A 57,243-nucleotide genomic window follows, 5' to 3' on the forward strand; every position below is an offset into this window, starting at 1 on the left:
GAAAAGACGACGATTGACCAGAAAATCGGGCTTGGCTGCGGCCTCCGGCGCATGATACCGCCAAAGCCATGGAACTCTGGATAGGTATTACTTTCGCAAGCGCGTTCTTGCAGAACCTGCGCTCGACCCTGCAAAAGCACCTCAAGGGCATGATGGGCACCACGGGCGCGACCTTTGTGCGCTTCGTGTTCGGCATGCCCTTCGCTCTCGCCTATCTCGCTTTTCTGCATTTCGGGCTCGGTCGCCCGCTCCCGGTGCCCAACATGTCCTTCGCTTTGTGGGCGACGGTCGGGGCCATGGCGCAAATTGCCGCCACGTTCCTGCTGGTGCACCTGTTCTCCTTCCGCAACTTTGCAGTGGGAACGGCCTATTCCCGCACAGAGCCGGCGCAGGCGGCACTGTTCGCGCTTATCTTCATCGGTGAAAGCGTCAATGGCGGCACATTGGCTGCTATCGCCATCTCGGTCGCCGGTGTCATGCTGATTTCGGTGGCACGCACGGAAGTCACGCCCGCTTCCTTCCTGACCTCGATCTTCAGCCGGACGGCGGTCATCGGCCTCGCCTCAGGCGCTTTCTTCGGCCTGTCGTCGGTTGCCTACCGATCGGCATCGCTCGCGCTTGCGCCGAGCCTTCCCGTTCCGGACGCGATGATGCAGGCGGGCTTCACGCTCGTCGTCGTCATCGTCATGCAGACGGTGTCGATGTTCCTGTGGATCATCTGGCGCGAGCGGGAAGAATTGCGGCGTATCGCCAAGGTTTGGAAACCGTCGCTTGCTGTCGGTTTCGTGGGCGCCACGGCCTCATTCGGCTGGTTCACGGCGATGACCCTGCAGCAGGCCGCCGTGGTGAAGGCGCTGGCGCAGGTGGAGATGCTCTTCGCCTTCGCCTCGACCGTGCTCTTCTTCAAGGAGAAGATCAACCGGCTCGAACTCTCCGGTTGCCTGCTGATTGTGGTGGGTGTGCTGTCGCTTCTGGCATTCGGTTGAAGGCCTGTCGTGGCGGACAGGCTTGCCGTCCGCCACCTGAAGCACATCAGGGCACGATGAGCGTGCCGGCGCCTTCCGTGAAGATTTCCAGAAGGACGGAATGGGGCGTCTTGCCGTTGAGGATCACCACGCCCTGAACACCGGCCTTGATGGCGTCGATGCAGGTCTCGACCTTCGGGATCATGCCACCGGAAATCGTGCCGTCCTTGATGAGCGCACGCGCCTGCGAGACGGTGAGTTCCTTGATGAGTTCCTTGTTCTTGTCGAGAACGCCGGGAACGTCGGTGAGAAACAGCAGACGCGAGGCGTGAAGCGCGCCCGCAATCGCGCCGGCGAAGGTATCGGCGTTGATATTGTAGGTGGCGCCATCGCGGCCAGGCGCGACCGGGGCGATGACCGGGATCATTTCCGACTTGGCGAGCAGGTCGAGCAGGGTGCGGTCGACTTCGGTGACTTCGCCGACGAAGCCGAGATCGAGCACACGTTCGATATTGCTGTCAGGATCGATGACGGTCTTTTTCGCCTTTTCGGCGAAGACCATGTTACCGTCCTTGCCGCACAGGCCGATCGCCCATTCACCCGTCTGGTTGATGAGGGCGACGATTTCCTTGTTGATCGATCCGGCCAGAACCATTTCGACGATCTCGACCGTCTTGGCGTCGGTAACGCGAAGGCCGCCCTCGAACTTCGATTCGATGCCCATCTTGGTCAGCATCGCGCCGATCTGCGGGCCGCCGCCATGCACGACGATCGGGTTTATGCCTGATTGCTTCAACAGCGCGATGTCTTCCGCGAAAGCCTTGCCGAGTGTGGAATCCCCCATGGCGTGGCCGCCATATTTCACCACGATGGTCTTGTTCTCGTATTTCTGCATAAAAGGCAGAGCCTGTGCGAGCAGCCGCGCCTGAGTTTCGCTTTCGGAAGACGTCATCTAAAAACCTCGGTCTGTGGTTGCGGCTGTTGAGAGCCTGTCACCGCTCTAAAGCAAGTCTTTGACGGATGAAATAACCTCTCGGCCTTATTGTGTCGGCAGCAGTCAAATTTCTTTTTTTTGGCGTTCCGGGCCCTGTAATGCGATTGACATAAAGGCCCAATGGGACCAGCCTTGCAGGGGAAAGGGGAGGGGTTAATTCAGGGCGACAGAAGATGTCGCGCGCCGCGCAAGCGATGCTGACCTGAACGACCGAGGAGCGAGAGACCACATGACGGCACCCGATCGAGACAAGCAAAGCGGTTTGCGGGACGAAGTCCTTGCGGGCGAATATGTGCTGGGTGCCTTGCCGCCGGAAAGCATGGCGGAGCTTGCCAAACGCATCAAACGTGACCGCCAGTTCGCGGCCATGGTCAGGCGCTGGCGGGACAATCTGGCGGAAACCGAATACCGCGAAAATGCGACCGTCGCCGCGCTGCTGGAACGGGATCCAAGCCGCTCCGGCCTGCCATTCAGGAGCCAGCCGCTGCGCGGTGGCAGCATGTTCGCAGCCATGCTTTCGGAGGTCTGGCATTCGGTGCGCTTCTGGCGTCTTCTGGCACTGACGGCGATGCTGTGGACCGCCGTTCTGCTTTTCACTATCGCCTGAGGGGCGCGCCTCTCAAAGGGAGATCGTTCTGACGATCTCGGCCCGCAGGCTATCCAGCCCGAATGATTTTTCCGAGGACGTGGCGAGAACTTCCGGATAGGCGGCAGGGCGCTTGCGGATTTTTTCCAGCGTTTCGCCGATCAGCCGCGGAACGCCGACATCCTTGATCTTGTCCGTCTTCGTCAGCACGATCTGGTAGGACACGGCTGCCTTGTCGAGCAGGGTCAGAACCTCCTCGTCATTCTTTTTCACGCCGTGGCGGGAATCGATCAGCACGTAAACGCGCTTCAGCGTCGCACGGCCGCGCAGATAATCGAAGACAAGCTTCGTCCAGGCGTCAACATGATCCTTGGGGGCCTGCGCATAACCGTAACCGGGCATGTCGACCAGCGCCATCGGCGGCAGGTCGCCCGCTTCGCCGGAATAACCATCCGGAACGAAGTAGTTGAGTTCCTGCGTGCGTCCGGGCGTGTTGGACGTGCGGGCAAGCCCCTTGTGGCCCACCAGCGCATTGATGAGCGAGGACTTGCCGACATTCGAACGACCGGCGAAGGCAATCTCCGGCGGGCCTTCGGGCGGCAGGAATTTCATTGCGGGAACGCCGCGAATGAAAATCCAGGGTCGCCCGAACAGGGGCTTTTCGGTTGCCGTGCCGGTTTCACTCATTTCGATTGCACCGGCTTTCGCTTGAACAGCCCCTTGATATTATCGAACAGCTCGATCTTGGCGCCCTGACGCTTCATGATGACGGCCTGCTGGGTGATGGAGAGCGTATTGTTCCATGCCCAGTAGATGACCAGACCGGCCGGGAAGGAGGCCAGCATGAAGGTGAAGATCAGCGGCATCCAGTTGAAGATCATTGCCTGCGTCGGATCGGGCGGCGTCGGGTTCATGCGCATCTGCAGGAACATGGTGATGCCCATGACCAGCGGCCAGACGCCGATCATCAGGAAATGCGGCACGTCGTAAGGCAGAAGGCCGAACAGGTTGAAGAGCGATGTCGGATCGGGCGCGGAAAGGTCGTGAATCCAGCCGAAGAACGGTGCATGCCGCATTTCGATGGTGACGTAGATGACCTTGTAGAGCGCGAAGAAGACCGGAATCTGCAGAAGCATCGGCCAGCAGCCGGCAACCGGATTGATCTTCTCTTCCTTGTAGAGCTGCATCATCGCCTGCTGCATGGCCATGCGGTCATCGCCATGCTTGGCCTTAAGCTCCTCCATCTTCGGCTGCACGCGCTTCATGTTCGCCATGGAAGCATATTGCTTGCTGGCGAGCGGGAAGAAGAGCGCCTTGACGACGATGGTGGTGAGCAGGATGGCCACGCCGAAATTGCCAAAATAACGGAAGAAGAAATCCATCATTTTGAACATCGGCTTGGTGATGAAGTAGAACCAGCCCCAGTCGATCAGAAGGTCGAACTTCGGAATGGAATATTCTTTTTCATAGCGGTCGACCAGCGGCACTTCCTTGGCGCCGGCGAAGACAAGGCTCTTCAGCTCGATGGACTGGCCGGGTTCGACCGTCATCGTGTCGCTCTTGAAATCCGCCTGATAGCTCGGCTGATTGCCGGTGATATGCGAAAAGCGGGTTTCGAACGGTGTTGTCTGCGGCGGAACGATGGCAGCAGCCCAATATTTGTCGGTAATGCCGAGCCAGCCGCCGGTTGCCTTGGCAATAGTTACCGGTGCTTCTTCAACATCCTTGTATTTTTCTTCCGTCAGGCTGCCGTCTTTGCCCGAAACGCCGAGAAAGCCTTCATGGATGACGAAGACGGGCGGGATCGCCGGCTTGTTGTTGCGCGTCACGCGGCCATAGGTGGCGAAGGAGACCGCAGCCTGTCCCGGGTTCTCGACCTTGTCGGCGACCGAGATCATATAATGCTCGTCGATCGAAATCGTGCGGGAGAAAATCACGCCCTTGGAATTGGTGTAGGTGAGGGTGACCGGGGTGGTTTCCGTCAGCTTCTCGCCGCTTGCCAGCGTCCAGACGGTGGTCGGACCGGGAACGCCGCCGACTTCCTGTGCAGCAACAAAACCGAGTTCGGTGAAGTAGCCGTCCTTGGTGTCGGAGGGCGAGAACAGCGTGATGATCGGGCTCGAGTCATCGACGGTCTCATGGTAATCCTTGAGCCGGATGTCATCGAAACGGGCGCCGGCGAGATTGATCGAACCGGCGATGGCGTTGGTGTCGATGGCCACACGCTGGGTTCTTGCAATCGACTCTTCACGGGTCGCCGTTGCGGCGGTCTGCGGCGAAGAGGCGGGCGGTGTGCCTTCGACGGCTGCACCAGGCGCGGCACCCGGTGCCGGCTGCTGTTGCTGCGTCGTCTGCTGCTGCGCCTGGCGGGCCTCTTCGGCACGGCGCTGCTGCTCGATACGCGGATTCATGTAAAGGAATTGCCAGGCGAGGACGATGACAACCGAAAGGGCTATCGCGATGAAGTAATTGCGGTTCTTTTCCATCATTCTTTCCTGGAGCGGGTCTCCTGGGACCGTTTCGGTTTCGCCGTTCCTTCAATGCGCTCGGCAAGGAGAGACTGAAGTTTCGGGAAGGTTGTATCGAGCACATCCCTGCGGGCGACAATCACATAGTCATGACCGGGCTTCATTGCGACCCCGGCAGAAAGCCTGACGGCTTCCCTGAGACGGCGGCGCATGCGATTTCGCTCGACCGCGTTGCCTTGTCTTTTTGTTACGGTAAAACCGACGCGAGGCTCGGTTTCCGGGGCTTTCCGGTCAAGCACTTCCAGAAGAAAGGTGCTTCCCCGCCGTTTTTCCCCCGCCTGAACGGCAAGAAACTCCGACCGGTTTTTAAGCCGGCCGGGGTGTTTTTCAGTCTTGCTCATGTGCCCACGACTTTCATCGGGCCACAGGCTCGGCAATTAAGCCGACAGACGTGCGCGGCCGCGCGCACGGCGGGCTGCGAGAACCTTGCGACCGCCGGCGGTAGCCATGCGGGCACGGAAACCATGACGACGCTTGCGAACAAGCTTGGACGGTTGGTAAGTACGCTTCGACATTTATTTAATACCGCGGTGTGCGGCCCTTCTTGAATTTGCAATTATTTGCAAGAGCGTTTCGTTTTTTGCACGGCTAACCCCGCCTGGGCGAGCTTTCAATGGCCGAGCGTGCGCGGCTTATAAGGGCATAGGCCGAGCAAAGTCAATTGCCGAAGGGGTTTTCGCGGTTCACCTTTTGCGGAAAACGCACCGCAATCTCCTTCGCCGACTGCCGATAGAGGCTGATTCCGACGCGCAATCGATAAAATCCGAAATTCTTTCTTAACGCCGCATTGATAAATCTTGTGACGCGAAAAGTTATGCCAGCTTCCCATTTTCATTGCGCGGCTGGTTTTTGTTGGGGGAACGAAATTGAGAATTCGCGGTCGTATCAATCTACTTGTCGGGCTTATGAGCCTTGTTGCCTGCACCATCGGCGGGCTGTCCATCTATGCGATCAACGAATTCCGGGTCCGGTCGCATCATTTCGAGGAAGCTGCCGAAAGGGCCTACAAGGGCGAGGCGCTTAACCGTCTGGTGACGGCGGTCGTCATGGAGGCGCGTGGTGTCTATGCGGCAGCCGATGTGGCCGCAGTCACCCCCTTTGCCGACGGCATGGTCAAAAACCTTGATGCCATGGAAAAGCTGATTGCCAGCTGGGCTCCGCTCGTGCCGGCGGAACAGCGGGCGAGTTTCGACAAGCTTGTCGGCCGGTCCAAGGAATTCCGGACCTTCCGTCTGGAGACTGTCCGGCTGGCGAAGGAGAGCGGGCCGCAGGCAGCCGCCCAGCAGGGCAACAATGAGGCGAACCGCGCCAACCGCAAGGCCTATCAGGCGGAGATCGATGGTGTCGTGAAAAACGACATTGCCGAACTGGAAGTCGTAAAGGCAGGAATGGATTCTTTCAGCACCGCCATATTCTGGGCGATCGTCGCGGTGACGGTTGCAGGTGTCGGCGCGGGAGCCGCCTTCGGTCTCTACATCGGAACGCGGCAGCTCAGCGCGCCCATCCGCCGGGTTTCGCAGGTGATGAATGCGGTGGCCGATGGAAATCTGGACGCGGAAGTCCCCTATCTCGGCCGCAACGACGAGATCGGCGAAATGGCTGCCGCCGTCGAGGTCTTCAAGAACAACGGCCGCGAGGTGCGCCGCATGAATGCGCAGGAGACCGCCATGCGCGCCAAGAGCGACGACCTGCAGGCCGGCATGGCCGTCGTCGTCGACGCCGCGGCCCAGGGCGATTTCAGCCGCCGCATCAACAAGGATTATGGCGACGAAAACCTCAATCGTTTCGCCGCGACGATCAATTCGCTCCTCACGGGGGTCCATAACGGCGTATCCGAGACCAGCCGCGTCATTGAAGGTCTGGCGCGGGGTGATCTGACGGAGAGGATGGACGGCGAGTTCCGCGGCGTGTTCGGCGAACTCCAGGAGAACGTCAACCAGACGCTGACCAAGCTGCGCGAGACAATGAGGGAGGTGCGCGGCAGCACGGAAGGCATCAGCGGCAACGCAAGCGAACTGCGCTCGGCGGCCGACGACCTGTCGAAGCGGACGGAACAGCAGGCTGCGGCGCTGGAGGAAACCTCCGCCGCACTGGACGAAATCACCGCCGTCGTCCGCAATTCCACCGACCGTGCGCAGGAAGCCAGCGCCATGGTTGCCGAAACCAAGCAGAAGACGGAGGAATCCGCCAGTGTCGTGCGCGATGCCGTCTCCGCCATGGATCGCATCGAGCATGCCTCGCGTGAAATCAGCCAGATCATCAACGTCATTGACGAGATCGCCTTCCAGACGAACCTTCTCGCGCTGAACGCAGGCGTGGAAGCGGCACGTGCCGGCGAGGCCGGCAAGGGCTTCGCCGTCGTCGCGCAGGAAGTGCGGGAACTGGCGCAGCGTTCCGCAACGGCTGCGAAGGACATCAAGGCGCTGATCACCAAATCCGGCCAGGAGGTCGGACGCGGCGTGTCGCTGGTGCAGAAAACCGGCAGCGCACTGAGCGAGATCGAGACCCGCGTTCTGGCGATCAATGAGCACATCCATTCGATCGCCACGGCGGCCAGGGAGCAGTCCACCGGTCTGCACGAGGTGAATACCGCCATCAACCAGATGGATCAGGTGACGCAGCGCAATGCTGCCATGGTGGAGGAGACCTCGGCCGCAACCCACAAGCTGAGCAGCGAGGCGGATCATCTCGTGACGCTGGTGACTCGTTTCAATGTTGGCGCCGAAAATGTGCAGCACAGCCACCGTTTCGAGCAGCCCGCAAGACCGGTAACGGCATCCACCGGACCGGTTGCGGTCTCCGGCAGGACGGCGGCGGTGGCGTCCCCGGCCCGCAAATTGATGAACAGCGTCAGTCGTGCACTCAATGCCCAGCCCGCTGCAGCACCGGCGCATGGCGACTGGCAGGAATTCTAGGCGACCTGCAGTTCCGCTTCAAACAGGCTTACGCTGCGAACGCCGCCCTTTTCGGGCGGCGTTTGTTTTCCGGCAATGAAAACGTTTGTTTTGCAGCGCATTGGAAAAATATCCATTAGGTCCTATTATCGTCGCTGCATATAAACCGAGCCGTTCCACGCAAGCAGCGGCGCGCATACAGGATCATGGCCCGGTGTTTTCTAAAGGCGTAGACAGCTTGGACCGCACGCAAGACGATCCGGTGCACTGCATGCCGGGATTGACCGCCGGTCTTTCCGGACGGCTGCTGCTGCTCACGGTCATTTTCGTGATGATCGCCGAAGTGCTGATCTTCGTGCCTTCCGTCGCCAATATGCGTCTTTCCTGGCTGCAGGACCGTCTGAATACGGCCGCCGCCGCCGGCGCGGTGATTGATGGCCTGCAGGCCGAACTGCCGCGAAGCGTGCAGAACGACACGCTGATGGCAACCGGGGCAAAGCTTATCGCGCTGCGAAAGGACGGCACCTCGCGCCTGCTCGCAGTGGCGGAAACACCGCCCGGTGTCGACGAGCAATATGATCTTTCCGATGTTTCGCAGGTGGCGGCGGTGCGGGATGCCTTCTCCACCCTGCTGTTCGGCGGCAACCGCGTCATCCGCGTCTTCGATGTGGTGGGCGACAGCGATACCATCATCGAACTGGTGCTGGGCGAAAACAAGCTGCGGGCGGCGATGCTTGCCTATGCCCGCAACGTTTTCCTGATTTCCATCGTCCTGTCGCTGATCACGGCCGGCCTGATATTCATCTCCATCAACCGCATCATGATCCGGCCGATACGCCGGCTGACGCTCGGCATGCAGAATTTCTCCGAGGATCCAGGCAATCCCGAGCGGATTTTCGTGCCCGAGGAGGGGACGGACGAACTGTCGGTTGCGGGCCGCCATCTTGCGGATATGCAGACCGAACTGCAGAAAACCCTGCGCCAGCAGAAGAACCTTGTGGATCTCGGCCTTGCGGTGTCGAAGATCAACCATGACATGCGCAACATCCTCTCCTCCGCGCAGCTGATGTCCGACCGGCTTGTGGATGCCAAGGACCCGATGGTCAGGAGCTTCGCGTCGAAACTGCTGCGCACCATCGACCGCGCCGTGGCCTATACGGGCGAGGTTCTAGCCTATGGCCAGGCGACCGAAGGCGCGCCGAAACGCAAGATGGTGCAGTTGAGCCTTCTGGTGCGGGATGTGCGCGACATTCTGGCGCTCGATCCCGACAGCGGTATCGAGTTTCACGACAGCGTCCCCCCGGATCTCACGATCGATGCGGATTCCGAACAGCTTTTCCGGGTCATCCATAATCTCTGTCGCAATGCCGTCCAGGCTCTGCAATCCGATGCCACAAATGCCGCGCCGAGACACCTTTCCATCCTGGCCCAGAGGGCCGGCAGCGTCGTCAGCATCGTCATCGACGACAATGGGCCGGGAATGCCGCGCAAGGCCAAGGAGAACCTGTTTTCCGCTTTCCGGGGTTCGGCCCGCTCCGGCGGCACGGGCCTCGGGCTGGTCATTGCCCGCGAACTGGTGCTCGCCCATGGCGGCACCATCGCGCTCGTCGAAAAGCCCGGTCCCGGCACGCAGTTCCGCATTGAAATCGCCGACCGCGCCGCCTCCGTGCAGGCCGCCAGAACCGCCTGAAAAACCCGCGCCGCGACAGGCCCGCGAAATCATTATCTCCGCCGGAATTGACATGGTCTCAGGCCCGTGGAAAACGAGGTTCGTAGAATTTACAATATAATCAATAAGATACATGAATTGCTGCGGAAAAATGACAATTTCCAAACGAAATCGCTTGCATTCGGAATGAGGACGTTTTAGAGGATCGCCACGCCACCGGAAACGACCGGAACGGCACGCACCCGTAGCTCAGCTGGATAGAGCACCAGACTACGAATCTGGGGGTCAGGAGTTCGAATCTCTTCGGGTGCGCCATTTCCTTTCCTAAAAAACGGGTCTTGAAACACGCGATGTTTCTCGCTTGCCATGTGGCTTGAAACGGCGAGTTCGTTCCGCCAGATGCTTCGGCTGCTGCGACACCCGGCAGGACCGAACGAATTCCGAACCTTCCGAATATATGTTAAAATCATCCGGTCATCAGATGGCCCGGGGTGAAAGCCATGTTGGAAGCAGACAAGGTATTTGCAGGTTCGATTCCGGAAAATTACGACCGCTATATGGTGCCGTTGATTTTTGCGCCGTTCGCCACTGATCTGGCGCGACGGGCGGCGGCTTTGATGCCGATTGATATTCTGGAGATTGCTGCGGGAAGCGGTGCCGTCACGCGCAAACTGGCTCCCCGATTATTGCCTGCCGCAAACTATGTGGTGACCGATCTCAATCAGCCTATGCTCGATTTTGCCGCGTCGCAGCAGGCGCCGGATCACCGCATAAGATGGCAACAGGCGGACGCCCAGACCCTACCTTTTGAAAACACTGTTTTCGACCTCGTCTTCTGCCAGTTCGGTGCGATGTTTTTCGGTGATCGCCCGTCGGCCTATCGAGAGGCAAAGCGGGTGCTGAAGCCCGGTGGGCATTATTTATTCAACGTCTGGGATCGCATCGAGGAAAACCACTTCGCGAATGATGTGACGAACGCCTTGGCACGCCTGTTCCCCGATGATCCGCCGTGAACTGGAGGATGCCGGGTTTTCGCGCGTGACGATCGAGACGGTGGCGATGCAAGGCCGCGCCTCTTCGCCGCGTATTCCAGCTGTCGCTTATTGTCAGGGAACTGTTCTGCGGACGGAGATCGAGGCAAGGGCTCCGGGGAAGCTGGATGCCGCGACAGACTACGTCGCCGCGGCCATTGAAGCGCGCCATGGCGGCGGTGAGGTTGCCGCCAAAATTCAGGCGCATGTGATTCTCGCCGCCGTATAAATCGGTGTCTCAAGGCTGGTTTCTCAGTCTATAAACAAGCACCGGGAATATCCCCCAATATTAGTGGTTTTGGGTAGAGGCCTACACAGCAAGGTTTTCCGATCACCCGACATTTCCGGGCTTTCGAGTGTCATCGAACTTTCCCCGAACCTTCGTCATATTGTCATACAATAAAAGCATATGCGCTCCAGAAAAGGAGCGCAGAATGACGCCACAATCACTTGAACTTTCGGGCATCGGCAAAGGCTTCGGGGCCGATGATGTTCTGAAAGAGATCGATCTCTCAATCCGCCCAGGCGAGTTTTTATCCCTCGTTGGTATGTCGGGCTGCGGCAAGTCCACGCTGTTGCGTATCATTGCGGGCCTGGAAACGCCGGATCGCGGTTCGGTTTCGATCGGCGAGCAGGATGTGACAGAGGTTGATCCGAGCGATCGCAATCTGGCGATGGTTTTCCAGTCTTACGCCCTTTATCCGCATATGAGTGTGCGCCAGAACATCGCGACGCCGCTCAGGATGCGGCGCCTGCCTTTCGCTGCTCGCCTGCCACTGATCGGACGTTTTGCAGCGCCCGCTGAAACATTGAAGCAGATCGATGCCGCCGTTGAACAGGCGGCCGAGACGCTGCAGATCGCGCATCTGCTGGATCGCAAGCCGGCGCAGCTTTCCGGCGGCCAGCGTCAGCGTGTGGCGCTCGCCCGGGCGCTGGTGCGTTCGCCTGCAGCCTTCCTGATGGACGAGCCGCTTTCCAACCTCGATGCGAAACTTCGCGCCCATATGCGTGAGGAACTGGCGGGCCTGCACCGCCGGCTTGGGGCAACCTTCATCTACGTCACCCATGACCAGATCGAAGCCATGACCATGTCCGACCGTATCGCCCTGATGTCGGAAGGCCGCATCGAGCAGCTGGGCACGCCGGACGAGCTTTACCGCAAGCCCGCGACGCTGACGGTCGCGCGTTTTATCGGCACGCCATCGATCAACCTGCTGCCGGTCGAAATCGATGCGCAGGGCAAGATCACGGCTTTTGGACGCGATCTTGCTATTGAAGGTGCCGGCCGTGATGCCGGCCCGGCGACGCTCGGCCTTCGTGCCGAAGACCTGCGCCCGGGCGAAGAAGGTTTTGCCGTGCGCGTGGTGCGCAGTGAAACCCACGGCGCCGATCGTTTCGTGAGCTGCCGCCTGCTGAGCGACGAGACCGTCGCCATCACCCTGCGTCAAGTCGCGGGCGAGGCCCTGGGTGCCGATGCGAATGGCGTCATGAATCTCGGCTTTGCACCGGAACGCGCGCATCTCTTCGCGGCCGATGGCCTGCGTCGCAAGGTGACGGTGCGCGAACGGGTGCCGGCATGACGGCGGTTGATTTCTCCTCGGCTGCACGGGCGAAGGCTCGCCCGCGGCTGTCGAAGGCGGACCGGCGGATGATCTGGCGCGGCCTGATGTTCGCAGCCCCCGCAAGCCTGCTGCTTCTGGCGATCTATATTGTTCCGATGCTCGTTCTGGCCGGTTTTTCCGTCACCGATTACCAGCTGGGTTCGCTCTCCACCCGCTTTGTCGGTCTTGGAAACTTCGTCAAGGCGTTTCAGGATCCGGTTTTTCTGCGCGCCCTAGCCAACACCGCCATCTATGCGCTCATCGTCATTCCCTTCGGCGTCTTTCTGGCGCTCGGCGTGGCTTTGCTCGTATATAACCGCAAGCGCAGCCGCGCTTTCTGGGAAGTGGCTTATTTTCTCCCCGTCACCGCAACACTCGTCGCCATGGCGACCGTGTGGCAGTTCCTGCTGCACCCTTCGCTTGGTCCGGTGAATGCGGCGATCAAATGGCTTGGTCTCGAACCGGTCGCCTTCCTCTCCAATCCCGTACTCCTCATTCCCACCATGGCGCTGATGGGCGTCTGGCAGATCCTCGGGTTCAACATGGTGCTGTTCCTTGCCGGCCTCACGGCCATTTCGAAGGATCTGCACGAGGCGGCGCGGCTGGATGGCGCCAAGAACCCGGTCGACCGGTTCCTGACCGTGACCTGGCCGATGCTTGGGCCGACGACCATGTTCGTGGTGGTCACCACCTCCATTTCGGCCTTCAAGGTGTTCGAGACGGTGGCTGTGTTGACCAAGGGCCGCTTCGGATCGGAAACCCTGCTGTTCGATCTTTATCTCGAAGGTTTCGAATATTCCAACACCGGTTATGCCGCCGCGCTGACGATTATCTTCCTCGCGATCGTGCTGGTCCTGTCTATCGGCCAGACGCTGCACATGGACCGGAAGGTGCACTACTGATGGCCGCATTGCGCAAATATTTCCCGCATCTCGTGCTTGCGCTGGGCGCTTTCGTGATGCTCCTGCCGTTCTACTGGATGGTGTTGACCTCGATCCGCTCGCCGGCGGAAATCTTCGATGTCTCGCTCTGGCCGATCCCGCAAAAATTCGACGCTGTCGATAATTACGCCCGGGCGGCAGGTCAGGTGCCGATGGCGCGTTTCATGCTGAACGGCGTCATTGTCTGCGTCGGCATTCTCGTCGTGCAGGTGCTGACATCGGTTCCGGCTGCCTATGCGCTGGCAAAGCTCCGGTTCCCGGGCCGCAAGCTGCTGCTGGGCCTCGTTATTGCGGCGCTCTGCGTTCCCATTCAGGCGCTTGCATTGCCGCTTTTCGTTGGTCTGGCCAAGACGGAACTTCTGAATACCTATTTCGCGATGATGATGCCGTTCTTCCTTTCGGTCTTCGCTATCTTCCTGTTCAACCAGTCCTTCCGCAGCTATCCGAATGAAATCATTGAGGCTGCCCGCATGGACGGGTTCTCGGAAATGGAGATTTGCTGGGGACTGGTCCTTCGCGGGTCGTTGCCTTCGCTCGCCGCCTTCTCGATCTTCTCGCTCGTTGCCCACTGGAACGACCTGTATTGGCCGATGATCGTGGTCTCCGACACCAATCTCGCCCCGCCGCCGCTTGGCATGATGCTTTTCGCCGATGTCGAATCCGGCGCGAATTATGGTGCGCTGATGGCGGGCGCCACACTGATTACCGCGCCGATGGTGCTGTGCTTCCTCCTCGCACGACGGCACTTCATCGCCGGTATTACCATGACCGGCGTCAAGTGACGCCGTTCAGACTTCCTCCTCCCAACCTCTCTGGAGACTGACATGAAACTCAACCGACGCGCTGTGATGGGCGGTCTGGCTCTCGGCATGGCTTTTGCGGGCCTCGCTCAGCCGGTTCTGGCCAATGAAATCACGCTCAACGTTCTCTACAACCTGCCGGGCTTCACCAAGTTTCATCAGCCGCTGGCCGATGAATTCATGAAGAAGAACCCTGATGTGAAGATCAACTTCCTCGCTCCGGCTGCCGGTTACAACGAAGGCCAGCAGCAGGTTCTGCGCTCTGCCGTCACTGGCAATCTGCCTGACGTTTATTTCTCGGGTTACAACCTGACGGCGGAACTCGTTCACACGCTTGCACCGCGCAACCAGATCACCGATCTCGGCCCGTTCATTCAGGCTGAAGGCGGTCAGGCTTTCCTCGACAAGAACTACAGCCCGAAGATGGCGGCACTCGGCCAGATCGACGGCAAGCAGTACGGCCTGCCGGTCAACGCCTCCTCGCCGATCATCTACATCAACTCCGACCTCGTCACCAAGGCTGGCGGTGATCCGGACAAGATGCCGACGACCTTTGCCGAGCTCATTGCTCTTGCAAAGAAGATCAAGGCTCTCGACCCCAAGTTCGCCGGCATGAGCTACGACATTAACGGCTGGCCGGATGACTGGTTGTGGCAGGCGCTCATCGTCGAACAGGGCGGCAAGCTCGTTGACGAGAAGGCCAAGACCGTTGGCTTCGACAACGAGATCGGCTTCAACGCCCTGAAGATGACCCGCCAGTTCGTCACCGAAGGCGGCCAGAACCTGCTCGACTGGGATCAGTCCCGCCAGCAGTTCGGTGCAGGCCTTACCGGCTTCATCTTCTCGACGCCCGCCCACGTTCAGACGATCCAGGGTCTGGTCGGCGACCGCTTCAAACTGAAGACGGCGACCTTCCCGCTCGACAACAAGGAAAAGGGCGGCGTTCCGACCGGCGGCAACTCGGCTGTTATCCTGACCCAGGAAAAGGCCAAGCAGGACGCTGCCTGGAAGTACCTGAAGTGGATCACCGGTCCGGAAGCGCAGAACACCATCGTTCGCATCACCGGTTACCTGCCGACCAACAAGCTGGCAACCGGCCCGGACTTCCTCGCTCCCTATTATGTCGAGAACCCGAATGTGAAGACCGCTTCGCTTCAGGCTGACCGTTCTCTGCCCTGGGCCGGTTATCCGGGTGGCGATTCCGTCCGCATCTGGCGCACGCAGCGCGACATCATCGGCACGGTCATGCGCGGTGAGGTGACGCCGGAAGCCGGTCTCAAGCAGATCGTCGAGCAGACCAACGCCCTGCTGAAATAAGCAGAACGCCTGAAAAGGCTGCGGGGAAATCCGTTCCCGCAGCCATTTTGCGCAGAAAGACCCGTTATGAAGATCATCCAGATTACCGACACCCATCTCGTACCGCCCGGCATTGCTGTAAACGGCGTCGACCCGGAAAAGCAGCTGCGTGCGGCGGTGGCCGATATTGTCGAAAAACACGCCGACGCCGATCTTCTTGTCATGACGGGTGATCTTTGCAATTACGGCGAGCCTGAAGCCTATGAGCTGCTGCGCGACATCCTCAGGCCGGTCTCCATGCCGGTGAGGCTGATGCTCGGAAATCATGACCGCCGACCGGAATTCGTGGCCGCCTTTCCCGAGCAGCCGCGCGACGATAACGGTTATATCCAGTCCTTCATCGATACGGATTTTGGCCGTTTGCTGTTTCTCGACAGCCACGAAGCCGATGTCATAGGCGGCATGTATGGCGCGGATCGTCTGGTATGGCTGGAGAGTGCGCTGGAAGGCGCAGGCGATCTGCCGGTGACGGTTTTCATTCACCATCCGCCGATGGATTGCGGCATCCGCCATTTCGAACATATCGGCATGCATGATGACGGTGCTGTCATGCGCCGCCTCTCCGCCCATCCAGCCGGTATACGTCACATCATTTTTGGCCACATCCATGTGCCGATGGCGGGTACGACGGCCGAAGGCATAGCTTACAGCTCCGGTCAGGCCTGCGCGCACCGTTTCATCACCGATATCGATGTCGTCGATCCGCTGTGGACGGGCGGCAATCCCTGTTACCGGGTCATAAGCCTCGGCGCATTTGGCCTGCGTGCCTATGATGCGGAAGTGGGGCAGGTCGTGCTCGGTCAGGCGCCTGTCTGCGAAGGTCCCTGACACCGGACGATTTCCGTGTTGCAGAGAGATGACCTCCGCCTCGTCGCCTGTTGCGGGTGGTGAGGGAGAGGTCTTTGCCGACTACAAGGCTGCGGTGGTGAGAAGACCCCGCGGCCTGTCGCGCCGATGCGTCACTTGAGGTTTGTTGAACGGATTTGATACGCGAGAGTCATGGTTCCGTTCACACCCTTGATCTATGTCAGTTTCATCGATGAAACTGCACGCCATAGTCGCTGAGAGGTGGCCAACAAAATGCCGTGCCATCGTGATGACAGATCATGGAGAAGTGCATGCTTGAAAAGCGTATCCGCAACGCGTCCCTCTTGAACAGGATCGTCAGCGCCGAAGAGGCCGCCAGTCTCATTCAGGATGGCATGACGGTAGGCATGAGCGGCTTTACGCGGGCCGGGGAAGCGAAGGCCGTGCCGCTGGCGCTGGCCGAGCGCGCCAAGACACATCCCATGAAAATCACCCTGATGACCGGTGCGTCGCTGGGCAACGATCTCGACAAGACCATGGTCGAGGCGGGAATGCTGGCGCGCCGCATGCCGTTCCAGTCCGATCCGGCTTTGCGCAGGGCGATCAATGACGGCAAGGTGATGTTCATCGATCAGCATCTTTCCGAAACGGTCGAACAATTGCGCGGCGGCCAGATTCACGGGGTCGATATCGCCATTGTCGAGGCGGTGGCGATTACGGCGGAAGGCGGCATCATTCCTACCACCTCCGTCGGCAATTCCGCGAGCTTCGCCATTCTGGCCGACAAGGTCATCGTCGAGATCAACCTGTCGCAGCCCGAGGTGCTGGAGGGGCTGCATGACATCTTCATTCCCGCCAAGCGCCCGACCCGCATGCCCATTCCGGTGGTGGCAACGGATAGCCGTGTTGGCCTGCCCTTCATCCCGGTGCCGCCGGAAAAGATCGCCGCTATCGTTCTGAGTGATAAGAGCGACAGTTTTTCAACCGTGCTGCCGCCTGACGATGGGACCAAGGCCATTGCCGGCCATCTCACCGAGTTCCTGTTGAACGAGGTGCGTCACGGCCGCATGACCCATGAACTCCAGCCGCTTCAGGCCGGCATCGGCACCATCGCCAATGCCGTAATGCATGGTTTCATCGATACGCCGTTTCACGACCTCAAAATGTATTCGGAGGTCTTGCAGGATTCGACTTTCGAACTGTTTGATGCGGGCAAGCTAACCTTTGCCTCGGGTTCATCGATCACCTTGTCTTCCGCCATGAACGAGCAGGTCATGCCGCGATTGGCCGATTACAAGAGCAGATTGATCCTGCGCCCGCAGGAGGTCAGCAATCACCCGGAAGTCATCCGCCGCCTTGGCATTATCGGCATCAACACGGCGCTGGAATTCGATATTTACGGAAACGTCAATTCCACCCATGTCGGCGGAACGCACATGATGAACGGCATCGGCGGCTCGGGGGATTTCGCCCGCAACGCCTATATGTCCATCTTCGTCACCAAATCGATCGCCAAGGGCGGAGCCATTTCCAGCGTAGTGCCCATGGTCAGCCATGTCGATCATACCGAACATGATGTCGATATTCTCGTGACCGAGACCGGGCTTGCCGATCTGCGCGGTCTCGCACCTCGCGAGCGCGCGGCGGTTATCATCGCGAACTGTGTGCACCCCCAATATCGTGATGCGCTGACGGATTATTATCAGCGCGCGGTGGCGCGGGGAGGGCACACGCCGCATCTCATTGAAGAGGCGCTATCCTGGCATGAGGCGCTGCGCGAAAGGGGCACGATGCTGCCGCAGAAATAGGCCTGCGTTTTTTAAAGGTGCCCTCGCTGCCGGCTCAACCGCCATACAATTGGGTCCGTTTGGACACACCGGGGCGGAAATTGTCCGCTCTAGTGGTCAGGTTGCTGGCGCGGCGGTTCCGCCTCCGGTAGAAAATCCTCTCCCCCGGCTGCTTTCCGGCTGCCTCTGGGTTGTAGGAGAGTGATGTGATGCCCATTCGCTTCGTGGCCGTAATCGCCATTGTCGCCCTGCTCGCCGGTTGCGGGGGGCGTCCGATCGGGGTCATGACGCCGACGGGGCAGACCGTGGCGGGAACCACGCCGGTCAATCTTCTCGTCGCCACCACCCGCGCGCCATCGGAAAACGCCGCCGTGCTTTTTGGCGGCGAGCGTGGAACGGGTCTGAAGGTGGATGCGGTGACGGTTTCCATTCCTCCCAACGCCAACCGCAAGGTCGGGCAGGTGCAATGGCCGAAGAAGCTGCCGCCCAATCCGCTGAAGGATTTCACCACGGTGGCGGTGGAGCCCATTCGCTCCGAAGCCGAGACCAGAAGCTGGATCGGCAGACACATCCAGAAGGACCGGCGCGTGCTGGTCTTCGTTCACGGTTTCAACAACCGGTACGAGGAATCCGTTTATCGCTTCGCGCAGATCGTCCATGATTCCGGCACTGACGTCGTGCCCGTCGTCTTCACCTGGCCGTCGCGAGCGAGCATCTTTGACTATAACTACGACAAGGAAAGCACCAACTATTCGCGCGATGCGCTGGAGGAGATGCTGACCCGCCTCGCCAAGGACAGGTCCATCGGCGAGGTCACGGTCATGGCCCATTCCATGGGCACCTGGCTTGCGGTGGAGGCGCTGCGCCAGATGGCCATCCGCAATGGCCGTGTCGATCCGAAGATCGGCAATGTCATCCTCGCGGCGCCGGATCTGGATGTGGACGTATTCAGCCGGCAATTCGCAAGCCTCGGCAAAACCCCGCCGAAATTCACGCTTTTCGTTTCGCAGGATGACCGCGCGCTCAGCCTGTCGCGCCGCATTTCCGGCAATGTCGACCGTCTCGGCCAGATCGATCCATCGGTCGAGCCCTATCGCAGCGAGCTTGAAAAAGCCGGTATCACCGTTCTGGATTTGACCAAGCTGCAATCCGGTGACCGACTGAACCATGGCAAATTTGCCGAGAGCCCCGAGGTCGTGCGTCTGATTGGCGACCGCCTTATCGCCGGGCAGACGGTAACGGATTCCGACGTCGGTCTCGGTGAAGCTCTTGGCGCTGTCAGCATTGGTGCTGCGCAAACCGTTGGGACGGCGGCCAGCGTGGTGGTCAGCGCACCGATTGCAGTCTTCGATCCGCGCACACGGGAAAATTATGGCAGGCAGGTGGAACGACTGGGCCGCTCCATGGAAAACACGGTCGGATCGGTGGGTGATACGGCCGGCTCCGTGGTGGACGATCAGGCGCTTCAATCGTCAAGGGTGAACTGCGATGCTGCTGCCAATCGAAACCGGGCGGAATGCCGTAACCGCTAAAATACGATGCGAGAAAGGGCGCGGAAACGCTAAGCGTTTTTGTCATCACATTCCCGCAGATTTGTATACAGCTTGTATTTTTATCTGTATGGTCCGGTTAACAACCCCACTTCCGGAGTAAGACCCATGCGTTGGAAACGCACCCTCCAGCTTCTCGATGTCCATTGCGAAGGCGAAATCGGTCGTGTCGTCACTGGCGGCGCGCCGAAAATTCCCGGCAATACTGTGGCTGAACAGCTTCACTGGATGAATACGGATCCGCAGGGAGAGGCTCTGCGCCGCTTCCTGACACTGGAACCGCGCGGCACGCCCATGGGCTCGGTCAATCTTCTCCTGCCGCCGAAACATCCGGATGCGCATGCGGCTTTCGTCATTCTCCAGCCGGATCAGGCGCATGCTAGCTCGGGCTCCAATTCCATCTGCGCAACGACGGCGCTTCTGGAAAGCGGCATGGTGGAAATGCAGGAGCCGGAAACCGTCATCATTCTGGAAACGGCGGCCGGTCTGGTAAAGGCCACGGCCACCTGCCGCGACGGACGCTGCGAAAAGGTCAAGCTGACCATGGTGCCGTCCTTCGTGCACGAGCTGGATGTCAGCATCGACACGCCCGAATGGGGCAAGGTGACGATGGATATCTCCTATGGCGGCATTTTTTATGCGCTGGTCGATGTCCGCCAGATCGGTCTCACGATCGAAAAGGCCAATGCCGCGAAGCTGGTCTCGGCGGGCATGATCCTGAAAGATTTGGTCAACCGCGAAATGACGGTCGTCCATCCTGAAATCCCGGCCATCTCAGGCGTCGCCTATGTGATGTTCCGGGATGTGGATGCGGACGGTTCCATCCGCACCTGCACCACCATGTGGCCGGGCCGGGCGGATCGTTCGCCCTGCGGAACCGGCAACTCCGCCAATCTTGCCACGCTTTATGCGCGCGGCAAGGTGAAGGTGGGAGATGAATATAAATCCCGCTCGATCATCGGTTCGGAATTCGATGTCGGCCTTTCCGCCGTCACCGAGGTGGCGGGCCGTCCTGCCGTCATTCCAACCATCGCCGGGCGCGGCTTCACCTTCGGTCTGCATCAGGTTGGTCTCGATCCCTTTGACCCCCTGGCTGATGGTTTCGCGATGACCGATGTCTGGGGTCCGGAGGCGGGTAACATCTGAGCCACGCCTCAAAAAAATGACATTTACAGCCGCCCGATGGACTTTGGCGGCTGTTTTCCCGCGGCAAAAGATGCTAAGCGGGCGCCAATTCCGTCATGCTCCGAGGTATCCCGATGAAGTCGCTCACCCTGCGCCGCCCTGATGACTGGCACCTGCACCTGCGTGACGGGGCAATGCTGGAAGGGGTGATCGGGGATACGAGCCGCCATTTCGCCCGTGCCATCATCATGCCGAACCTGGTGCCGCCGGTCGTCACCACCGCCGATGCCCGCGCCTATCGCGAACGCATTGTCAGGGCCATTCCGGCGGGCGATCGTTTCGAGCCGCTGATGACCCTCTATCTCACCGAGGACACTCAGGCCGACGACGTGGAAGAGGGCAAAAAAAGCGGCCTCATCACCGCCGTAAAGCTCTATCCGGCTGGCGCGACCACCAACTCCCACGGGGGTGTGCGCGATTTCAACAAGGCCATGCCGGTTCTGGAGCGCATGGCGAAGATCGGCCTGCCGCTCTGCGTGCATGGCGAGGTAACGACACCGGAAGTCGATATTTTCGACCGCGAGAAAGCCTTCATCGATACGGTTCTGGAACCCCTGCGCCAGCGTCTGCCGGAACTCAAGGTGACGATGGAGCACATCACCACCCACGACGGCGTGGACTATATCAAGTCGTCCAAGGCCAATCTGGCCGGCTCGATCACCACGCACCACCTCATCATCAACCGCAATGCCATTCTGGTTGGCGGTATCAAGCCGCATTATTATTGCCTGCCCGTCGCCAAGCGCGAGGAGCACCGGCTGGCGCTGCGGGCTGCTGCGACTTCGGGCGACGCCCGCTTCTTCCTCGGCACGGATTCCGCCCCGCATGTGGACCCGCTGAAGGAATGCGCCTGCGGCTGCGCCGGCATTTACACCTCCATCAACACCATGAGCTGCCTTGCCCATGTCTTCGAGGATGAAAACGCCCTCGATAAACTGGAAGCCTTCGCTTCGCTCAACGGCCCGGCCTGGTATGGTCTTGCACCGAACGAGGAGACGATCACGCTGATCAAACGCGAGGAGCCGGTGTCGTTTCCCGCCAAGATCGAGACGGGCGCCGGGCCGGTGACCGTATTCGACCCGATGTTCCCGCTCCATTGGGATGTAAGCTGATTTTTTTGACCGCCGGCACTGCCGGCGGTTTTGTTATGGTCCTCAGGCATCCACCCATAAATTTCGGTGCCGCCTGCGGATGCCTGCAATGCTGAATCGAGACGCTGTGCTTTCCGAAAACCGATCCGGGTTTTCGGAGCGATAAACCAAGGCCGAAAAAGGAGAACGCCTATGAACCATTTCACATTCACTGACCGCACCGTTGTTGCGGAACTGGTTGCGAAGATGTTGTGGGAAATCAAGGCGGTCCATTTCAATTCCGAAAGCCCCTACACCTTCGCTTCAGGCATGAAGAGCCCGGTTTACATCGATATGCGCAAGCTCATCTCCTTCCCGCGCATCCGCTCGGCGGCAATGGATTTTGCGGCGGCGGCTGTCATGCGCGAGGCCGGTTTCGAGAAATTTGACTGTGTCGCGGGCGGTGAAACGGCTGGTATTCCTTTTGCGGCTTTCCTTGCCGAGCGCCTTGGCCTGCCGATGATCTATTGCCGCAAGAAGCCGAAAGGCCATGGCCGCAACGCCCAGATCGAAGGCCATATGCCTGAAGGCGCACGCGTTCTCGTCATCGAGGATCTGACGACGGCCGGCGGCTCGATGTTCACCTTCATCGACGCCATCCGTGCGGCGGGCGGTATCGTCGACCACGGCATTGCGCTCTTCTATTACGGCATCTTCGAAGAGGCCGAAGCGCGCTTCGCCAACGGCAATGTCAAGCTGCATTACCTGACGACCTGGCGCGACGTTCTGGCGGTCGCCCGCGCTGAAAAACTGTTTGACGAAGAGACCCTGTCCGAGGTCGAGGCTTTCCTCGATAACCCCCTGCCGTGGTCGGCAAAGCGCGGCGGTGTCAGCGAATTGCCGCAATCGTGATTTCGGATGCGGCCAGCCCGGTTTTGCGGCTGGCCTTCCGATCGATCTTCGTCTAAATCGATTTAAGTCCATTTGATTTGCTGTTTGAGGAGGACCGTAATGATCCTGTGTTGTGGTGAAGCCCTGATCGACATGCTGCCCCGGCAGACGACGCTGGGCGAGGCGGGTTTTGCCCCCTATGCAGGCGGAGCGGTCTTCAACACGGCGATTGCGCTGGGGCGTCTCGGCGTCCCATCCGCGTTCTTCACAGGTCTTTCCGACGACATGATGGGCGATATCCTGCGGACAACCCTGCGGGCGAGCAATGTGGATTTCAGCTATTGCGCAATGCTTTCGCGGCCGACCACGATCGCCTTCGTCAAGCTCATCGATGGCCATGCCACATACGCTTTTTATGACGAGAATACCGCCGGCAGGATGATTACCGAGGCCGATCTTCCGGCGCTTGGCGCGGATTGCGAGGCGCTGCATTTCGGCGCCATCAGTCTCATTCCGGAACCTTGCGGCAGTACCTATGAGGCGCTGCTGGTACGCGAGCACCAAAGCCGCGTCATTTCGCTCGATCCGAATATCCGCCCCGGTTTCATCAAGGACAAGCAGGCGCATATGGCTCGCATCCTCCGTATGGCGGCGAAGTCTGACATCGTAAAATTCTCCGACGAAGACCTTGAATGGTTCGGAGTGGAAGGCGACGAGGAGACGCTTGCACGCCACTGGCTGCATCATGGCGCAAAACTCGTCGTGGTCACCCGGGGCGCCAAGGGTGCCGTTGGTTATTCGGCCAATTTCAAGGTGGAAGTGGCGTCCGAACGGGTAGAGGTAGTCGATACGGTCGGTGCGGGCGATACATTCGATGCCGGCATTCTCGCTTCGCTGAAAATGCAGGGCCTTCTGACCAAGGCGCAGGTTGCCTCGCTGACGGAAGAGCAGATCAGGAAGGCTTTGGCGCTGGGTGCGAAGGCTGCGGCGGTCACGGTCTCGCGGGCCGGCGCGAATCCACCCTTTGCGCATGAGATCGGTTTGTGATGGGCGCGGTTGAACCATTTTGAACAGGTGGTTCAACACTCTTCCCGCCGCTAAAGCCGTAAAAAACCGTTATTTCGATATTATGAAGCTTGTGTCCGCTGTTTTTTCACGAAACAAGCATCGCATGAGCGTTCCCAAGTCCCATCCTTTTGATTTCGACCCGACCTATGGCATGCAGCGTGAACAGTTGCTGGCCATCACCCCGCCCGAGGCGCCGCCGGGCTTCGATGATTTCTGGAAAAAGCGCCATCGCCGCGCGCTCGCCACGGATCCTCGACCGGTACTGCGCAAGAGCAGGCTCAGCGACCCCCGCTGGCATGTCCTCGATATGACCTACACCTCCACCGGCGGTTTTCGTATCGGCGGGTGGATGCTGCTGCCGCGCGAGGGGCAGGTGCGTCGCGGCCTCGTTGTGGGCCATGGTTATGGCGGTCGCGAGGCTCCTGATTTCGACGTGCCGGTGGAAGAAACAGCCGTGCTGTTTCCCTGTTTTCGCGGGCTTTCGCTGAGCGCCTGCCCGCCGATCTCGTCCGACCCGGCCCTCCATGTTCTCTATAATATCGACAGGAAAGACGATTACATCATTGGCGGCTGCGTCGATGATCTGTGGGTTGCCGTTTCCACGCTCATAAGCCTTTATCCCTGGCTGGAGGGGCAGGTGGGTTATAGCGGCATCAGTTTCGGCGGCGGCATTGGCGCCCTGGCCATCCCTTTCGACGAGCGTATTGATCGCGGCCATCTGGTGGTCCCGACATTCGGACACCGGCCGTTCTGGCTGACGCTGCCCACCGTCGGCAGCGCGGATGCGGTTCAGACGTACCAGAAGACCCATGCCAATGTGCTTGAAACGCTGCGCCTGTTCGATGCCGCCTGCGCCGCCGCCCGCATAAAAGTGCCGATGCTGGTCGCGCCTGCGCTTTTCGATCCGGCAGTGGCGCCGCCTTGCCAGTTCGCGGTGGCCAATGCGCTGCCACAATCAAAATTTAATGAAATCTTCATCCTCGACGCCGGACATTTCGATTACCCTGACAGCGCATCGCAAGATGCGGTCCATAAGGACAAGGTCAGACGGTTTTTCAAGGTGCTATGAAACGCGAATATCTCCGCTGGTATAGTCAAAGGCTCCATCGCGACATGGAGCTGTTAATATTCGGCCATTCTGGCGCCAAGGTGCTGATGTTTCCCACCCGCGATGGGCGTTTCTTCGAATATGAGGAACTGGGCCTTGTCGGCAGTCTGGCCGACAAGCTGGAGGCGGGCCACCTTCAGCTCTATTGCATAGAGGGGCTGGCCAGAGAGACCTTCTATGCGGCCGGGCATCATCCCGCCGATCGCATTCGCCGACATGCCGCTTTCGAAGAGTATATTCTGAACGAAGTGCTGCCGCTGATGGCCGAGAAAAACCCGAATAGTGACACGATCGTGCAGGGCTGCAGTCTCGGTGCGTTTCAGGCCGCCAGCCTCGTCTTTCGCCACCCGCATCTTTTTCGCAAGCTCGTCGCCTTTTCCGGTCGTTATGATCTGACGATGAAGGTGGAATCTTTCGGTGACCTGTTCGATGGTTATTACGATGACGATGTTTATTTTCACATGCCGAGCCATTTTCTGCCGGGCCTCGCCTGCCCATGGCGGCTTGATCACCTGCGCCGCATCGACATGGTCTTCACCATCGGCGATGCCGACCCGTTTCTGGACAACAATCATCATCTGAGCCGGGTTCTGTCGGACAAGCAGGTGGGGCATCAGATGCATGTCTGGGATGGCCGCGCCCACCGTGCGGGCGCGTGGCGCAAGATGGCTGCGCTTTATATTTGAGGCCGGACCCGCATCTCAGGCGAGCAGGAATTCCATCAGGGCATTCTGGGCATGTAGGAGAAATGCCTTCGCTGCCCGGCTCTGGCAGGCCGGGTGCACCATGGCGTCCGTCGTCACCTCCTCACCACGCGCGACTGGCGGGCAGGGCAAAAAGATCGCATCGGGCCGCATCCTGTCGAGAAGCGATGCGGATACGCGATAATCGGTCAGATGAAAATCCGCGCCGGCGGGCCAGGAATCGGTAATGACGACATCCGCATCCAGCAACTCTGCCATCTCAGTGCTTACCCGGAAGTTCGGATTGATGAGGGCGGCATCGGTGACGTGCCATTGATCGGGATAAACCTGCGTGACCTGAATGGGCAGGGAAATCGAGGCTTCGACCCATGAGCGTAAAATATTGGCATCCGGTGCCACACCGACGATTTTGAGGCCGTCTATCCGGCCTCTCACGCTTTTGACATAGGCCAAATCGCCAAGCGTTTCGCATGGATGATTGGACTTTGTCCGCGCGTTGATGACAGGCGCACGCATTTCGGCTGCAAGCGCCCGGAGGGTCGAGAGTTCTTTCGTGCGCACGATCAGCAGATCGAACCAATTGTCGAGATAGCCCGCCAGATCGGCAATGTCTTCGCGGCCGTTAAAGCTGATCGGAACGGTGACGCAAATGCCGCCCATCGCCTGAATGCCAAGATCGAAAGCTGCGGTATTGCGCCAGCCGGTGTCATCAACGATCAGCCCGATGCGCTTTCCCTTGAGGGTCTGTGGCATCGTGGCCTTTGACCAGTCCTCGGCCAGAGCGCACGCGCGGTCGATGATCGAGAAGACCGCATCCGCGGGCAGGTCGTGAAACTCCAGAAAGTCCTTGCCCGGCTGCAACGGCATATGCGCCTCCAAAACGATATTCGACCAACGCTGCATTGAAAAAAGCCGGAAGTCTCCTTCCGGCTTTCGTAAATTGCGGCGTGTGGGGTTTATCCCGCCAGTCCCGCCAGCGCCTTCACCAGTCCCTGCGTCGAGCTGTCATGGCCGGCAGCGCTTTCCTTGCCTTCAACGACGGGAAGCAGGCCGGTCGCCAGTTCCTTGCCAAGCTCCACGCCCCACTGGTCGAAGGAGTTGATGCGGAACAGCACGCCTTCGACGAAGACGCGATGCTCGTAGAGCGCGATCAGGCGGCCAAGCGCAAACGGCGTCAGCTTGTCGTAGACGAAGGTGATGGACGGACGGTTGCCGGTGAAAACGCGGTGCGGCGCGATGAAATCGGCGAGTTTGTCTTCCATGCCCTTGGAAGTGAGCTGGGCTTTCGCTTCGGCCAACGTGCGGCCCTTCATCAGCGCTTCCGATTGCGCCAGGCAATTGGCGATGAGAAGCTGGTGCTGGTGGCGCAGTTCTGGCTCAAAACCGTTGGCGGCGATCATGAATTCCGCCGGAATGACGCTCGTGCCCTGGTGGATGAGCTGATAGAAGGCGTGCTGGCCGTTGGTGCCGGGTTCGCCCCAGACAACCGGGCCGGACTGGCCTTCGACCGGCGTGCCGTCGATGGTCACACCCTTGCCGTTCGATTCCATGTCGAGCTGCTGCAGGTAGGCGGGGAAACGCGAGAGCCGCTGGTCATAGGGCAGGATCGCCCGGGTTGGATAATTCAGCACGTTGCGGTTATAAAAACCGATGAGGCCGAGCAGCATCGGCAGGTTTTCGCGGATCGGCGCCTCGCGGAAGTGCCTGTCCATGGCATGCGCGCCATCCAGAAACTTGCCGAAATTATCCGGCCCGATGGCGATCATCAGTGGCAGGCCGATGGCCGACCAGATCGAATAACGTCCGCCAACCCAGTCCCAGAAACCGAAGATGCGGTCGCTTTCGATACCGAAGGCAGCCACCTTGTCGAGCGCGGTCGAAACGGCGGCGAAGTGATGCTTGACGGCTGCTTCACCCAGCTTTTCGGCGATGAAACGGCGCGCCGTGGCGGCATTCGTCATGGTTTCGATGGTGGTGAAGGTTTTTGAGGCGACGATGAAAAGCGAGGTCTCGGGGTCAACCAGCTTCAGTGTGTCGGCAATATGCGCGCCATCGATGTTGGAAACGAAATGCGCGCGTGGGCCATCATGGAAAGGTGCGAGCGCCAGCGTTGCCATGACAGGGCCGAGATCGGAGCCGCCGATGCCGATATTGATGACGTCGGTAATCTTCTTGCCAGTCGCGCCCTTCAGCGAACCGGAACGGATCGCATCGGCAAATTTGCCCATGGCCGCCAGAACGGCGTTCACATCAGGCATCACGTCCTTGCCGTCAACGAGAACCGGCGTGTTGGAGCGATTGCGCAGCGCGGTATGCAGCACGGCGCGGTCTTCGGTGAAGTTGATTGCCTTGCCGGAGAACATCTCCTCGCGTTTGGCCTCGACACCGCCTTCGCGTGCGAGCTGCTCGAGAAGCGTAACGATCTCCTCATTCACGGCGCATTTGGAATAATCCATCAGCAGGTCATCGAATTTGGCGCTGAAACGGCTGAATCTCTTGTCGTCGGCCGCAAAGGCGGCGCGAAGATCGGTTGCGGCTGTGCTGCTCGCCGTTGCTTTCAGTTTTTCGATGGTGGCCTGCATCTTGTGCTCCTCGGCTTCCGTGGAAGGATGAGGAAACTATTCTTTTTCAGGCGGCCAAATCAAGGCGACTTTGATAAAAGAAAAGGGCCGGGATGAAAGAAAGAGCCGGTCGCCCGGCTCTCCCCATTGGCTGAAACAATCAGTTCAGATTGCGCAATTCGCGCCGCAAGATTTTGCCGACATTCGATTTCGGCAACTCAGTGCGGAACTCGATGATTTTCGGCCGTTTGTAGTTCGTCAGGTTCTTGGCGCAGAACGCCTTGAGCTCCGCTTCCGTCAGGGACTGGTCCTTCTTGACCACGAAAAGTTTGACCGTTTCGCCCGAATGTTCATCCGGAACACCGATTGCCGCGCACTCCAGCACGCCCGGATGGCTGGCGGCCACTTCCTCCACCTCGTTCGGATAGACGTTGAAACCGGAAACGAGGATCATGTCCTTCTTGCGATCGACGATCTTGGTGTAACCGCGCTCGTCCATGAACCCCATGTCGCCGGATCGGAAGAAGCCGTCCGCGGTCATGGCCTTTGCGGTTTCATCCGGCCGCTGCCAGTAACCGGCCATGACCTGCGGACCGCGGATGCAGATCTCGCCGACTTCCCCTGTTGGCAGGCTGTTGCCGTCTTCGTCGCGAATATCGATTTCGGTCGAGGAAATCGGCAGGCCGATGGTGCCGCTGAATTCCGTGGAATCGAGACGATTGACCGTTGCAACGGGTGATGTCTCGGAGAGGCCGTAACCTTCGGCAATCGGGCAGCCGACGACGGAAAGCCAGCGCTCCGCAACGGGCCTTTGCACCGCCATGCCGCCGCCGAGAACCAGAATGAGGGACGACAGATCGAGCTTGCGGAAATCCTCGTTGTTCATCAGCGCGTTGAAAAGCGTGTTGATGCCGGGGAAAACATGTGGCTGATAATGCGCCAGCTCCTTCACGAAGCCGGGAATATCACGCGGATTGGCGATCAGCAGGTTATGGCCGCCGAGCGCAATGCCCATCAGCGAATTCACCGTCAATGCGAAGATGTGGCAGAGCGGCAGCGCGCAGATGAAGTTGAGAACCTCCGGGCGATCTTTTTTGCCATTGAAGGCCGCGTCCAGCCACAGGCTGATCTGGACCTTGTTGGCCAGAAGATTGGCATGGGTGAGAACCGCACCCTTGGATACGCCCGTTGTGCCACCGGTATATTGCAGGAAGGCGATGTCCTGCGCCGTGAGGCTGACCGGCTTCAACGAAAATCCCTGACCTTCCTTCAGCATCGCCTTGAAGCCGATGGAGCCGGGGATGGTGTAGGCGGGCACCAGTTTCTTGACCTTGCGAACCACCAGATTGACGATATGTCCCTTGAGACCAAGCAGATCGCCCATCGCCGCGACGACCACATGCCGGACGGCGGTTTTTGGCACCGCCTGCTGCGCCACATGGGCGAAGTTTTCCAGCACAAAGATCGCCTTTGCGCCGGAATCCTTAAGCTGATGTTCCAGTTCGCGCGGTGTGTAGAGCGGATTGACATTGACCACGACCATGCCAGCTCGCAGGATCCCGTATACGGCGACGGGATTTTGCAGGATATTCGGCATCATCACGGCAACCCGGTCGCCTTTTTCCAGTCCTCTGGATTGCAGCCAGGCGGCGACCGCGCGGGTTTCAGCGTCCAGTTCCCGATAGGTCAGGGACTTTCCCATGTTGGAAAAGGCCTTGCGGTCGGCAAATTGCGCACAGCTCTTTTCGAGAAGTTCGACAAGGGAGGCATGGGCGGATGCGGGGATTTCGGAAGGTACGCCCGGCGGATAGGATGCCAGCCAGCGCTTCTGTGCGCCGACATTTTCCGGGTGTCCCAAGGACAGTTCACTCATGCTTCTCCTCCCAGAGTCTTTGTTGCGCCGCGCATTCATTGAAATGCGTTAACGGCGCTTTCGGCTGCCTGATGTTCACGAGGCTCCCGCATTCAACCGGCCCAATCGGCCGGGTTGAGGAAACCTCATGTGGCGTCACCGGATCGACCGCTCCTCTCGCTCCCCGGTAACGAATGATAGACGCGTAATCCCTTGGCGTCCATCTCGTCGGCAAAACCTATTTAACTCTAACGTAAACGTCAATATTGCTGCCGCACATCTCGCCAACTCGTGAAGGGAAATGCATTTTTCCCAGCTTTTTTGACTTTAATCCTGATTTGAGCGATCAACATAATTCGCAAAGCAGGGCAGGATTGGAAATGGCAGGCAGGGCAGCGCTTGAACTGAAATCGGTTGGGAAAAGATTCGGCGATACGGACGTGCTGTCCGATATCGATCTTTCCGTCGAACGTGGCGAAATTATTTGTCTCGTGGGGCGCTCCGGCTGTGGAAAATCGACCCTGCTGCGCATTGTGGCGGGCGTGGAGACGCCGGACCATGGCAGCGTTTCCCTGAACGGCGCTGTCGTTGCCGGCCCCGCTGTTTTCGTCGAGCCGGAAAAGCGCAATATCGGTTTTGTCTTTCAGGATTATGCGCTGTTTCCGCATCTCACCGTGGAACAGAATGTCATGTTCGGTCTTCGCACTTTGCCGAAGGTGGAGGCTCGCCGCCGCGCTGCCGAGATGATCGAACATGTTCACCTGCAGGAGCTGGCAAAACGTTATCCGCATACGCTTTCGGGCGGTGAGCAGCAGCGCGTGGCGCTTGCCCGTGCGCTTGCACCGCAGCCCGGCCTGCTGTTGATGGACGAGCCCTTTTCCAATCTGGACAGGGGATTGCGCGACAGCGTGCGCGAGGAAACGCTCGGCCTCCTGCGGCAACTGGGCACGACGGCGATCATGGTCACCCATGATCCGGAGGAGGCGCTTTCCGCAGGTGACCGTGTGGTTCTGATGCAGCGCGGACGTATCGTGCAGAGCGGCACGGGTTACGAAATCCACGATAATCCCAAAACCCGCTATGCCGCCGATTTTTTCTGTGCCTTCAACAAGATCGAGGGCCGGGTGAGAGAGGGTCGCGTCGAAACGCCGCTCGGGCTGTTGGGTGACGCCTCCGATCTGCCCGATGGTCTCGCCGCCGTCGCTTATGTTCGCCCTAATGCGATTTCGATCATCGAGGACGGCGCCGCGAAAGAGGGGATTGCCGGCGAAATATCGAGCCGCGTTTTTCTCGGCGAGATCGAGCAGCTTGGCATAGCCGTGCCCGGACTGCCTTCCGACCTGCGGGTCAGGACGATGCAGCGCACACCCGCCCGGACCACGGCGGTGCGCTTCGGTATAGACCCCAAAGGGGTTCTCATCTTTACCTGAAGTTGAATGAATGGACTGGCGCTTTTATTCCCTGTCTATTTTCAACTCTTGGTGATCGCAGCGGCTCAAAAAACCAAGAAATAAAACTTGATTTGGGCCGTCATGTATGATGTCTGCTCCCCCTATATTGCCGCTATCGGAGAGGGAGACAAAACATGACGAAATTTACGAGATTTGCCCTGCTTGCCAGCACGGTTGCCTTTGCGGCCGGAACGGCCAGCGCTGCTGAACTCAACATCTACACCACCCGCGAACCGGGCCTGATCCAGCCCCTGCTGGAATCCTTCACCGCTTCGAGCGGCGTCAAGGTCAACACCGTGTTCCTGAAGGACGGTCTTGCGGAGCGCGTTCTGAGCGAAGGCGCAAGCTCGCCGGCCGACGTTCTGATGACGGTGGATGCGGGCAACCTCGTTGATCTCGCTGAAAAGGGCGTCACCCAGGCAGTTGAATCCGAGACTCTCACGAAGGCCATCCCGGCTGAACTTCGCGACGCCAAGGGCCATTGGTTCGCGCTCTCCATGCGTGCCCGCGTTCTCTACGCGGCGAAGGATGTCGATCTCGCCTCCTTCAACTATGAAGATCTGGCGGATGCAAAGTGGAAGGGCAAGGTTTGCATTCGCGCCGGCCAGCATCCCTATAACACGGCGCTGTTTGCCGATTACATCGCCCATTACGGCGCTGCGGACACCGAGAAGTGGCTTGCCGGCGTCAAGGAAAACCTGGCCCGCAAGGCAGGCGGCGGCGACCGCGACGTTGCCAAGGACATCCTCGGTGGCATTTGCGACATCGGCATCGCCAACTCCTATTATGTCGGCCTGATGCGCTCGGGCAAGGGCGGCGAGGAGCAGGTGAAGTGGGGCGACGCCATCAAGGTGGTTCTGCCGACCTTCAAGAACGGCGGCACGCAGGTCAATATCAGCGGCGCGGCTGTGGCCAAGAATGCTCCGAACAAGGCGGAAGCCGTCAAGCTGCTGGAATATCTCGTTTCGGACGAAGCCCAGAAGATCTATGCTGAAGCCAACTACGAATATCCGGTCAAGCAGGGTGCTGCTCTCAACGAGATCATCGCTTCCTTCGGCACGCTGAAGATCGATAACAAGCCGCTCACGGAAATCGTCTCGCATCGCAAGCAGGCGAGCGAGCTGGTCGACAAGGTCGGTTTCGACAAGTAAAGGCCAATCAGCGATAACATGGTGGAAGGCGTTCGCATCTGCGGGCGCCTTTCCGCGTATTTTCCAAAAGCACATGAATCCAGACGCCATCCAGCCATTGACACCTCGTGCCCGAGCCAGGTTTTCATCCACCTTCTGGTGGCTGTGCCTCTCCGTGCTGGCGGTCTGTGGCGCCATGGTGCCGGTTCTGGCGCTTGTCTCACAGGCTTTGCAGGGGTCTGAAGGCCTTTGGGCGCATCTCGGCTCGACCGTGCTCTGGACGGCGCTTCCGGATACGGCGATCCTTCTCGCTGGTGTCGGGCTACTGGCCGGTGTCATTGGAACCTATGCCGCATGGCTGGTCACCGCCTATGATTTTCCCGGCCGCAGATTATTGGAATGGGCACTGCTGCTGCCGCTGGCCATGCCCACCTATATCGTTGCCTATGCCTATCTCGATATCCTGCATCCCATCGGGCCGGCGCAGGGTGCGATCCGCTGGCTGCTCGGTTATTCAAGCCCACGAGAATTCCGCCTGCCGGACATAAGGTCGATGACGGGCTGCATCGTTCTCCTCGGCTTCGTGCTGTTTCCCTATGTCTATATTCCCGTGCGCGCCATGTTCCTGACGCAAGCGGGCAACCTGCTGGAAGCGGCTCGCACGCTCGGCGTTTCAAGACGCGCGGCTTTTTTCAAGGTCGCGGTGCCGCTGGCGCGCCCGGCGATCGCGGTCGGCATCAGCCTAGCCTTGATGGAAGCGCTGAATGATATCGGCGCATCGGAATTCCTCGGCGTCCGCACCCTCACCGTTTCCGTCTACACCACATGGGTCACGAAATCCGACCTTCCGGGTGCGGCGCAGATCGCGCTCTCCATGCTGTTCATCGTTGTCGCCCTTGTGGCGCTCGAGCGCTGGGCGCGGCGCAAGCAACGTTACGCGGTTTCTGCACAGAAAAGCAGGGAACTGGAACCGCTGCGGCTCATCGGCCTGAAGGGCTGGGGCGCCTTCGTGCTCGGCAGTCTGCCGGTCCTGATCGGCTTCGTAGCACCCGCGAGCTATCTCGTCATTGAGGCTTGGAAGCGCTTCCGCTTCAGCGGCCTGTCGGCCCGTTTCGCCGATGAGGCTCTTAACACCATCCTCTTTGCCGGGCTGGCGACGGTGATCACGCTTATCCTGGGCCTTGCCGTTGCTTACGCCATGCGCGTTGCACCGGGACGTCTCGCGCTCTGGTCCTATCGTCTTTCGACAGTGGGTTATGCTGCCCCCGGCACGGTCATCGCCATCGGGGTACTGATTGCACTCGGCGGTTTCGACCGGTTTGTCGACCAGACCATGCGTGACTGGTTCGGCATCTCCACCGGCCTGATCTTCATCGGCAGCGGCGCGGCCCTCATCTATGCCTATTCGGCGCGTTTCCTCACCATTGCCGCGGGCGGCGTCGATGCCGGCCTCAGCCGTATCCCGCAATCCTTCGATCATGCCGCGCGTACGCTCGGGCGATCCGCGACGCAGACATTCCGCCAGATTCATCTGCCGCTTTCCAAGGCGTCGCTTGCGGCTGCGGCACTGCTGATCTTTGTCGATTGCGTCAAGGAGCTTCCCGCCACGCTTCTCCTGCGGCCGCTCAACTTCGAAACCTTCGCAACTCATCTTTATGGCGAAGCGGCGCGCGGCACCTATGAAGAGGCGTCTATCACAGCCCTGGCAATTGTCGTCATCGGCATGCTTCCCGTGGTGCTGCTTGCGAGGATCGGCCGGCGTAAGGGCTGACATCGAAGCTTAGCCCGATAAATGACGGGCGCAAAACTGTGCGAGAAGCCAATAAGCTTCAAATCCGCCCCGAAAACGACAAGCATCCCCACTTAATCATGATGTAAACACTCATCTTAATTGAGGTGCTGCGGCCTGTCGGATAGGGACATCGACCGCGATCTGTTTCGGGGCATATCTTGAAAAATTTGCATGGGATGTTTTTGAGCCGTCTGGCTTTGGGCACGGCCGCCATTGTTTTGCTGGCGCCAGCGATGGGCCACGCGCAGGACACGACCGTTCTGCAGCAGATTACCGTTGAAGGGCAGGGCGCGGGAAACGCGACTGGCCCGGTCCGCGGTTATGTCGCGAAGAAAAGCGCCACCGGTTCGAAAACCGAGACGGAAACCAAGGATATTCCGCAATCCGTATCGGTCGTCGGCCGCCAGGAAATGAACGACCGCGGCGCGGTGACGAAAATCGATGAAGTGCTGCGTTACACCCCCGGTGTGACGGCGGAACCCTTCGGCACGGACCCGGACACGGACTGGATTTATATTCGCGGTTTTCAGGCAACCCAGACCGGCGTGTTCCTCGATGGGCTGAACCTGTTCAGCTACGGTTTCGGCGGTTTCCAGATGGATGCCTACGGTCTGGAGCGCGTGGAGGTCCTGAAAGGCCCCGCCTCGGTGCTTTACGGCGGCGCCAATCCCGGCGGCATTGTGCAGATGGTCCGCAAGCGCACGCAGGATGAGTCGGTGCGGGAAACGGAAATCGGCATCAATAATTTCGGCAATGCCTTCTTCGGCTTCGATCTCGGCGACAAGGTCGATGAGCAAGGCGTGTGGAAATACCGCGTCACCGGCAAGGTCTCCGGCGGCGACAATTACACCGACTATTCCGAGGATTTGCGCGGCTTCATCATGCCGCAGATCACCTTCGAGCCGGATGCGCAGACAAGCGCTACGCTCTACGGCTATTTCTCGGCGCTCGATCAGGTCCATATCGGCAACGGCTTCCTGCCCTATGTCGGCACGGTCGTGGACGCGCCCTTCGGCAAGCTCGATCGCAAGGCCTTTTATGGTGAGCCGGATATCGATAATGGCCGCGTCTACCAGTCGATGGTGGGTTACGAAGTCAGCCATGAATTCGACAATGGCTGGAAGATCAGCCAGAACGCCCGTTACGGCCACCTCTACAAGCACGAGACCGGACCCTATGCGGGCGGCTGGGCCAATGCGGACGCTAATGGCCAGCCGATCCTCGATGCCACCACCAACGACTATATGCTGACCCGCTTCGGTTATGACGGCGTGTCGAAGGTCGACAGCTTCGGCGTGGATAACCGTGTTGAAGGCGAGTTCGATACCGGCGCGGTCAACCATTCGCTGCTCTTTGGCCTCGACTATAAATATTACCGGCTGGATCAGGTGCAGGCCTGCTGCGGATCGAATTCGATCGGCGCGCTCAACCCGGTCTATGGCTCGACGCAGGGAACGAATTTCGTTTATGCCGACAATATCGTGACCCAGCAGCAGATCGGCATCTACGCCCAGGATCAGCTGCGTTTCGGCGATGGCTGGCTGGTCACGCTGAACGGCCGTTACGATTATGTCGATACGGAACTGAACAACAGGCTGCCTGCCGGCCTGTCCCGCCGCTCCAATGACGATGCGTTAAGCGGCCGCGCCGGTCTCGCCTATGAATTCGACAATGGCCTGACGCCCTATGTCTCGGCTGCCACCTTCTTCAATCCCCTCATCGATACGCTTGCCGACGGCACCCCCGCCGTACCGGAGGAGGGACACCAGTTCGAGGCGGGTATCAAATATGAGCCGACCTTCTTTGACGGCAGCATCACCGCCTCCGTCTTCAAGCTGGTCAAGGACAATGCCATCGTGTCCTATACGGCGGGCGGCGTGACCACGAGCGGCCAGTTCGGGCAGGTGGAATCCACCGGCTTCGAGCTGGAGGCCAAGGCCAATCTCAGTGAGAACTGGAAGACCATCGCGTCCTATTCCTATACCGATCTGGATATCACCAAGGATGCCAATCCCAACCTGATCGGCAAATCACCATGGATCGTGCCCGCCCACACCGCCTCGCTGTGGCTGGATTACGCCTTTACCAATGATGCGCTGGAAGGCCTAAGCCTTGGCGGCGGCGTGCGGTATCAGGGCAAATCCTGGGCGGATGCGGCCAATACGCTGCGCGTGCCGGATGCCGCCGTCTTCGACGCCGCGATCCGTTATGAGAAGAACGACTGGACCGCATCGATCAACGTCGCCAACGTCTTCGACAAGGAATATGTGAAGAGCTGCGCCGGGGTCTCCGTCTGCGGCTGGGGCGATAGCCGCACCATCACTTTCAAGCTTTCCAAGAAGTGGTGATGGGCGGCCAAAGGCCGTAGTTGCGGGAAAATTGGTTTGCCACTATAAACATGAATAGATTTATCATGTTATAGTGGCGCCATGGCGCCCTGCGGGATCGAGAGGCCATGGCTTTCCGCGTGCGGATGGAAAATGAGATCGAGGGTTTTGCCGTCATTGGCGGCCCGCGCTCGAGGATGTGGAACGGCATCGTCGCCGATCTCTGGGACGTGCGCTGCGCCCCGAAGGCGGGTGGCCGTTATGTCGGCAAGGACCCGCGTTTCGTTTTCCTGCTCGATATGGATGGGACGGATGACGGCCGCTTCATGATGAACCGCTGCCGCCGCGATAATTACGGGTCGTCAAAGGCGAACCGGATTTCCTTCGTTCCCGCCGATCTGGATGTTCATGCGGAACTGAGCAATGTCTCCTTCGTGCGCCACCTCGATCTGCATTTCGATGCGGGATTGCTGGGTGCCCGGCTGGTGCAGGGCTTCGATCCGCACGGGCTGCTCGATCCGCATCTGATGTTCGAGGATGAGCGCCTACTGGCGCTGGCGCGACTGATTGCTGCCGAATGCGATAATCCCGATCCGCTGCATGACCTCTATGGCGAAAGCCTCGTGCTGGCGCTGCTCACGGATTTCCTGAAAGTGAAGCGGGAACCGGTCAAGAAACGCAGCAAGCTCGCCGCCTGGCAATTAAGGGCGGCGACGGACTATATCCGCGAACATTGCCTGCGGTCGATCCGGCTGGAGGAGCTGGCGGAACTCACCAACCTCTCGCAATCCCATTTCAGCCATGCCTTCAAGGCCTCTACCGGCGTGCCCCCGCACCAGTGGCAGATGCAGGCGCGCATTGATCGCGTCAAGGAATTGATGATGCGGACCGACATGGCGTTGACCGATGTCGCCATCGCCGCCGGTTTTTCGGACCAGGCGCATTTCTCCCGCGTCTTTCGCAAGATGGTCGGTGTTTCCCCCTCCGTCTGGCAGAAGATCCGTCAGTAGGCACGGATTTTGTTCCATTTTCCTCCAAAAAAATTCCCGCCGAGGCGACTGGAGCGCAGGGGAACGAATTGCCTGTCGCGGGGTTTACCAGACGTGACCTCAAAGAGGAAAAACAAGGAGGAAAGGCACATGATGCATCAGGAACCCCGCGCCGGACAGGACCCCTATGTCAAGGATACGCCGAGCCTGATCGCCAGCGACAAGGTGGAAGGCACCCGCGTTTATGGTGCTGATGGCAAGCATATCGGCTCGATCCAGCGCATCATTCTGGAAAAACGCGGCGGCCGCGTCGCCTATGCGGTATTGAGCTTCGGTGGCTTTCTCGGAATCGGCGACGACTATTACCCACTGCCCTGGGAAAAGCTGCATTATGACGAAGAACTCGACGGCTACCGTATCGATCTTACCAAGGAAGAGATCGAAAACGCGCCGCACTTCGCCAATCTGGATGATAACGACCTGCTGAACGCCAGGGACCGCAAGGTCTATGACTATTACGGCGTCGCTCCGTATTGGATGTAAAATCTGCTAAAAGGCGCTTCCGGCTGTTCTATCTCCGGAAGTGTCGCACATAAAGGAACGGCTCCTTTTCAGGAGCCGTTTTTCGTTTGGCGCGTCAATGCGTGTTGTTCTGCATCTCGGAAACCGCATCGGTAAAGCACTTGCGTGCCTCTTCGGGCGATTTGCGCCCGTCAAGAGCGGCGCGGCAGGCGCTTCTCGCTCTTACGAAGCTCAACCCCCCGATTTTGGGCCAGCCTTCGGTCAACAATGTCAGTGCTTCGAAGGGGCCGGCGATGACACTCTTGCCATTCGCCTCAAGATTGACCTCTACAGGTTCTGTCCATCTCTCGTTCTTCATCGTGCACCTCCCAGAGCAACGCGATCCCGAAATACACCCGACAGCGAAGCAACCCATGAACGCAGTCGTGTGTCACTGCCGCTTAGGATATGCGCAAGCGATCGAATTGACAACGGGGATCAACGGAAGCCGAAAAACGACAGGATCGCCAGAACGATGACGACGAGGCCGACGATGTAGATGATCTGGTTCATGATTTTCTCCTTGGCTGGTGTCATCACCATAACGTGAGGGAGAAGACGAGGTTCCAGCAGCCAATGAGAATTTAATCACGTACTAAAATGTTGCGAACATCCCATCGTCGATAAAAGGCTATGTCACCTGCGCAGGATTACCCAGATGGCGTGAATGATGCCGGGAACATAGCCGCAGAGTGTCAGGAGAATGTTGATCCAGAAATGCAGGCCGAGCCCGACCTGAAGAAAAACGCCGACGGGCGGGAGGATGATGGCGATCAGGATACGGATGACGTCCACAGTGGGTGCTTTCAAGTTAACCAAGACTAGACAATCAACGTAAGTGGAGCCCGGTTGGTTTCAACGTCCTATTGATGACGAATACCTTCCTTCATCTGGCAACCGGAAGCCGCCAATTCTGAGGGATCCACTCCCGTGTGATGCATTAGGCGAGCGGGCTCAGCACCATTCAGCCCTCGTTCAGGCCTGCCGCATCACTCTTGCTCACGGAACCGAGGACACAGACAGACGTTGAGGTCCGTCATTGGGAGATGAGATCATGAAGATTCTAACCGCAGCAATCTGCCTCCTATCGGTCGGCATCCTGAGCGGATGCGTTGACGATGGTGGTTACCGCACAGGCGGATATTACTCGTCCGGCGTCTATTATCGATCTTATGATCGAGACAGATATTACCGTGATTACGACCGCCGGAACTGGCGACAACACAGAGAGTGGCGGGATCGCAGGGATTGGCGCGGTGATTATCGCTACCGCCCGCGTCCACCGTCTGACGGTCAGTTGTATGGCGTGATTGTTCGTTAACGACGGCGTTCTTATCGGGCCGGTCTGCATGGCCGGCCATGTGATTCGGGTGATTCCCGACAGCGCGCGTCTATTTAGATAATAGTCTGGGAGAAAAATGGTGCCGCTTACGTGAGGGCTTTCCAAAAATCTAACTTATTGAATACGCGGGGCTTCTACAGGCAGTGAGGACGCACTATGTCGCCCTTTCATGTACGCAATGATGGCACTGTTGCGATAACTAATCAACACGCCAGTTGCTCGAAGAGGCTGAAACCGCCGGGTCGCGCGACAACATATAATCGCGCATATTTTGACCTTGTTTTTGTAAAAAAATATGCCATGATGCTGCCACCATAGGAGAGTTTCATGGCTTTACCCCTTCGTGATTTTGTGCAGCAGGTGTTACTAGAGAATGGGCGTGCATCGAAAATTTATGATGCCGTAGACGCGGGATGGTCTAAGGCGAAAGAAAAGTACCCGGAGCGAGCGCGGTGGCTAAGAAAATCGACGTTTCGTGGTTTAGTTTGGGAGGCTGTTGTAAATGAGCTTCACCAATGCACTTTCGATGACGCCGGGTTTGATCTCGTTTCACATCGTGATACGGCGTCGTTCGTCCTCGAAGATTCGGTCTTGTTTCGTTTCAAGCACGCCGATGTTTCACTAACCACATCAACGTATCCAACAATCGAAGCTCGGTCGTTTGATGACCATGCCGTAGACCTTTACGGATACACAGGTTTGCAGCGTGTAGAGCTTTGCTATGTTTTGAACGAGTTTGAGACAGATATTGTTTGGACTGGAATATCTGCACGATCGCAGGGTGAGTGGCTTTGGAAAATTGAACTGTCCTCCTCAGGGATTGTTCAGGATGTGCAGGACATGCTGCCATTGGACAACGAAGAACTGAATATCGAAAAATTGGCTAACTTAAAGTCAATGCGAACTGATACCGCGTCTGAAGACAAGAAGAAAAATGATGGCGAATTATGACTGCTCATTTCAATAGCGAGCTGCTGCTGCTTGCGAGACAGTTTCGGGGTAAAAGTCAGACGGAAATCTCGGAGCAGGCAGGGTTGGATCAGGGACATTACTCACGGATCGAAAGGGGGCTTCTCAATGGAGCCCCTTCTGAATCGACTGTGGAGGCGATTTCAAGCGCCTTAGATTTTCCGATTTCATTCTTTTTTCAGAATGATGAGCTTTCAGGATTGCCGCTGAGTGTGCATGACGTTGCGTGGCGGAAAAAGGCTTCTGTTCTTTCTTCCGATTTGAAGCGCTTACATGCTGAGCTTAACCTTCGAGTTATGCATTTGCGACGACTGTTGATCTCCATCGACTTGTCACCTGAACTTCCTTTGCCGCGACTTGATGTTGAAGAGGTTGGTGGGGCGGACAAAGTTGCTAATTTGATTAGGCGGGCTTGGATGATACCAGATGGTCCGATTCGGAGCCTAACCGCACTTTGTGAGCGAGCTGGTATACTCGTGATAAAATGCGATTTTGTTGAGAACGTTGACGGCGTAACTATGAGGCTCCGAGACGTTCCCCCGATAATTTTTCTCAACAGTAAGGCGCCTGCTGACCGTATGCGTCATTCGCTCGCGCATGAATTGGGCCACCTTATTATGCATTCTATTCCTACAGAGGAAATGGAATCTGAGGCTGATCTATTTGCAGGCGAGTTGTTGGCTCCAGCTTCGCAGCTACGCTCAGACATTATCGGTGGACGTGTGACCTTAGAGCGCCTTGTTCAGCTAAAACAATATTGGAGAGTATCCGTAGCTTCGCTCCTATACAGGGCTGGTGCAGCAAATCTCATCTCTGAGAACCAGTCCAGTTATCTCTGGAGGCAGTTGAGTGCGAGAGGATGGCGTAAAACTGAGCCCGCCGAAACTCAATTCCCTCATGAAGCGACTCGCTTATTCGATCATATTTTGTCACTTCATCGAGATAGTTTGGGGTATACTGTTTCCGATTTCAAGAAAGTTCTGCACCTTCACGAAGGAGAGCTTAGAAGCCTCTATGGAGTTCGTGATCCCGACGCAGATAAGCCCAGATTGCGAATCGTGAAATAAATTCAAATGATAATATGCCTTTGATGCATATTGAGTACCCTCTAAGAGTGAGCGCAAGCCAACTGGTGACGTTAGCTTAAATATCTCAAACTACAGCGACGTCACGAGGACCGTTGATCTCCACCACGTTTGGCCTCTTCGGAAATGATTGCGAGTGACTCTTCATGTTGGACGGCCGCATCTATGGCCGCGATCACCTGCTCCCTCGGAAGTTTTGTGAGGCGAGATTTAGCTATTCCAAATCGTTTTATACCTATCACAACGAGTTCGCTCTTTGTGATAGACGGTCTGCGCAATCTCTTTTTGACCTCATCCAAGGTGAGCTTTGCTAAAGATATTTCATCTGCGAATAGTGCAGAAGAATATGTATTTACGACTGTATCCAAAATGGTCGAGAAAGGAGAGGACTTTTGCTCAAGAAAAGTTTTTCCGAGCACCATTAACGCTTCACTTAGTTCAGGATTTCCGAACACTGGATCGCGATTGAGTAGAGCAAGACTTTTCAAATAGCGGCCCAACTCTGCTCCCGTCACAGGCTTTCTCTTCCTTGTGGCGTACTTTGCCGGCGCTTTAGTCACAATGCATCAATCCTCAGTTTAAGGGCGTCTGTTAGTTTCCGGTACATGGTGTGCAAACCGCGGCCTCCGATGTTTTGGCTGTTGCCCCTGTCATAAACGGGGACGCCTTCGGCGAGCGTCTGCGAGACACCAGTACCATCTTCAATATACGGTGTCACCAAGTTAGTATTCCAATATCGCTGCATCGAAGCAAGATGTTGCGTGTGGTCATCCGTGTATCCCGATGCGGCCGGTCCGTGTGTTTTTATGCGAGTGATTGCGACCCCCACAAGCTTGGTATCTGGCACGTGCATGGTACGTGGTGTGCCCATTGCAGCTAGCGCCTTCAAGCGCTTATCGATTCCATTTTGCACCATACTGTATAGATGTGGCGCGCCTCTTTCCATTACGGCTTCGGGAATAACGGGTATAATAAAACCATGGCTCGCTGCAATGGCATTCTGAGAGACGATTTTCGTCGCAGGAGGGCAGTCGAATATTATGTAGTCGAACATTTCATCTACCCTAGCTTCCTCCAGCCATCGGCACACCAGCGTACGTTTATCCCATTCGGACTGGATAGCATTCCCGTGGTGAGACGCGGTGAGTTCAATCTCGATATCGTCGAGCTGCAGGCTCGCTGGAACCACCTTGAGATTGGAATAGTGAGCTGCTGCGAGTTGGTTGCCAGTGATGATATCTGTGGTCGGCATAATTGGGCTTTGGCCGATAAACGGTTTAAAAATCTCGTTCACGGTCTTATTGGCTGCAACACGACGATTCCATTCTGATGCGCCGAGACATACGATTGAGAGGCTGCTCTGGTGATCCATGTCGACGACCAGTACTCTCGCGGGCTTATGATACCTCACAAGTCCAGTTGCGAGTTGAAACGCAAGCGTGGTTTTGCCGACGCCACCTTTGAAGTTGATGACGCTAATTCGCTTTGCCATATGCATGCCCCCAGCACGTTAAAGTCGTATTTATCGGCAATACAACGATTCTTTAGCTTTGTCGTCCAATAAAAAATGATCTCTAGCGACAAGCGCTTTTTCAAAACAACGCTATTTTTCGCAGGGGTATTTATAAAAAACTAGTGTGTCGGCTTCCCCCCCCTGCCCCCCTTGTCTTCAAATATTCCCTGCTGAAAAACTACTTTCAATACGTATTGCTCTCTGATGGAAGGGCATGACGTTTCGTCCATATAAGGGGGGGAGGGGGCTAGGCTGTGATAGAAAGGTATACCTTTTTATCACACGCAACTTGACTGTACATTTTGAGTACCCTAATTGTTCGTCCACATATCTTTTAGAGATTAGGAGTACGAAGCATGGGTGCAGTTATTGGGTACGCAAGAGTGTCCACTAGCCAACAGGACTATTCGCTTCAGGTAGGGAAATTGGAAGCGGCAGGCGCAGCCAAGATATTCACTGAAAAGCGATCAGGTCTCGACGGCGAACGCCCTGCATTGGCCGAATGTCTGCGGTATCTGCGAGAGGGTGATACCTTGCTCGTCACCAAGCTAGACCGATTGGCTCGTTCGACGTCCGATCTCTACAGGATTGTAAGCAATTTGGAGCAGCAAGGTGTCGCATTCAAGGTGCTGGACGATACTGCAATCGATACCAGCAGCCGCACGGGCAAACTCGTCATGGGCATACTGGCGTTAATAGCCGAATTTGAAGCGGATATCCGCAAGGAGCGGCAAATGGAGGGAATTGCGAAGGCAAAGGCGGAAGGGCGATCGGGTGGCAGGCCCGCACAAGTTACTGACGATGTTCGCAAGCAGGTTATGGCGCTACGCCATCAAGGTGTCAGCATACGTAAGGTCGCTGATGCAATCGGTTATTCGAAGGCGACGGTACAGAAGATTATAGCGGCCGGTAGCAAAGATGGTTTAACGTGAGATGATTTTGGGCCGCCGTCCGTCGGTTCAGGACGACGCGAGGGCATTCACGACAAGGATACGCTTTGTTTCGGTCAGGGGAGACCCCTCACGCGATTTACGGATTTGGATAGGGGGTTTGCCCCACTAGGTCGCCATCGCCGCTCTACGGCCCAACATGGCGGTTTTCTATTCTCTGGCTTCCCGGGTAGATATTTGAACTAAAGCAATCTTCTGTATAGCTAGGTCTGTAGCAACTATTTGGGTGAAAAGATCACAACTAAATTCTATCCAGCGCGGCCGAAATATCTGTAGGCCTCGCGATGCGATAGATTAGTAGTGAAGCAGCAACGTACCGGAATGAGTGTCCGCCGTTTAATGCTTAAATATTTGATTTTCCTCACAAAGTTACAAGTCTATTATATCCTCCATATAAGGAATAAAAACAACGACCGGCCCAACGATATCGGTTTCAGGCTAGGAATGGAATGGATAGGAATACAGGACACAATGACCGGGTATAAATAGAGGGTATAGATGGATACAAGTATGACATTGTAGATAGAATGGATAACGTGCAGAATAATAATATATAGAATTAATAGTTAGATATATATATATAGATAGATAGATAGATAGATAGAATAGGCTGTCTAGGGCGCTTACGTAAATTCAAATTATAAATACAGACATGGTGTGTGTTCTTTGTCGATTTCAGATGATGTTTCTCCAAAGGTCTCATGACAGGCATTGCCGACCCATGTCCTGTGTGGGGGGTAACCCCATTGTGGCAGCAGGAATTGCTCTCTGTGGTCGTCCTCGTCTGAATGCGGCATGGTTGAACATGATAAGATTGGCTGTTGCTCGGCGTGAGAAGCACAGGCAACCAACTCGCATTGCCATCCGGCCACGGCACTGGGCGATGGATCAGTAGTTAGCGTGAATGTTTCTTGCCAGTTCTATAAGGGTCTGTGCCGGAAACGAAAGCATGCAGGAATGCTCCATCCTCATCAAAGGTTGCTATTTGCCCTGTTAGCTTTGGATTGAACCTGACGTGCTCCGTTGTATCGCGTCGTGGTTCGGAATTATTGCTTCTGAATCTGTGTCATTGCGATCTGGCCGATTGCTGAAGACGACCATTTCCGCTTCAAATTGCTCGTAGCTTTTATCGTGTCTGGCGCGGAACTCGTCTTCTGTAATCGATAGCAAGGCCATTCCGTACATCATTTGAACAACGTCCACCCCCTCGGCTTGGCGCTGTTTTATCCCTGCCGTCAGTTCGTCCAGTTCGGTTTCCGTCATTGGAGAGCCACTGATCTGAGTATGTTGCTTTTGCAGCATCTGCCTCATCATCCCAGGTTGGCCAAGGAGCCGTAGTGTTTTGGTGAGGTAATTCCTGATTTCAGTATGCAGGAAGTCGCTGCGGAACTGCGTAGTAGCTGGAAAGGCGAATGCCATGTAGTTTCGGAGGGAGGCGGGAATTGAAAACTTGTAATGGTCTGGAAAGCCGCCTTCTAGCATGGTGACGAGGTTGTCAGGCATAAGCACTGTGCCGGGTATCTCCCCCTCCGGTTCGGCCTTTAGTTCGCCTAATACGAAATAGGTGACGTAAGACTGCACCCAATCCGGTTCTTTCTCTTTCATAGTCAGCGGGCTTGTGTACACCGCGAACACGGAAATGGTTGGGTCACATTGCGAGGCTGACCATCGATACCAGCCCGGCATCCTGCTTGACATACCCTGTCGATAGGCTTCAGCAATCAAGGGTAATTGCCTGCCCGCATGAGCAACGCGAATCTCGCTGACGATGTGCTGCATCACTTCTGTATCAAGATCGATCATGTTGCCGGATACGAGGGACTGTGCAGTTTCTCTACCGTCTCCTCGAAGCAGCGCCTCAAGATAGATATATGCGCGTAGGGCTTCTGCGCCTGAGTTCGTATTGTATTTGAAGAACTGGTACGCACCCCATGCGAGGGCGCCGAGGATAAGGATTAAAAACATGACCGCCCCGACTATGGGGCAATCGTTGCGGTGCGTCCCCGCAATCAAGCCCCCTTGATCTCTGGTGATCGGGGAGTTGGAAAACCGAATGGATACGGTCCCTACGGCCTTTAGTCCGAGAACCTGTTGCATACGCCGCAGGCTCCCCGACCATAGGTCAAGGAGATCGTGCCGTTCAGGTCGGCACTCGTACCTATCCATTCGGGGTTTCCACGCCCCAGAGCTGCACGTACAACTCCACTATCTTCTTTGAATCTTTGCGGAGTCCCTGTCAATCCCGAGAGCTATTTACTCATCGCCGTCTTGAAGGCTGTAGTCCAATTTCTGTATGGCGTCGTTCAATTGCCGAAGCGTATAGCCTTGTTTGAAATAGTGCTGTTGCGTCACGCCCTGTTGAGCATGTCCAACGATTGCTTTGACGATTGATTCCGGTACGTCTGCACGACTTAGTCTAGTAATCACAGTATGCCGGAGGCTGTGGAATACTAAGCCTTTGTCTTTGACGCCTAGTTTTGGTAAAAGCGTTTCATTGAACCAACGACCGATGTTCCTGCCCCTGCCATGTTCGACCGTGTTCGACAGATCGGGAAACAGCTTCGTTTTCTTCCGCAGGCGCATCACATCTACATATTCCAAGAGGCCATGTTCGATTAACTTGGCATGCATGGGCACGAGGCGTCTGGACGAGACCGTTTTTAATTGCTTGTCCTCACCTTCATCGTTCAGATCAAAAAGCCATATGCCGTTTTCTTGGCGTATATCTGCTAAGTCGATTTGTGCGATCTCATTCAACCGGGCGCCTGTATAAAGTCCGATGAGTGGTCCCCACTTTTGATGCGGTTTCTTTACGAGAACCGGCAGCGGGTCGGTCAAGGTGGTGATGAGCAGTCGAGCTTGAGCAAGCGAAAAAGCGCCTCTCTCGTTCTGTGAGCGCTGCCTATTCTGTTTGATGGAAAGACCGGAAAACAGGTTCTTTTTAACGAAGCTGTGCTGTAGCGCGTACTCGAACAGGTCGCCGTATGTTTGCAGATACTTGTTGATCGACGCCACTTGGAGCCTCTCGACATTGGCCATCGTCAAAACCTCAGCCAGCGGCTTACCTCTCGTCAGCTTGTTTTTATGACGGTTTTTCGGAAGAGATGTCAGCGTGTCTTTTACCTGTGCTACATCCTGCGGTGTTAGGCTGGTTATGTCTCTGGACAAGCCAACAATTTCTTTTAACAAGTTGGAGTGCTCCCCGTTTCACCGGACAGGTCGGCTAGATTGATTTAGCCCTGATGAACTGCCGAGGGGAAGCCATCTTGAGCGCGGAATGAGGATGGATTTCATTATAGTCCTCGATCCATCCGTCGATGAGCCGGAGCGCTGTTTCTGCGTCCGGTAGTGCTGCGATCCGGATATAATCCCGCTTCAGGGTTTTGACGAAGGCCTCCGACATGCCGTTCGACTGTGGGCTGGCGACCGGCGTGAAGCAGGGCGTCAGATTGAGTGCTTGCGCAAACAGCCTCGTGTCCCGCGCCGTATAGGCTGAACCATTGTCAGACAGATGCTCGATAGCATTCGGGGCTCGGGTTGCATGGAAGCGTTTCTCGACCGCCTCCAGCATCATGTCGCGGACGTCCGAGCCGGATATTCCGGCATTGGCGAGCGCCGTCCAAGCGATGATCTCCCGGTCGAAGGCATCGATGATGAAGGCGAGACGAATGACCTCGCCATTCCAGCAGGTGAACTCCAGGCCGTCCGAGCACCAGCGCAGGTTGGAGCGCATGACCATGACCTTGCCATCGTGGAGGCGGCCCTTGCGAACGGCTGTGTGCTTCTCCAGCAGCATGGCGTGGTTGCCCATGATGCGATGGACCCGTTTGGCGTTGACGACAGGCTGATCGGCGGCTCGCCTTTCGCGATTGAGGAGCGCGGCGATCCGCCGATAGCCATAGGTTGGCCTTTGATCCACCAGCCTGCGGATGGCGGGCAGAAGCTCTGCATCCTCGGCCTTGTTGTATGGCCCACGCGGCTTTGATCTGCCTTTCAGCCGCTCGATGAGGTTGGAACGGGAGACGCCCAGCGTGTCTGCGACGGCCTTCATCGCGAACCGTCCTTCGGCAACAAGATCGGCCGCGATATCCGTTTTTTTGAGTCCGCTTTGGAAAGGGCTTCGCGGAGGATTTCGACCTCCATCGTCTTGCGACCGAGCATGCGCTCCAACTCCCGGACGCGATCCTCCAGTTTCTTCACTTCCGAATTTCCGACAACCGGCTCGTCAGAATCCACGGCTGCAGCACCTCCCTCGCTCAAGAGCCTGCGCCACCGATAAAGCAAATTGGGCGCGACGCCATGACGGCGAGCGGTCGAAGATACCGTCTCGCCGGGTTCGAAACTCTGCTCAATGATTGTCAGCTTTTGCTCGGTTGTCCACCGCCTGCGGCGAACATCACCCGTCAGCAATTCAACGTGTCGATAGTCGTTAGACATAAGCCTATACCCAAGCCTGTGCTTGAGCCTTTCTGCTTATGCCGACTGTCCGGTCGAAATGGGGGGCAGTTCACAAGTCAATGTGATCCCGCTTTTCAAGCTTGGTTCGAGGCACCCAATTATTACCAAGGCTGCGCTCTGCGATAAAACGCTCTGATAAATCGTCCAAAGTTACTGTCGTTTTTTTGAGGCTTGGTATCGGCATAGGCAAAGAAGCCGATGCGACAGGGATAGATTGTCCTAAATCAAAGTGATCCAGCGAGTCGTCATAGGCTAGAACCGATGCAATGAGACTGCGGAATGCCGGTTTGATATCTCGCTGCAGCCAACGGTACTGCTCACTATCTGGAAGGATGTTGAGTTGGTATTTCCTGATGAACGTGGCCAACAACTCGTCTTCGGTTTTGTTCGTCGGGATAGGCGTATCGTTATCAATTGCCTTCTGTACCTCCTGATGGCGAGCGATGAATTTCTCGCGATCAGACAAACTGAGCCTGCCTGTTGCGGCAATATCGTGCTTCTTCTTTTCCAGAAGGTCTTTAAAATGGCGTATCAAAGCCGCCCGTATTTCATCGTACCGCATTCCGTATGCAATTCCGTCCTCAACCAACTCCTCACCTATCTGGATCAAGGACCGTGACAAACGCAATGCTTTTCGTGGATCGCGTGTCCGTAGCGAAAGCTTGATCGTTTCGGATTTCTGGCGTGGGTGTAGCTGCTTGGGCAATGGCCAGCGGAAGTAGAATACGCCATGCCGGGACTTGAGAATGTAGGAGGGGATAAACAAAGAAATGTCTCACCGAAATGTCCCACCTGCGGAAACCGGTATTCAAGTCTTTGATTTTAAAGGAAATGGTGCCGCTTACGTGACTCGAACACGTGACCCCGTCATTACGAATGACGTGCTCTACCAACTGAGCTAAAGCGGCCCGATTGTGACCCGTTTGTTGCGGATCAGCTTCATGGCGGGCTGATACAGGCAATGCTGACGGATTTCAAGCCTTGAATGTGCCGGTTTTGAAATTTCCGCAAAAAGCTTTGCCTGTCCGTTGTTTGGCGGTGGCGTCAGCCTTTCCCGCAGATGCGGTTTTTGGCCGTTTCATATTCATTTGCCAGACGATCGACGAGTGCTGCCACGGGTTCCACCGTTTTCACCGCGCCGATGCCTTGCCCTGCGCCCCAGATGTCCTTCCAGGCCTTTGCGCCACCGGTGGCGGTTTCAAAGTCCATCTTCGAGGGGTCGGCTTCGGGCAGATTGTCGGGGTCCATGCCGGAGGCGACGATCGAGCTTTTCAGGTAGTTTCCGTGCACGCCCGTGAAATAGTTCGAATAAACGATATCCTTGGCCTGGGCTTCCACAATCGCCTGCTTGTAACCTTCGGAAGCGCGCGCTTCCTGAGTGGCGATGAAGGGGGTGCCGATATAGGCCATGTCAGCACCCATGGCCTGCGCGGCGAGAATGGAGCCGCCATTGGCGATGGCGCCGGCCAACAGCAGCGGGCCGTCGAACCACTCGCGGATTTCCTGAACGAGGGCGAAGGGCGAAAGTGTGCCCGCATGTCCGCCGGCACCCGCCGCGACCGCAATCAGCCCATCCGCACCCTTGCGGATGGCAGAGCGGGCATGGCGGTCGTTGATGACGTCATGTAGCACGATGCCGCCATAGGAATGCACGGCTGCATTGACCTCTGGCACCGCGCCAAGCGAAGAAATCACCACCGGCACTTTGTATTTCACGCAAAGGCCGAGATCGTGTTCCAGCCGCCGGTTGGACATGTGCACGATCTGGTTGACCGCGAAGGGTGCGGCCGGGCGCTCGGGATTGGCACGGTTGTGCGCGTCGAGTTCCTCGGTGATCATCGCCAGCCACTCGTCGAGCTGGCTTTCGGGTCGCGCGTTGAGCGCCGGGAAAGCGCCGATGACGCCGGCCTTGCATTGCGCCAGCGTCAGTTGCGGATGTGAAATAATGAATAGCGGTGATGCTATGACCGGAAGACGCAGATTGTCTTTCAGCACGGACGGTAGCATGTCTCCTCCCACGAATTACGTTTACGCGCACGTAAGTCAATATCGCGTTCGGGAGCAGATTGAAAGCGAAAACAGCGTGGCACTTGCATCTCGAATCTGCGTTCGTAGCGCCACAATGGATCGATTTTCCTGAAAGCAATCCGGTCTTTATCATAAACGAAGCTTGCGGAGGGGCGGTATAGCCGTTACCGAATCGTGAACCCATGGCGCAGCGCCGCATATTTTTTGCAAAGCGTAATAGAACAAGGATCGGTCGTGAGCGGACTGGAAACGGCAATTAGAAATGCTCTGGAAAAATCGGACAGATCGAACGCCGAAGTTCGTGCACGGATTTACCAATCGTCCCGTCAGGCGCTGGAAGCAGGCCTGCGCAAGCAGGGGATAGACGATCCGCAGGTCGTCGCCCAGCAGCGGCAGCGGCTTGAAGGCCTGATCCACCAGATCGAGAATGAAGAGCGCAACAGTCTTCTGGACAGGGTGGAGCAGCAATTGCGCCCACCAGCACCGGAAAGTCCGGCGCAGGATGATCACGCGGTCGATCCCGTTTCGCAGGCGCCTCACCACGGCGATTTGGGTGTTGAGCCGGAACTGCGCGGTGAAACGCGCGATGTGCAGCCGGGTGCTGCCGTTGCTCCGGCGCCGCTGAATGCGGGGCAGCGCAATGGAAAGCCGCCGAAGAGAGGCTCCCGCGCCAGCGACTCCTCGCTTGCTTTCCGTCCGGAGGGCGCGGTTGGCCGTCGCAAGCGCCGGGGGCTTTTTGCCCGGCTTTTTATCTATGTGACGCTTCTGGCTTTTATCGGTTTCGGCGCCTGGTGGGTTTATTCTTCCGGCCTCCTGCTGTCTCCGGAGCAACGTGATACCAGCGTACCCAATCCGCCGGCGCAGGTGCAGGCGGAGGATTTCAACGGGACGGAGCCTGCGCCGAGCCTTTCCGCCGGCCGCGGTTTTTCCGATGACTGGGTTGAGGTCTTCAATGCGGAGCGTGGTAGTTCGGGCGTTTCGGCCGGCCAGCGCGCCAATGTCGAAAACATCGCCACACCCGCCGGCAAGGCTATAAAGATAACCTCGAGAAGTGTGGCGCAGGATGGCGCCGTCAGCGTCGAGGTTCCGGTGGAGGTGATGCGGGATATGGCGGGCAAGTCCTCGACCATTTCTATCACTTTGCAATCCTCCAGCGACCGGCAGACCCAGGTTTCAGTCGCCTGCGATTTCGCCACATTGGGCGATTGCTCCCGCCACCGCTTCACCGCCACGGCCGAGCGCGCGGACATGCTGCTGAACACGACATTCGAACGATCTCTCGCCCCCAATGCGCCGGGGAAAATCTTCATCAACAGCGATATCGACGGCAGCGGCCGCCCGATCAATCTTTATTCCGTGCGCATTCTGCCGGGCCAGTAACGGAAAAACGACAGGCGCCTCGAGTGGCGGCGCCTGTCATCGTCTTCCGGTCTCATTTGAGAAAATCCGGTCCTGATCCCAATATCTTGTCGTCGATTTCGCCGATCGCCTTCTCGTCTTTACCCTCATAGTCGAGCGTAAGAAGAATGTGACGGATGAGGTTCACCCGCGTGCGGCGCTTGTCGTTGGCGCGCACCACGGTCCAGGGGGCGGCATCGGTGTGGGTCTTTTCCAGCATCTCGTCGCGCTTTTGCGTATAGTCGTCCCATTTCGTCAGCGCGGCTATGTCCATATCCGAAAGCTTCCAGCATTTCAGCGGGCTGTGGCGGCGATCATGGAAGCGCTCGATCTGCGTTTCGCGACCGATGTCGAGCCAGAATTTGAAAAGATTGATGTCTTCATGGGCCAGCATCTTTTCCAGACGCGGCGTTTCCTTGAGGAAGAGCTTGTGTTCTTCCGGCGTGCAGAAACCCATGACCGGCTCGACCCCGGCGCGGTTATACCATGAGCGGTCGAAGAGAACGAATTCGCCGGCGGTCGGAAAATGCGAGATATAGCGCTGGAAATACCATTGGCCGCGCTCGGTTTCCGTGGGTTTGGTGAGCGCCACCACGCGGGCATAGCGGGGGTTGAGATAGGCCCGGGCCGCGAAGATCGCGCCACCCTTGCCCGCCGCATCGCGGCCTTCGAAAACCGCCATGACCCTTTTGCCGGTCGCCTGCAGCCAGAACTGAACCTTGACCAGTTCCACCTGCAGCGCCTCGAGAGCGGTGTCGTAGTCCTCCCGCTTCATCTTCTTGTCGTAGGGAAAATTGCCGGCGGAAAGTTTCTTTTCCTCAACCCATTCAGGAAGAACCGGATTGTCGATGTCGAAGCTGCGCAGTTTGCCGCCAATGGTGATCTCGACCGTCCGCTTCTTCGTTTCTTCGCCCATGGGTTCCTCCAGATGTTGTTGTGTAAAGGCAACTCGCCGCCAATGAGTTCACATCCATTGCCAGAATTCAAGTGAAACAGGACCGGTTGACCGGGATGCGGCGGCGGGAGCGATTGCCGCGTCGATTTTGCGCATATACGTTGTGGAAAATGCGCGATGATGAATCTCTGTCATGAAGCTGGCCTATGAGATTTCGATGCGCTGTCAGATGAGAATGGAAAGAGCAGGCTGAAATGGCAGTCATGAAAGGCGATGGTGGATTAAGGCTTTTGGGAAGGAAGCTCGGCCGGAACTGGTTGCCCGTTCTCATCGTCAGCATGCTCGCCATCGTGGCCGTTGCGGAACTCCATACACCCTATATGCCCGCCGCCCTTTGGCTTTGCGCCGTCATTGCCATTCTGGCCGTTGCGGAGGGCCCGGCGGCCGCCTCCGCAAAGGACGGAGTTGCGGCGGCGGAGACGGATGAGCCGGAAGTGCCCGGCGAAAACGTCATTTCGGGCGTAAGGGCGGGCCTCGCGGTTCTGGATACCCCCGTTTTCATTCTCGACAAGAACGCCAGCGTGCTGTTTCAGAACGGTGCTGCCGAACGCGCCTTCGGCCAGCTGCTTGCCGGTGCACATATTTCCGCCCGGCTGCGCTCTCCCGGCCTGCTGGATGTCATTCGCGAAACCATCACCACCGGCCAACCCAACCAGGTCGAACATTCGGAGCGCTTTCCTTCCGAACGGGTCTTTATCGTCCGCATCGCCCGTGCGGATGTAGGAGAGGGGGCCAGTCCGCCGTTCTACATCCTGTCGTTCCGCGACGTTTCGGAGCTTCGTCGCATCGACCGCATGCGTAGCGACTTCGTCGCCAATGCGAGCCATGAATTGCGCACCCCGCTCGCCTCGCTCCGCGGTTTCATCGAAACCATGCAGGGGCCGGCGCGCAACGACCCGAAGGCACAAGAGCGTTTCCTTGCCATCATGCTGGATCAGGCAACCCGCATGAGCAGGCTGGTGGACGATCTCATGTCCCTTTCGCGGCTGGAACTGCGCGCAAACATCGCGCCCGACCAGAAAGTCAATCTCGTTCCCGTCATCGGCCATGTGCGCGATACGCTGCTGCCCCTTGCCGACGAGCTTGATGTAACCATCACGCTGCACCTGCCGGACCGGCCGGCGGAAGTGCAGGGGGATCGCGACGAACTGGTGCAGGTATTCCAGAACCTAGTTGAAAATGCTTGCAAATATGGTCAGGAAGGCAAGGTCGTGGATGTCTGGCTGCGCGCCGAACCCGGCAAGCCGGTGGAGGTGAGTGTCATCGACAAGGGGCCGGGCATTCCCGCCGAACATGTGCCGCGCCTGACGGAGCGTTTTTATCGTGTCAGCGTCGCCGACAGCCGCTCGAAAAAGGGCACGGGCCTCGGGCTTGCCATCGTCAAGCACATCCTCACTCGCCACCGCGCCCGCCTCATCATTAAATCGGAATTGGGCAGCGGCACGGACTTCACCGTAAGATTCTGACATAAAATATGCATCTGCTTTTAACGTCGTGAATATTTATAAATTAAATCAGTAATTTAGACTGTCACAAATCTTTCGTCAAAGTGACATAAAAGGATGTGGCTACGGTGGTTAAGAAAAGGTCGCCGAGCGCAAGCTAAGAGCGAGTGTCGCTATCGGCTGCGTCCACAACAAAGCCCACGACGGGAGAGACAAATGAACATCGTTAAATTTTCCGCAGCAGCTCTGGTGGCTTCTGTCGCCTTCGCTGGCGCCGCCGCTGCTCGCGACCAGATCCAGGTTGCCGGTTCCTCCACGGTTCTGCCCTACGCCAAGATCGTTGCCGAGACTTTTGCCGAAACCTTCCCGAACTTCAAGGCTCCGGTTGTTGAGTCCGGCGGCACGGGCGGTGGTCTGAAGGCATTCTGCTCGGGCGTGGGCGAAGGCACCATCGACATTGCAAACGCTTCGCGCAAGATCAAGAGTGACGAACTGGCTGCCTGTAAGGCTGCTGGCGTCACCGACGTTCAGGAAGTGAAGATCGGTTACGACGGTATCGTCTTTGCGATGGACTCTTCCAACAAGGACATCAAGCTCGAGCCGAAGGATCTTTACCTCGCTCTCGCTGCTGAAGTCGTCAAGGACGGCAAGCTCGTTGCCAACCCCTACAAGAAGTGGTCGGAAATCAACAAGGAACTGCCTGACGTAGCGATCGCCGCTTACATCCCGGGCTCCAAGCACGGCACGCGCGAAGTCTTCGAAGAGAAGATCATGGCTGACGGCTGCAAGGAAGCCGGTGCCACCGATGTCATCAAGACGCTCATCACCGACGCCAAGCAGGCTGCTGCAAAGTGCGTTGCAGTCCGTAAGGACGGCGCAGCTGTCGACATCGACGGCGACTACACCGAAACGCTCGCTCGTATCGATGCCAACAAGACCGGCCTTGGCGTTTTCGGCCTGGCTTTCTATGAAAACAACGCTGACCGTCTGAAGGTCGCAACCGTTTCGGGCGTCGTTCCGTCCACCGAAACCGTTGCCAGCGGCAAGTACCCGGTTTCCCGCCCGCTGTTCTTCTACGTGAAGAAGGCTCACCTGGGCGTTATCCCGGGCCTTAAGGAATATGTCGAGTTCTTCGTTTCCGACGAGATGATCGGCCCGGATTCCCCGCTCGCCAACTACGGCCTGGTTGCCGCCCCGGACGCAGAGCGCGAAGAAATCCGCTCGAAGTTCTCGGCCGGTTCCACGATGTAATAGAAAGAGGGGTGCGGCTCTGCCGTGCCCCTCATTCCGCTTCGCTGAGGCCGTTATCCGCGGTTGACAGTTCCTACTCATCGCCATCCACATGATTGTCGATGGATTACAGATGGATAGGATGTATCAACCTTGACGCTTGCCAGACGATGATACAGTCAGGCGGCAGGCATCATGGGATGGTCCAGCGGTCTCGTTTTGATGACTTTTTGATTTGCCCGATATCGCACCGTGCTCTTGAGGCACGCCGAGGGAACTCTAATGAACACATCGATCCTTTTGCTGATACTGGCGCTCATCGGCATCGGCAGCTATCTGCTCGGCAGCCGCCGCGCCGTTGCCCTGTCTGGTGGTCGCCCCTCCAGCATGCATTCCCGTGCCGGTTATCACGGCTCTTACGCGGTCGTCTGGGCTGTTTTGCCCGCGGCGTTCATTCTCTGTGCCTGGCTCGTTATCAGCCCCCTGTTCGTCACATCGGCGGTGCGCGGTAATTTCCCCGAGGACGTGCGGGCGCAATCCGAAGCGCAGCAGAGCCTGACCTATGGTATGGTGACCTCCATCGCCCGCGGTCTTCAGCGGCTGACGCCGGAAGAAACCGCTCAGGTTGAGGCCGATACGGCTGCGGTCCGGCCTCTTCTGGCATCGAAGGGTGTGGCGATCGCCGGTGATCCCGAGCGCTTCATGGTTGATGCCGCCCAGACGCTCAACGGCATGACCTCCACCAGCCGCATCGCGATGATTGCCGTCGTGCTGCTGGCCGCGCTCGGCGGCGGCGCCTATGCGCTGCGTGCGATCGCGCCGCGCTTCCGGGCGCGCAACCAGGTCGAGAAGGTCATTCTCGCTGCCCTGCTCGTCGCCTCGTCCATCGCTATCCTCACGACCATCGGTATCGTCCTGTCGATGCTGACGGAGGCGATCCAGTTCTTCACCATGGTCCCGGCGCACCAGTTCTTCTTCGGAACGGTATGGGATCCGCGTTTTGCGGCAGCCGGTGCGACCGACTCCTCCGGCCAGTTCGGCCTGATCCCGCTGCTCGCAGGTACGCTTTACATCGGCTTCGTCGCCATGCTGGTCGCGGTTCCCGTGGGTCTGTTTTCGGCGATCTATATGTCCGAATATGCCTCGCCGCGTCTGCGCTCCGTGGCAAAGCCGCTGCTCGAAGTGCTCGCCGGCATCCCCACCATCGTCTACGGCTTCTTCGCGCTGACGACGGTTGGTCCTTTCCTCAGAGACATTTCCACGCAGATCAATGGTCTGGCGACGGGTAATTACGCCAACTTCATCCAGGCGCAGAGCGTCATCACCGCCGGCTTCGTCATGGGCATCATGCTGATCCCCTATGTCTCGTCGCTGTCGGACGATATCATCACCGCCGTGCCACGCTCGCTGCGTGACGGTTCCCTCGGTCTCGGCGCTACACGGTCCGAAACCATCAAGAGGGTCATCGTTCCCGCCGCTCTTCCCGGCATCGTCGGCGCTGTGCTGATGACGGCATCGCGCGCCATCGGCGAAACCATGATCGTGGTTCTCGCGGCCGGCGTTGCGGCCCGTCTGCAGCTCAATCCATTCGAGCCCATGACCACCGTGACGGTCAAGATCGTCAGCCAGCTGACCGGCGACCTTGAATTCACCTCGCCGCAGACGCTGGTCG

49 protein-coding genes, 2 tRNA genes and 1 pseudogene (1 of these 52 running past the window's edge) are annotated in these 57,243 nt (G+C 57.8%); 33 read left to right on the forward strand and 19 right to left on the reverse strand.

The window, feature by feature from the left end:
- Positions 1-68: 68 nt before the first annotated feature.
- Complete coding sequence (locus MRBLRC7O_RS00275) at positions 69-986, forward strand: EamA family transporter (RefSeq protein WP_031234219.1); 918 nt, start codon at positions 69-71, stop codon at positions 984-986.
- Between the two features lie 46 nt (positions 987-1,032).
- On the opposite strand, the gene argB is transcribed toward MRBLRC7O_RS00275, so the two are convergent.
- On the reverse strand, positions 1,033-1,917 hold the full coding sequence (gene argB, locus MRBLRC7O_RS00280) for an acetylglutamate kinase (RefSeq protein ID WP_003503698.1): 885 nt from the start codon (positions 1,915-1,917) through the stop codon (positions 1,033-1,035).
- Positions 1,918-2,188: 271 nt separating this feature from the next.
- Between argB and MRBLRC7O_RS00285 the strand changes: the two genes are divergently transcribed.
- The gene (locus MRBLRC7O_RS00285) at positions 2,189-2,566 is read left to right on the forward strand and encodes a hypothetical protein (protein ID WP_003503696.1); all 378 of its coding nucleotides are present in this window, start codon (positions 2,189-2,191) and stop codon (positions 2,564-2,566) included.
- Between the two features lie 12 nt (positions 2,567-2,578).
- On the opposite strand, the gene yihA is transcribed toward MRBLRC7O_RS00285, so the two are convergent.
- Genes yihA through rpmH form a run of 4 tightly spaced genes read right to left on the reverse strand, consistent with a single transcriptional unit; the run spans position 2,579 to position 5,588 of the window.
- On the reverse strand, positions 2,579-3,232 hold the full coding sequence (gene yihA, locus MRBLRC7O_RS00290; RefSeq protein WP_003503694.1) for a ribosome biogenesis GTP-binding protein YihA/YsxC: 654 nt from the start codon (positions 3,230-3,232) through the stop codon (positions 2,579-2,581).
- Positions 3,229-5,031, reverse strand: coding sequence for a membrane protein insertase YidC (yidC, locus tag MRBLRC7O_RS00295; protein WP_080865777.1), 1,803 nt, complete (start codon positions 5,029-5,031; stop codon positions 3,229-3,231). Before yidC ends, yihA begins: the two co-directional genes overlap by 4 nt.
- Positions 5,031-5,414, reverse strand: coding sequence for a ribonuclease P protein component (gene rnpA, locus MRBLRC7O_RS00300; protein WP_080865779.1), 384 nt, complete (start codon positions 5,412-5,414; stop codon positions 5,031-5,033). Before rnpA ends, yidC begins: the two co-directional genes overlap by 1 nt.
- Positions 5,415-5,450: 36 nt before the next feature.
- Complete coding sequence (gene rpmH, locus MRBLRC7O_RS00305; protein WP_003493611.1) at positions 5,451-5,588, reverse strand: 50S ribosomal protein L34; 138 nt, start codon at positions 5,586-5,588, stop codon at positions 5,451-5,453.
- Positions 5,589-5,939: 351 nt separating this feature from the next.
- Between rpmH and MRBLRC7O_RS00310 the strand changes: the two genes are divergently transcribed.
- From MRBLRC7O_RS00310 to MRBLRC7O_RS00390, 17 genes and pseudogenes are all read left to right on the forward strand, one after another.
- Complete coding sequence (locus MRBLRC7O_RS00310) at positions 5,940-7,988, forward strand: methyl-accepting chemotaxis protein (protein WP_080865782.1); 2,049 nt, start codon at positions 5,940-5,942, stop codon at positions 7,986-7,988.
- 250 nt (positions 7,989-8,238) lie between these two features.
- Entirely contained in the window at positions 8,239-9,657 is a 1,419-nt protein-coding gene (locus tag MRBLRC7O_RS00315) for an ATP-binding protein (RefSeq protein ID WP_162690802.1), read from the forward strand.
- A gap of 217 nt (positions 9,658-9,874) precedes the next feature.
- Positions 9,875-9,951 (forward strand) — tRNA-Arg (locus MRBLRC7O_RS00320).
- Between the two features lie 185 nt (positions 9,952-10,136).
- A pseudogene (locus tag MRBLRC7O_RS00325) lies at positions 10,137-10,896 on the forward strand (class I SAM-dependent methyltransferase).
- 205 nt (positions 10,897-11,101) lie between these two features.
- The gene (locus tag MRBLRC7O_RS00330; RefSeq protein WP_020811735.1) at positions 11,102-12,247 is read left to right on the forward strand and encodes an ABC transporter ATP-binding protein; all 1,146 of its coding nucleotides are present in this window, start codon (positions 11,102-11,104) and stop codon (positions 12,245-12,247) included.
- Positions 12,244-13,170 (forward strand): carbohydrate ABC transporter permease, encoded by a 927-nt coding sequence (locus MRBLRC7O_RS00335; RefSeq protein ID WP_003503653.1) that lies wholly within the window; start codon positions 12,244-12,246, stop codon positions 13,168-13,170. Before MRBLRC7O_RS00330 ends, MRBLRC7O_RS00335 begins: the two co-directional genes overlap by 4 nt.
- Positions 13,170-13,991: a carbohydrate ABC transporter permease gene (locus MRBLRC7O_RS00340; protein WP_003503652.1), complete on the forward strand. Its 822-nt coding sequence runs from the start codon at positions 13,170-13,172 to the stop codon at positions 13,989-13,991. The genes MRBLRC7O_RS00335 and MRBLRC7O_RS00340 overlap by 1 nt, the downstream gene beginning before the upstream one ends.
- 42 nt (positions 13,992-14,033) lie before the next feature.
- Positions 14,034-15,326 carry an ABC transporter substrate-binding protein gene (locus MRBLRC7O_RS00345; protein ID WP_080865785.1) on the forward strand — a complete coding sequence of 431 codons (1,293 nt, stop codon included), beginning with the start codon at positions 14,034-14,036 and terminating at the stop codon, positions 15,324-15,326.
- Between the two features lie 66 nt (positions 15,327-15,392).
- Entirely contained in the window at positions 15,393-16,193 is an 801-nt protein-coding gene (locus MRBLRC7O_RS00350) for a phosphodiesterase (RefSeq protein WP_080865786.1), read from the forward strand.
- A 290-nt stretch (positions 16,194-16,483) separates the two neighbouring features.
- On the forward strand, positions 16,484-17,980 hold the full coding sequence (locus MRBLRC7O_RS00355) for a succinyl-CoA:acetate CoA-transferase ScpC (RefSeq protein WP_111820712.1): 1,497 nt from the start codon (positions 16,484-16,486) through the stop codon (positions 17,978-17,980).
- A gap of 188 nt (positions 17,981-18,168) precedes the next feature.
- Positions 18,169-19,491, forward strand: coding sequence for an alpha/beta hydrolase (locus tag MRBLRC7O_RS00360; protein WP_003503627.1), 1,323 nt, complete (start codon positions 18,169-18,171; stop codon positions 19,489-19,491).
- Between the two features lie 126 nt (positions 19,492-19,617).
- On the forward strand, positions 19,618-20,655 hold the full coding sequence (locus tag MRBLRC7O_RS00365) for a 4-hydroxyproline epimerase (RefSeq protein ID WP_003503625.1): 1,038 nt from the start codon (positions 19,618-19,620) through the stop codon (positions 20,653-20,655).
- A gap of 113 nt (positions 20,656-20,768) precedes the next feature.
- A complete protein-coding gene (gene pyrC / locus MRBLRC7O_RS00370; protein WP_080866515.1) occupies positions 20,769-21,806 on the forward strand; it encodes a dihydroorotase in 1,038 nt (345 codons plus the stop codon).
- Positions 21,807-21,977: 171 nt separating this feature from the next.
- The gene (locus tag MRBLRC7O_RS00375; protein ID WP_003503621.1) at positions 21,978-22,676 is read left to right on the forward strand and encodes an orotate phosphoribosyltransferase; all 699 of its coding nucleotides are present in this window, start codon (positions 21,978-21,980) and stop codon (positions 22,674-22,676) included.
- A 99-nt stretch (positions 22,677-22,775) separates the two neighbouring features.
- Positions 22,776-23,702 (forward strand): carbohydrate kinase family protein, encoded by a 927-nt coding sequence (locus tag MRBLRC7O_RS00380; RefSeq protein ID WP_003503619.1) that lies wholly within the window; start codon positions 22,776-22,778, stop codon positions 23,700-23,702.
- A gap of 124 nt (positions 23,703-23,826) precedes the next feature.
- A complete protein-coding gene (locus tag MRBLRC7O_RS00385) occupies positions 23,827-24,792 on the forward strand; it encodes an acetylxylan esterase (protein WP_080866516.1) in 966 nt (321 codons plus the stop codon).
- On the forward strand, positions 24,789-25,517 hold the full coding sequence (locus MRBLRC7O_RS00390; protein WP_080865788.1) for an esterase family protein: 729 nt from the start codon (positions 24,789-24,791) through the stop codon (positions 25,515-25,517). The genes MRBLRC7O_RS00385 and MRBLRC7O_RS00390 overlap by 4 nt, the downstream gene beginning before the upstream one ends.
- Before the next feature lie 15 nt (positions 25,518-25,532).
- On the opposite strand, the gene MRBLRC7O_RS00395 is transcribed toward MRBLRC7O_RS00390, so the two are convergent.
- From MRBLRC7O_RS00395 to MRBLRC7O_RS00405, 3 genes are all read right to left on the reverse strand, one after another.
- Positions 25,533-26,402, reverse strand: coding sequence for an ornithine carbamoyltransferase (locus MRBLRC7O_RS00395; protein ID WP_080866517.1), 870 nt, complete (start codon positions 26,400-26,402; stop codon positions 25,533-25,535).
- Positions 26,403-26,491: 89 nt separating this feature from the next.
- Positions 26,492-28,117 (reverse strand): glucose-6-phosphate isomerase, encoded by a 1,626-nt coding sequence (gene pgi, locus MRBLRC7O_RS00400; protein WP_080865790.1) that lies wholly within the window; start codon positions 28,115-28,117, stop codon positions 26,492-26,494.
- A gap of 139 nt (positions 28,118-28,256) precedes the next feature.
- On the reverse strand, positions 28,257-29,969 hold the full coding sequence (locus MRBLRC7O_RS00405; protein WP_080865792.1) for a long-chain fatty acid--CoA ligase: 1,713 nt from the start codon (positions 29,967-29,969) through the stop codon (positions 28,257-28,259).
- 359 nt (positions 29,970-30,328) lie between these two features.
- On the opposite strand from MRBLRC7O_RS00405, the gene MRBLRC7O_RS00410 reads away from it, so the two are divergent.
- The 6 genes from MRBLRC7O_RS00410 (at position 30,329) to MRBLRC7O_RS00435 (ending at position 38,180) form a co-directional block, all read left to right on the forward strand.
- Positions 30,329-31,378 carry an ABC transporter ATP-binding protein gene (locus MRBLRC7O_RS00410; protein WP_003503604.1) on the forward strand — a complete coding sequence of 350 codons (1,050 nt, stop codon included), beginning with the start codon at positions 30,329-30,331 and terminating at the stop codon, positions 31,376-31,378.
- Between the two features lie 155 nt (positions 31,379-31,533).
- Complete coding sequence (locus MRBLRC7O_RS00415) at positions 31,534-32,550, forward strand: extracellular solute-binding protein (protein ID WP_003503602.1); 1,017 nt, start codon at positions 31,534-31,536, stop codon at positions 32,548-32,550.
- A 73-nt stretch (positions 32,551-32,623) separates the two neighbouring features.
- The gene (locus MRBLRC7O_RS00420) at positions 32,624-34,300 is read left to right on the forward strand and encodes an ABC transporter permease (protein ID WP_080865794.1); all 1,677 of its coding nucleotides are present in this window, start codon (positions 32,624-32,626) and stop codon (positions 34,298-34,300) included.
- 179 nt (positions 34,301-34,479) lie between these two features.
- Positions 34,480-36,669, forward strand: coding sequence for a TonB-dependent siderophore receptor (locus tag MRBLRC7O_RS00425; RefSeq protein WP_080570181.1), 2,190 nt, complete (start codon positions 34,480-34,482; stop codon positions 36,667-36,669).
- 107 nt (positions 36,670-36,776) lie between these two features.
- Positions 36,777-37,658, forward strand: coding sequence for a helix-turn-helix transcriptional regulator (locus MRBLRC7O_RS00430; protein WP_003503589.1), 882 nt, complete (start codon positions 36,777-36,779; stop codon positions 37,656-37,658).
- A 129-nt stretch (positions 37,659-37,787) separates the two neighbouring features.
- Entirely contained in the window at positions 37,788-38,180 is a 393-nt protein-coding gene (locus tag MRBLRC7O_RS00435) for a PRC-barrel domain-containing protein (RefSeq protein WP_003503587.1), read from the forward strand.
- A gap of 94 nt (positions 38,181-38,274) precedes the next feature.
- Here the strand turns inward: MRBLRC7O_RS00435 and MRBLRC7O_RS00440 are convergent, their stop codons facing one another.
- Both MRBLRC7O_RS00440 and MRBLRC7O_RS00445 read right to left on the reverse strand, forming a co-directional pair.
- On the reverse strand, positions 38,275-38,517 hold the full coding sequence (locus tag MRBLRC7O_RS00440; protein WP_003503584.1) for a DUF982 domain-containing protein: 243 nt from the start codon (positions 38,515-38,517) through the stop codon (positions 38,275-38,277).
- Positions 38,518-38,834: 317 nt separating this feature from the next.
- Positions 38,835-38,993 (reverse strand): YqaE/Pmp3 family membrane protein, encoded by a 159-nt coding sequence (locus tag MRBLRC7O_RS00445; RefSeq protein WP_003503579.1) that lies wholly within the window; start codon positions 38,991-38,993, stop codon positions 38,835-38,837.
- A gap of 323 nt (positions 38,994-39,316) precedes the next feature.
- Here MRBLRC7O_RS00445 and MRBLRC7O_RS00450 point away from each other — a divergent pair, with 323 nt between their 5' ends.
- From MRBLRC7O_RS00450 to MRBLRC7O_RS00460, 3 genes are all read left to right on the forward strand, one after another.
- Positions 39,317-39,508, forward strand: coding sequence for a hypothetical protein (locus MRBLRC7O_RS00450; RefSeq protein ID WP_003503577.1), 192 nt, complete (start codon positions 39,317-39,319; stop codon positions 39,506-39,508).
- Positions 39,509-39,867: 359 nt separating this feature from the next.
- On the forward strand, positions 39,868-40,491 hold the full coding sequence (locus tag MRBLRC7O_RS00455) for a hypothetical protein (RefSeq protein ID WP_367727262.1): 624 nt from the start codon (positions 39,868-39,870) through the stop codon (positions 40,489-40,491).
- Positions 40,488-41,576 carry a helix-turn-helix domain-containing protein gene (locus tag MRBLRC7O_RS00460; RefSeq protein WP_367727263.1) on the forward strand — a complete coding sequence of 363 codons (1,089 nt, stop codon included), beginning with the start codon at positions 40,488-40,490 and terminating at the stop codon, positions 41,574-41,576. Before MRBLRC7O_RS00455 ends, MRBLRC7O_RS00460 begins: the two co-directional genes overlap by 4 nt.
- Before the next feature lie 101 nt (positions 41,577-41,677).
- On the opposite strand, the gene MRBLRC7O_RS00465 is transcribed toward MRBLRC7O_RS00460, so the two are convergent.
- Positions 41,678-42,109, reverse strand: coding sequence for a hypothetical protein (locus MRBLRC7O_RS00465; protein WP_367727264.1), 432 nt, complete (start codon positions 42,107-42,109; stop codon positions 41,678-41,680).
- 41 nt (positions 42,110-42,150) lie between these two features.
- Positions 42,151-43,086 (reverse strand): ParA family protein, encoded by a 936-nt coding sequence (locus MRBLRC7O_RS00470; protein WP_367727265.1) that lies wholly within the window; start codon positions 43,084-43,086, stop codon positions 42,151-42,153.
- A 377-nt stretch (positions 43,087-43,463) separates the two neighbouring features.
- Between MRBLRC7O_RS00470 and MRBLRC7O_RS00475 the strand changes: the two genes are divergently transcribed.
- Complete coding sequence (locus tag MRBLRC7O_RS00475) at positions 43,464-44,039, forward strand: recombinase family protein (RefSeq protein ID WP_367727266.1); 576 nt, start codon at positions 43,464-43,466, stop codon at positions 44,037-44,039.
- 1,011 nt (positions 44,040-45,050) lie between these two features.
- Here the strand turns inward: MRBLRC7O_RS00475 and MRBLRC7O_RS00480 are convergent.
- The 6 genes from MRBLRC7O_RS00480 to MRBLRC7O_RS00505 form a co-directional block, all read right to left on the reverse strand.
- Positions 45,051-46,154 carry a hypothetical protein gene (locus MRBLRC7O_RS00480; RefSeq protein WP_367727267.1) on the reverse strand — a complete coding sequence of 368 codons (1,104 nt, stop codon included), beginning with the start codon at positions 46,152-46,154 and terminating at the stop codon, positions 45,051-45,053.
- Between the two features lie 156 nt (positions 46,155-46,310).
- Positions 46,311-47,246: a site-specific integrase gene (locus MRBLRC7O_RS00485; RefSeq protein WP_367727268.1), complete on the reverse strand. Its 936-nt coding sequence runs from the start codon at positions 47,244-47,246 to the stop codon at positions 46,311-46,313.
- Between the two features lie 34 nt (positions 47,247-47,280).
- Positions 47,281-48,494 (reverse strand): IS3-like element IS426 family transposase gene (locus tag MRBLRC7O_RS00490; RefSeq protein ID WP_112967582.1). Its coding sequence is split into 2 segments (ribosomal slippage): positions 47,281-48,158 and positions 48,158-48,494, totalling 1,215 coding nucleotides; the frame shifts between segments, so codons are not numbered across the junction.
- A 70-nt stretch (positions 48,495-48,564) separates the two neighbouring features.
- Complete coding sequence (locus MRBLRC7O_RS00495; RefSeq protein WP_367727269.1) at positions 48,565-49,281, reverse strand: DUF6538 domain-containing protein; 717 nt, start codon at positions 49,279-49,281, stop codon at positions 48,565-48,567.
- Between the two features lie 66 nt (positions 49,282-49,347).
- Positions 49,348-49,423, reverse strand: a tRNA-Thr gene (locus MRBLRC7O_RS00500).
- Positions 49,424-49,559: 136 nt separating this feature from the next.
- Positions 49,560-50,522, reverse strand: a complete 963-nt coding sequence (locus MRBLRC7O_RS00505; RefSeq protein ID WP_003503575.1) for an NAD(P)H-dependent flavin oxidoreductase — start codon at positions 50,520-50,522, stop codon at positions 49,560-49,562.
- A gap of 255 nt (positions 50,523-50,777) precedes the next feature.
- On the opposite strand from MRBLRC7O_RS00505, the gene MRBLRC7O_RS00510 reads away from it, so the two are divergent.
- Positions 50,778-51,923 carry a hypothetical protein gene (locus MRBLRC7O_RS00510; RefSeq protein ID WP_003503573.1) on the forward strand — a complete coding sequence of 382 codons (1,146 nt, stop codon included), beginning with the start codon at positions 50,778-50,780 and terminating at the stop codon, positions 51,921-51,923.
- 52 nt (positions 51,924-51,975) lie between these two features.
- Here the strand turns inward: MRBLRC7O_RS00510 and ppk2 are convergent, their stop codons facing one another.
- The gene (gene ppk2 / locus MRBLRC7O_RS00515) at positions 51,976-52,857 is read right to left on the reverse strand and encodes a polyphosphate kinase 2 (RefSeq protein ID WP_003503570.1); all 882 of its coding nucleotides are present in this window, start codon (positions 52,855-52,857) and stop codon (positions 51,976-51,978) included.
- Positions 52,858-53,099: 242 nt separating this feature from the next.
- Here ppk2 and phoR point away from each other — a divergent pair, with 242 nt between their 5' ends.
- From phoR to pstC, 3 genes are all read left to right on the forward strand, one after another.
- Entirely contained in the window at positions 53,100-54,362 is a 1,263-nt protein-coding gene (phoR, locus tag MRBLRC7O_RS00520; protein ID WP_050816415.1) for a phosphate regulon sensor histidine kinase PhoR, read from the forward strand.
- Between the two features lie 195 nt (positions 54,363-54,557).
- Positions 54,558-55,592, forward strand: coding sequence for a substrate-binding domain-containing protein (locus MRBLRC7O_RS00525; protein WP_003503566.1), 1,035 nt, complete (start codon positions 54,558-54,560; stop codon positions 55,590-55,592).
- Positions 55,593-55,853: 261 nt separating this feature from the next.
- Positions 55,854-57,243, forward strand: partial view of a phosphate ABC transporter permease subunit PstC gene (gene pstC, locus MRBLRC7O_RS00530; RefSeq protein ID WP_003503565.1) — the 5' portion only. It continues 95 nt past the right edge of the window; the window shows 1,390 of its 1,485 coding nt (coding positions 1-1,390); the start codon lies at positions 55,854-55,856; its stop codon lies beyond the right edge, outside the window.

Origin of the sequence: Agrobacterium radiobacter (assembly GCF_040801995.1) — a bacterium.
GTDB classification, from domain to species: domain Bacteria; phylum Pseudomonadota; class Alphaproteobacteria; order Rhizobiales; family Rhizobiaceae; genus Agrobacterium; species Agrobacterium radiobacter.

What these genes read in the sequence shown, in the direction of transcription:
- MRBLRC7O_RS00275 (WP_031234219.1), top strand. Translation starts at nt 69, where the DNA reads ATGGAACTCTGGATAGGTATTACTTTCGCAAGCGCGTTCTTGCAGAAC.
- argB (WP_003503698.1), bottom strand. Translation starts at nt 1,917, where the DNA reads ATGACGTCTTCCGAAAGCGAAACTCAGGCGCGGCTGCTCGCACAGGCT.
- MRBLRC7O_RS00285 (WP_003503696.1), top strand. Translation starts at nt 2,189, where the DNA reads ATGACGGCACCCGATCGAGACAAGCAAAGCGGTTTGCGGGACGAAGTC.
- yihA (WP_003503694.1), bottom strand. Translation starts at nt 3,232, where the DNA reads ATGAGTGAAACCGGCACGGCAACCGAAAAGCCCCTGTTCGGGCGACCC.
- yidC (WP_080865777.1), bottom strand. Translation starts at nt 5,031, where the DNA reads ATGGAAAAGAACCGCAATTACTTCATCGCGATAGCCCTTTCGGTTGTC.
- rnpA (WP_080865779.1), bottom strand. Translation starts at nt 5,414, where the DNA reads ATGAGCAAGACTGAAAAACACCCCGGCCGGCTTAAAAACCGGTCGGAG.
- rpmH (WP_003493611.1), bottom strand. Translation starts at nt 5,588, where the DNA reads ATGTCGAAGCGTACTTACCAACCGTCCAAGCTTGTTCGCAAGCGTCGT.
- MRBLRC7O_RS00315 (WP_162690802.1), top strand. Translation starts at nt 8,239, where the DNA reads ATGCCGGGATTGACCGCCGGTCTTTCCGGACGGCTGCTGCTGCTCACG.
- MRBLRC7O_RS00330 (WP_020811735.1), top strand. Translation starts at nt 11,102, where the DNA reads ATGACGCCACAATCACTTGAACTTTCGGGCATCGGCAAAGGCTTCGGG.
- MRBLRC7O_RS00335 (WP_003503653.1), top strand. Translation starts at nt 12,244, where the DNA reads ATGACGGCGGTTGATTTCTCCTCGGCTGCACGGGCGAAGGCTCGCCCG.
- MRBLRC7O_RS00340 (WP_003503652.1), top strand. Translation starts at nt 13,170, where the DNA reads ATGGCCGCATTGCGCAAATATTTCCCGCATCTCGTGCTTGCGCTGGGC.
- MRBLRC7O_RS00345 (WP_080865785.1), top strand. Translation starts at nt 14,034, where the DNA reads ATGAAACTCAACCGACGCGCTGTGATGGGCGGTCTGGCTCTCGGCATG.
- MRBLRC7O_RS00350 (WP_080865786.1), top strand. Translation starts at nt 15,393, where the DNA reads ATGAAGATCATCCAGATTACCGACACCCATCTCGTACCGCCCGGCATT.
- MRBLRC7O_RS00355 (WP_111820712.1), top strand. Translation starts at nt 16,484, where the DNA reads ATGCTTGAAAAGCGTATCCGCAACGCGTCCCTCTTGAACAGGATCGTC.
- MRBLRC7O_RS00360 (WP_003503627.1), top strand. Translation starts at nt 18,169, where the DNA reads ATGCCCATTCGCTTCGTGGCCGTAATCGCCATTGTCGCCCTGCTCGCC.
- MRBLRC7O_RS00365 (WP_003503625.1), top strand. Translation starts at nt 19,618, where the DNA reads ATGCGTTGGAAACGCACCCTCCAGCTTCTCGATGTCCATTGCGAAGGC.
- pyrC (WP_080866515.1), top strand. Translation starts at nt 20,769, where the DNA reads ATGAAGTCGCTCACCCTGCGCCGCCCTGATGACTGGCACCTGCACCTG.
- MRBLRC7O_RS00375 (WP_003503621.1), top strand. Translation starts at nt 21,978, where the DNA reads ATGAACCATTTCACATTCACTGACCGCACCGTTGTTGCGGAACTGGTT.
- MRBLRC7O_RS00380 (WP_003503619.1), top strand. Translation starts at nt 22,776, where the DNA reads ATGATCCTGTGTTGTGGTGAAGCCCTGATCGACATGCTGCCCCGGCAG.
- MRBLRC7O_RS00385 (WP_080866516.1), top strand. Translation starts at nt 23,827, where the DNA reads ATGAGCGTTCCCAAGTCCCATCCTTTTGATTTCGACCCGACCTATGGC.
- MRBLRC7O_RS00390 (WP_080865788.1), top strand. Translation starts at nt 24,789, where the DNA reads ATGAAACGCGAATATCTCCGCTGGTATAGTCAAAGGCTCCATCGCGAC.
- MRBLRC7O_RS00395 (WP_080866517.1), bottom strand. Translation starts at nt 26,402, where the DNA reads ATGCCGTTGCAGCCGGGCAAGGACTTTCTGGAGTTTCACGACCTGCCC.
- pgi (WP_080865790.1), bottom strand. Translation starts at nt 28,117, where the DNA reads ATGCAGGCCACCATCGAAAAACTGAAAGCAACGGCGAGCAGCACAGCC.
- MRBLRC7O_RS00405 (WP_080865792.1), bottom strand. Translation starts at nt 29,969, where the DNA reads ATGAGTGAACTGTCCTTGGGACACCCGGAAAATGTCGGCGCACAGAAG.
- MRBLRC7O_RS00410 (WP_003503604.1), top strand. Translation starts at nt 30,329, where the DNA reads ATGGCAGGCAGGGCAGCGCTTGAACTGAAATCGGTTGGGAAAAGATTC.
- MRBLRC7O_RS00415 (WP_003503602.1), top strand. Translation starts at nt 31,534, where the DNA reads ATGACGAAATTTACGAGATTTGCCCTGCTTGCCAGCACGGTTGCCTTT.
- MRBLRC7O_RS00420 (WP_080865794.1), top strand. Translation starts at nt 32,624, where the DNA reads ATGAATCCAGACGCCATCCAGCCATTGACACCTCGTGCCCGAGCCAGG.
- MRBLRC7O_RS00430 (WP_003503589.1), top strand. Translation starts at nt 36,777, where the DNA reads ATGGCTTTCCGCGTGCGGATGGAAAATGAGATCGAGGGTTTTGCCGTC.
- MRBLRC7O_RS00435 (WP_003503587.1), top strand. Translation starts at nt 37,788, where the DNA reads ATGATGCATCAGGAACCCCGCGCCGGACAGGACCCCTATGTCAAGGAT.
- MRBLRC7O_RS00440 (WP_003503584.1), bottom strand. Translation starts at nt 38,517, where the DNA reads ATGAAGAACGAGAGATGGACAGAACCTGTAGAGGTCAATCTTGAGGCG.
- MRBLRC7O_RS00450 (WP_003503577.1), top strand. Translation starts at nt 39,317, where the DNA reads ATGGTGGTTACCGCACAGGCGGATATTACTCGTCCGGCGTCTATTATC.
- MRBLRC7O_RS00455 (WP_367727262.1), top strand. Translation starts at nt 39,868, where the DNA reads ATGGCTTTACCCCTTCGTGATTTTGTGCAGCAGGTGTTACTAGAGAAT.
- MRBLRC7O_RS00460 (WP_367727263.1), top strand. Translation starts at nt 40,488, where the DNA reads ATGACTGCTCATTTCAATAGCGAGCTGCTGCTGCTTGCGAGACAGTTT.
- MRBLRC7O_RS00470 (WP_367727265.1), bottom strand. Translation starts at nt 43,086, where the DNA reads ATGGCAAAGCGAATTAGCGTCATCAACTTCAAAGGTGGCGTCGGCAAA.
- MRBLRC7O_RS00475 (WP_367727266.1), top strand. Translation starts at nt 43,464, where the DNA reads ATGGGTGCAGTTATTGGGTACGCAAGAGTGTCCACTAGCCAACAGGAC.
- MRBLRC7O_RS00480 (WP_367727267.1), bottom strand. Translation starts at nt 46,154, where the DNA reads ATGCAACAGGTTCTCGGACTAAAGGCCGTAGGGACCGTATCCATTCGG.
- MRBLRC7O_RS00505 (WP_003503575.1), bottom strand. Translation starts at nt 50,522, where the DNA reads ATGCTACCGTCCGTGCTGAAAGACAATCTGCGTCTTCCGGTCATAGCA.
- ppk2 (WP_003503570.1), bottom strand. Translation starts at nt 52,857, where the DNA reads ATGGGCGAAGAAACGAAGAAGCGGACGGTCGAGATCACCATTGGCGGC.
- phoR (WP_050816415.1), top strand. Translation starts at nt 53,100, where the DNA reads ATGAAAGGCGATGGTGGATTAAGGCTTTTGGGAAGGAAGCTCGGCCGG.
- MRBLRC7O_RS00525 (WP_003503566.1), top strand. Translation starts at nt 54,558, where the DNA reads ATGAACATCGTTAAATTTTCCGCAGCAGCTCTGGTGGCTTCTGTCGCC.